The sequence below is a fragment of the Microbacterium sp. NPDC055665 genome (assembly GCF_053618035.1).
Genome location: NZ_JBSHGY010000013.1, coordinates 1 through 57190, shown reverse-complemented (window position 1 = coordinate 57190; position 57190 = coordinate 1). Strand labels below are relative to the sequence as shown.

The following is a 57190-nucleotide window of genomic DNA, read 5'->3' as shown; positions in this document are numbered from 1 at the left end:
CCAGGCGGTCAGGGCGGCGATCGCGTGGCAGAGCGTCATGACCACACCGACCGCCCAGCCGCCGAACCCCAGGAGCAGACCCCCGAGCGGTCCTCCCGCGAGCTGGAGCGCGGCATCCCTCCCCTGGTTCGCCGCCTGCGCGCGCCCCATGGCGTCGTCGGGCACGATCTCTTTGATCGCGCTCTCGCCGGCGACGTCGAACAGTCCGCTGCGTGCGGCGAGGAGCACGTCGATCACGAGAAGGGTTCCGAAGGTCATCGCATCGCCGAGCGCGAGCAGGGTGAACGCCCCCGCCAGCACGATCCCGATGAGAGATCCGAGCAGCATCAGGGCGATGCGGCGGTGGCGGTCGGCGAGCACTCCGCCGGCGAGGGTCATGAGCAGGCGGGCGACCATTCCCGCGGCGCCGATGATGCCGGCCTGTGCGGGGTCGTTCGTCACGATGAGCGCGAGCAGCGGGATCGCGAACCCGAACAGGGCGGCCGCGAGGCCTTTGCTCGTGTCGCTGACGAGCCAGGTGAGGTATCGCGTGTTGCGCCACAGGCGGTGCGGCTGGGTGACGGTGGTCATGAGTCGAGAGTAAATGCGCAAGAACAATTGCGCAAGTTCTATTGCGCAATTTCGGGTGCGGGTAGGATCGGCACATGACGGAGGACACCGCGAAGGGCACGAGCGAGGATCCCGTCTGGATGACCTCGGCCATGCTCAAGGCCTACTCCCACCCCCTGCGCCGCCAGATGATCCGCCTTTTCTCGCGGCGGGATCACCTCCGCGCCGCCGACATCGCCGCTGAACTCGGTGTGCCGGCCAACAGTGCGAGCTTCCATCTGCGCGCGCTCGCCGATGCCGGTCTCATCGAAGAGGCGCCTGAGAAGGCCCGCGACCGGCGCGATCGCGTCTGGACCGGACACAAGGGGCCGCTGAACGTGGGCGGCCCGGAGAGCCCGGTCGCCGATGAGGAGCTGGGCAGCGCCGTGATCGCCGCGCTGGTGGAGGACCACCAGGATCTGATGCGCCGGGTGACCGCCTGGACCCCCGAGTATGTCGCCGGACGCACGACCGAGGTGCACGCCGCCTTCACCCAGCGCACGATCCGGCTGACCGAGGCCGAGTTCGACGACGCGATGGTGAAGTTCAACGATGTGCTGACCGCCGCCGAAGAAGCGCACGACGACGCCGACCCCGACGGCCGCTACTGGCAGATCGACGTGATCGCCGCCGACGACACCATCTGACGCGGTCCGGATTCAGTCCTCGGTCGACGAGCCCGTTCCGCTGAGGATCAGGATGCGACGCAGGTGCATCGCGGAGAGCACTCCCGGGCCCATCGAACTGCGTTCGTCGACGGTGCGATCGTTCACGGTCTCGAGCAGGAGCCGGGTCGCACGGGCGGCTTCTGCGCGCGCACGGTGGTCCTCGCCGGATGAGGCGTCGCCGCGTGCGATGACCTCCGCCACCGCATGGCAGGCCTCCGACAGCGGCCCGGGCAGAGCGGGATCGAGCGGCAGCCCGGCCGGGCGGTCCCAGATGGTGTCGGCGATCTCGTCCGAGATGTCGCGGATGAGGTGCGCGATCCGGTCGAGTGCGGCGAGCTCCTCGTGGCTCTGCTGCATCCGCGGTCGATGGCCCTTCGCCCGGGGATTGCCGCGTCGGCTCTCGTCCGCCTCCGTCAGCGCCGCCCGCAGCTCGCCCGCCGTGTCGGCGAGCGAGGCCGCGTCTTCGGCCCACTGCTCGTGTTCCGGGGGCCACGATTCGGCCACCGCCGATCCGATGTCGTCGAGGTGCCGGGCGAGCTGTTCCCGGAAAGCCTCCAGACGTGCCGCCGCCACGCCGGTGAGCGGCGCGGGGGCGATCAGGAAGTTGACCACGAGTCCGACGGCCACCCCGACCGCCGTCTGGGTCAGGTAACCGAGCGAGTAGTCATCGGCGTTCTGCCCACCGATGATCAGCACGAACAGGGCGGCCATCGGGATGTACTCGCGTCCGACGCCGAACCAGCCCGTGCCCGACAGCAGCACGCCGACGCCGACGACGAGGGGGATGGTCCACCACGTCGGCCCGACCGTGAGCACCACGATCGTGGCGAGGCCGATTCCCGTGGCCAGCCCGAGCAGTGTCTGGAAGCTCGACTTCGCGGAGCCCATCAGCGTCGGGTACATGCTCAGCAGGGCGCCGAGCGGGGCGTAGTACGGGTATTCGTCGGTGACGCCGGGCATGTGCGGGGCGATCATCCAGGCGAGTCCGACCGCGAGCATCGTCTTCGCGACGAGCAGCAGGCGGGCGGGGAGGACGGCATCGTGCAGCGCGCGCGCGATGCCCGCACGTCGAAGGCGGGGATGGCTCTCGGCCACGGCATCCTCCCTTGGTCGGTATCGGATGGTCCGGTGTCGGATGTTCTGCAGGAGCGGTGCCGTGATCGTACGCACCCTCGACCCTGGAACGCGAACGGGTTGCTTCCGCGAGCGTGCACCGGTAGCGCGCGAAGACGCCGGCCGCCCGGGAGGGGCGACCGGCGTCGACGAGGAACGCTCGGCGTGGGTGGCAGGCCTACGGGATGGTCCGTCGGAATGCCAGGAAGGAGACGGCCGTCAGCACGGCGACCGCGACGAGCCCCCACAGGGCCAGGCCGACAGCGCCGAGATCCAGGATCCCCAGCCAGACCTGTTCCCACATCTCGAGCCGTGTCGCGAGGAAGGCGAGCCCGACGAGAACCAGGGTCAGCGCGATGCTGACGATCATGAGCACCAGCTGCCCCCAGCTCTTGTAGATCGTCGCCCCGGTGAAGCCGATCACGAAGAAGAACAGGGCTAGGGCGAAGTAGGTCACGAACGCGCCGAGCGGCCCGGCTTCCCACACCCACGGGAGGTGGAACACGTAGCCGTTGACCCCGTAGCCGTTCGTCGCCAGCTCGATGCCGCCGCCGATCAGGAACAGGATGCCCATGAGCGCGCTGGCCAGGACCGCGGTCAGCATCGTGCCGAAGAAGAACTCACGACGGGTGATGCTCATCGCCTGCGAGAACGGGAAGGTGAGCGTCATCGCCGACATGCCGACGGCGAAGAAGTACCAGAGCGGAGCCTGGCCACCGCCCCCGTATTTGGGGGTGTCGACCGGGATCAGGGCGTAGATGAGTATCGAGATCACGACGGCGGCCGCGAGGATGACGAGTGGGTACCAGACGAACGTGCCCTTGTTGATCAGCTGCAGGCGGATGACGTTGAATGTGCGTCGCATCAGCGGGCCTCCTCTTTCTCGATGGAGCCGGTGGCGGAGTGGGCGTCCGCCTTCTGGGTGAGCCGCACGATCAGCTGCTGCAGCGAGACCGGGGCGAGATCGAGACCGGATGCGGCGATCTCGGCGCGCTCCTCCGCGGAAAGCGTGCCGAGGACGGTGACGGATGCCACGCGCCCGAGAGCCTCGCGGTGCAGCACCTCGCGGCCCTGGATCCAGCCTTCGATCTTGGCGGCATCGCCGACGATGGTCACGGCACGGTCGCGGACGGTATCCGTGTCTTCGTGCAGGAGGATCTGACCGTTGTCGATCACGATGACCTTCTCGATGAGGTTGGAGACCTCGTCGATCAGGTGCGACGACAGGATGATCGTGCGCGGGTGCTCGGCGTAGTCCTCGACCAGGCGGTCGTAGAAGATCTGCCGGGCGACCGCGTCGAGGCCCAGGTACGGCTCGTCGAAGAACGTGATCTCGGCGCGCGAGGCGAGACCGATGATCACGCCGACCGCGGAGAGCTGACCGCGGGAGAGCTTCTTGATGGTCTGCTTCATGGGCAGCTGGAACTCGGCGACGAGCTCGTCGGCGAACGCCTGATCCCAGTGGGGGAAGAACAGGCTCGCGGCCTTGAAGGCGTGCTTGGGATACGCGTCGTCCGGGTACTTCTGGCTCTCGCGGACGAAGCAGATCCGGCTGAGCACGTGCGCGTTCTCGTAGGGGTGCTCGCCGAACACCTTGATGGTGCCGGAGGACTCGAAGTTCTGCGCCGTGAGGATCGACATGAGTGTCGTCTTGCCGGCGCCGTTGCGACCGAGGAGGCCGTAGATCGCGCCTCCCTCGATGGCGAGCGACACGTTGTCGAGCGCTCGCTTCTCCTTGTAGCGCTTGCTGAGGTTCTGCACCTCGATGACAGCGGTCATGCGGGGGTCTTCCCTTCTGAATCAGTGGTCAGTGCGGCGCGCTGCCGGAGCAGTGCGGCGAGGTCGTCGGCGCCGAGTCCGAGCGTGCGGGCCTCGGCGAGGAGCGGGTCGATGTAGCGGTCGGCGAACAGGGCGCGGCGCTCGCCGAGGAGGACTTCCCTGGCGCCGTCGGCGACGAACATGCCGATGCCTCGGCGTTTGTAGAGCACTCCCTTTTCGGTGAGCACGGCGACTCCCTTCGCGGCGGTGGCGGGGTTGATCCGGTAGAACGCGGCGAGCTCGTTGGTCGACGGCGCCTGGGCCTCTTCGGCGAGCGATCCGTCGACGATCGAGTCCTCGATCTGCTCGGCGATCTGGAGGAAGAGCGGCTTGCCTTCTTCGATCACAAGTCCTCCGGTGGGTTGGTGGGTTAGTTACTTGACTAAGTAACCATAGAACCCGTCCGGTGTCAACCCCTGCCGCCCGTCGCCCCCGCCGTCCCCGTCGTCCGTCGTCCGTCGTCCCCGTCGTCCGTCGTCCCGTGCACAACTTCGGAGATCGCGCGCGACTCGCCGGCCTCGGGGTGGCACGGCCGGCGTGTCGGCTTCGATCTCCGAAGTTGTGCCCGGGGAAGAAGTGGGCAGGACAGGGCAGGGCAGGGCAGGGGAGGACAGGGTCAGGTGGGGCGGTGGTCGCGCCAGTCCTCGACGATCTGCAGCATCCGCGCCGAGAGGAAGCGGAAGAACTCGGCGAGCTCGACGGCCCGGTCATGGGCGCCCTGATCGTCGTCGTGCTCGGCGGCGATGTCGTCGATGTACTCCGAGAGGCGGGCGTACACGGGCATGTTCCCGACGATCGAGCGGTAGAACGGATCGTGCACGAACTCGTAGCGGTCGCGCCGGTCGCCGGGGCGGGAGCGCCGCTGGATGAAGTGCAGCTGCTGCAGGTAGCGCACCGCGCCGGACACGGCGGCGGCCGAGACGCCGAGACGCTCGCCGAGCTGCGCTGCGGTGTATCCGCCCTCGGGCGCCGCGACCAGCGCCATCATCACGCGCGCCGGCATCCGCGGCATCCCGGCAGCGGTCATCATGGCCGCTGCCTGCTCGGCGGGTTCGATCCCCCGATGGGAGGCGGATGCTGCGCCGAGGGCATCGCCTGAGCTCGCGGCATCCACGTCGGGTCCGTTCTCGGTGCTGTCGTCGGGCATCGGGCTGCTCCTACGCGCCGGGGGCGAACTCGCGTCGTCGCATCAGAGCCGGGGTGGCCGCGCCGCCCCCGGCGAGGGCGAGCACCAACCACCAGAGTCCGCGCACATCCACACCGCTTCCGTCCACCACGGGCGTCACCGCGAAGGGGGAGATGTTCGCCGTCCACTCCGGCAGCCCGAACAGCGGCCCGAACATCCCGAGCATCGCCGCCAGCAGCACGAGGCTCCATGCCAGGGCGGTCGTCGCCCGGGGAACGAGCACGAACGCGAGGGCGGCGAGCACGGCGAACACGGCCGCCGCGACCGCCTGGCCGAGGCCCGCCACCGCGACGATCCGGTAGAGGGAGTCGTCGCCACCGTTCGCCCAGACGCCGATCCAGGCCGCCAGCACGGCGGCGGCGATCACGATCAGCACCGAGACGACGCCGACGATCACGAAATCCGCGAGCCAGCGCACGCGTCCGATCGGGGTGGCGAGCACGGCTTCGGCGGTTCCGCGGGCTTCCTCCTGCCGCGCGCGCACGACGGTCTGCACCGCGCAGCAGGCGGCGAGGATGCCGAGCAGCGTGAAGAACACCGTCACGACGACCTCGTCGAGGCCGCCGGTCGCGCCGCCGATCTTCGTCAGGATCTCGGCGACGGCAGGGTTCTCGCCCGAGATCTGATCGACCAGGCCGCTCAGCGTCGTCGCCAGGATGCCGGTGATCGCACCGCCGACCGCCCAGCCGATGATGGAGCCCGAGGTGAGCCGCCACACGAGCGCGTGCGGGGAGGCGAGTGCGGGTCGGGCCGACACCCGGCCGCGACGCTCCGCCACGAAGCTCGCATCGATGTCGCGCAGGGACTGCAGTGCCAGGGAGGCACCCGCGAGCACGACGCCGAACCCGACGCCGAGGACCATCGGCCAGACGAGATCGGCATCGTACGGGCGCGTCTGCTCGGCCCATCCGAACGGCGACAGCCACACCGGCCAGGCGCTGGTCATGCTCGACAGGTCGTCGCTCGGGGTCCCTGCGGCATTGCCGATGCCACGCACCAGGAACGTCGCGACGAGTACCCAGACCGTCAAAGAGTTCGCCCCGCGCGAGGTGCGCATGAGCTGTGCCGCGACGAGTCCGATGCCGAGGAACGCGATGCCGCAGCTGCCGGCCGCCGCACCCGCGAGCCACGACCCGGCGGCCGGGAGACGGGTCGCGATCAGGGCGAGCGAGGTGAGCAGCGCGAGGACGATGTTGGCCAGAAGACCGTGCACGATGGTGGCGAGAGTCGGCAGTCGGCGCCCGGCCGGGGTCGCCCACACGAGTTCGGCGCGACCGGCCTCCTCATCGCCGCGGGTGTGGCGCACGGCGAGGAACGTGCTCATCAGGGCGGCGAGGAGGGCGAGCCACGGGAGGATCTCGAACGCCAGGAACGCACCCTCGGAGGTGCCGGACGGCAGGCCACGGAACATCAGGATCACCGGGTTCGCGAGCGCCGCGGCGAGGATGTTCTGCCGGTCGGCGAGCGTCGCATACGACTGACTGACGCCGGCGTATCCCGCGAACGCCATCAGTGCGGTGCCGACGATCCACAGCGGCAGTTGCACGCGGTCGCGCCGCAGTCGCTGCTGGAGCAGCACGGCGAAGCGCGTCATCATGCACGCTCCTTCTGCATCCGGCGTTCGCGGCGGCTGGTGGGGACCACGTCGTCCGGACCACCGTCTTCCGCCGCCTCGAGCGTCGCCAGGTCGTCTCCGTAGTGACGCAGGAACAGCTCCTCCAAAGAGGGCGGTGCCACCCGCAGGTCACTGATGCCGAGTGCGGCGAGTGCGGGCAGCACGGTGGCCGTGCGGTCGCTGTCGACCGCGAGGCGGATCCGGTCCCCGTGCTGCCCGGGGTCGTGCACGTCGGGGATGCGGGTCACCTGTTCCAGGGTGGCTCCGGATGGCGTGAACGAGACGTCGCTACGGGTGAGGTGCCGGAGCTCCGCCAGCGTGCCGGTCTCGACGATGCGTCCGGCGCGGATGATCGACACCCGGTCGCACAGCTGCTCCACCTCGCTCATGATGTGACTCGACAGCAGCACGGTCGCACCGTTCGCGTGGGCGCGGGCGACCTCGCGCTGGAAGATCACCGCCATCAGGGGATCCAGTCCGCTGGTCGGCTCGTCGAGGATGTAAAGGTCGGCGGGCACGGCGAACGCCGCGATCAGCGCGACCTTCTGCCGGTTGCCCTTCGAGTACGCGCGGCCCTTCTTGCGCGGGTCGAACTGGAACGCCTCCATGAGCCGCTTCTTCTCGTGCTGGTAGGCGGCATCCTTCGTGCGGGCGCCGCGCAGACGCGCGAGCAGGTCCACCGCCTCTCCGCCCGACAGGTTCGGCCAGACGCTGACGTCGCCCGGGACGTACGCGATGCGTCGGTGCAGGTCGACCGCGCGCTCCCAAGGGTCCTCGCCGAACACGGTCGCGTCGCCCGACGTGCGGTGTGCGAGGCCGAGGAGGATGCGGATCGTGGTCGACTTGCCCGCGCCGTTCGGGCCGAGGAAGCCGTGCACCTGGCCGTGCTCGACGGTGAGGTCGAGGCCGTCGAGCGCGTGCACGTGGCCGTAGTGCTTGGTGAGGTTGCGGGTCGTGATGACGGTGGTCATGCGCGGGAGCGTACGCCCGTTTCACAAACTTGTGAATCGGCCGAAATCAACGCATGCGAAATCCTTACGACGCCTGGCCGGCACAACTTCGGAGATCGCGCGCGGCTCGCCGGGTTCACGGTGCCACGCCCGGCGTGTCGGGCCCGATCTCCGAAGTTGTGTCGGCGGATGGGGACGGCGGGTGGACGACGGCGGGCGGATGCGGGCGGGCGGCGGGAGCGGGCGACTGCCGCGTACAGTGGGCTGGTGCCGGAGTTCCCCTACAGCCGCCTGCGCCGCTGGCCCGATGTCGAGGCGGACAACCTCCAGGCGTACGACGCCACGGATCTGCTGCTCGTCGAGCGGGCGCTCTCCCTCGACATCCCCGGCTCAGAGACTGCCGTGATCGGCGACGACTTCGGGGCGATCACGCTCGCTCTGACGGATGCTGGGCGCCACGGCATCCGCGTGCATCAGGATCTCGCGACCGGTCGCCGTGCCCTGCAGCGCAACGCCGAGGACCTCGGACTCGTCGGCCTCCGCGGTGCTGCAGGCCGAAACGGAGACGAGGACGATGCGGAACGGCGCGTCGAGGGGCGGCACGCCGACGGTGAGCCGGATGGTCTGGGTTCTCGCACCCCCTTCACCGCGCACGAGCTCGACGCCGAACTGCTCTCCGGTGCGCGGCTCGTGCTGCTGCAGCTGCCGAAGTCGCTCGCGGAGCTCGAGGAGATCGCGGATGCCGTGGCCCGCTGGGCCGCATCCGACGTGGTGCTCGTCGCCGGCGGCCGCGTGAAGCACATGACCCTGGCGCAGAACGAGGTGCTCGGGCGCAGCTTCGCGCACGTGCAGCCCCAGCGTGCGGAGCGGAAGTCTCGGCTGATCGTGGCATCCGGCCCGCGTATCGTGCCCGCCGATCCACCGTTCCCGGTGTCCGCACAGCACGACGGACTGACTCTGACCGCGCACGGCGGGGCGTTCGCCGGCGCTCGCCTCGACATCGGCACCCGGGTGCTGCTGGAGGTGCTCGGTCTTGACGGTGGAGCCCTTCGACAGGCTCAGGGACCCACCTCCGGTTCTGCGGGTGGGGCGTCTCGTCTCGCTTCGCTCGCTCAACGACCGACGTCCGGTGCCTCCGCCCGTTGGGTCGCTGAGCCTGTCGAAGCGTCGCGGCACGTGCTCGACCTCGGCTGCGGCACCGGTGCGCTCGCCGTTTCGTACGCCCTCGCCCACCCCGAGGCGCAGGTCATCGCCTCCGACCGGTCGGCTGCGGCGGCCGCATCTGCGCGGGCGACGGCCGCCGCGAACGGGGTCGCCGACCGCGTCACGGTGATGCACGACGACGCGGCCTCCGAGATCCCGGACGCGAGCATCGATGTCGTGCTGCTGAACCCGCCGTTCCACCTCGGCACGAGCGTGCACACGGGTGCCGCGACCCGTCTCTTCGAGGCCGCCGCGCGGGTGCTCCGACCCGGCGGAGAGCTCTTCACCGTGTACAACTCCTCGCTCGGATACCGTGCCGAGCTCGCCCGTCTGATCGGCCGGACGGAACAGCGGGAACGCACTCCGAAGTTCACCGTGACGCGCAGCATCCGGAGCTCCGAAACGCCCGACCTCTGACCACGGCGCCGCCGACGCGCGGATCGTTGAACACTCGTGCAATCCCCCGGTCAGCCGCCGAAACCCACACCCCCCACGGCCCCCAGGATTTGCCCCTGATCGGCCATTTCGTTACGTTGGAATGCGGGCCTGACGGTCCGAAGACCAGTCCGCGGTCACGTCCTTCTTTCGATGAGCTGTGCTGCGAAGAGGCGTGGGCGTACGGTCGATGCTCTATCGCGGCGGATCCGAAATCCGCCGTCTGTGCCGCCACAGCGATCATGTCGAACGGCCCCGAGAGCCTCACCCGGGCGTAACCGAAGCAGGCTCAGCCACCCGAAGGCGAGCCGCGGGGGAAACGTGTCCGAAATCGCTCTTGAAGCGCGCAATCTATACAAGGTTTTCGGTAAGAATCCGAACACCGCCGTCCGTCGATTGAAAGCCGGTGAGAGCCGCGCCGCCGTCGCGGATTCCGGTACCGCGGCAGTCATCGACGCCAGCTTCACCGTGAACCGCGGTGAGATCTTCGTCATCATGGGCCTGTCCGGATCGGGCAAGTCCACCATCATCCGCATGCTCAACGGGCTGCACGACGTCACCGACGGAACCGTCACGGTGAACGGCGACCCCATCACCGGGATCCCCGCCTCGAGGCTCCGCGAGATCCGTCGCGACCGCATCTCGATGGTGTTCCAGCACTTCGCACTGCTGCCGCACCGCACGGTCGCCGCGAACGTCGCGTACCCGCTCGAGCTCAAGGGCACACCGAAGGCCGAGCGCCTGGCCAAGGCCGAGGAGATCCTCTCGCTCGTCGGTCTCGAGGGCCAGGGCGAGAAGCTCCCCTCCGAGCTCTCCGGCGGGATGCAGCAGCGCGTCGGCATCGCCCGTGCGCTCGCCGCCGACAGCGACATCCTGCTGATGGACGAGGCGTTCAGCGCCCTCGACCCGCTCATCCGCCGCGAGATGCAGGAGCAGCTGCTCGAGCTGCAGCAGAAGCTCCAGAAGACGATCGTGTTCATCACGCACGACCTGAACGAGGCCATGTTCCTCGGTGACCGGATCGCCGTGATGCGCGACGGCCGCATCGTGCAGATCGGCACGCCGGAGGACATCCTGATGGACCCGGCCAACGACTACGTCGAGCAGTTCGTGCAGGACGTCGACCGCGCCCGCGTGCTCACCGCCGCGAACGTGATGGAGCGCCCGCGCCCCGTCGTACCGCACACCGCCGGCCCCCGCACGGCCCTCCGCCAGATGCGGGATGCCTACATGTCGGCGACCTACGTCGTCGGCCGCGATCGCCAGCTCGTGGGCGTCGTCACCGATCGCGATGCGGTCAAGCTCGTGCGCAACGGCGCGACCACCCTCGACTCGATCATCAAGCCCGTTCTGCAGAGCGTGCGCGAGGACGAGGTGCTGATGAACCTGTTCGTCCCCGCCGTCGAGTCCCCGCTGCCGCTGGCAGTGGTGGATGCCGAGGGGCGGCTGGCCGGTGTGATCCCGCGCGTGACGCTGCTCGCCGCGCTCGGCCCCGGACCCGGCGCCACCGAAGAGATCATCCTCCCGATGATGCCGATGCCGCAGGCCGAGATCGACGCCGTGCTCGATGACGGGTGGACCGCCGACCCGGTCCCTTCGACAAGCTCAGGGACCCAGGTCGAGACGGAGGAGGTGCGCTGATGGACGGCTTCCGCATCCCCGTGGGGACCTGGATCGAATCCGGCGTCGACTGGATCAAGGCCAACCTCGACGGTCTGCTCGATGTGATCTCGTTCGTCGTGACGTTCCTCGTCGACGGACTCACCTCGCTTCTGCTGCTCCCGTACTTCTTCGTCGTGATCGCGATCGCCGCACTCATCGCGTGGCTGGTGCGTTCGTGGCAGCTCGCCATCGGCACGATCATCTCCTTCACGCTGATCGTCGCGATGGGACTGTGGGTTCCCGCCATGCAGACCCTCGCTCTCGTGCTCGTGGCAGCGGTGATCGCCGTGCTGATCGCGGTGCCGCTCGGCATCTGGTCGGCGCGCAACGCCACGGTCAGGGCCGTGCTCAAGCCGGTGCTCGACTTCATGCAGACGATGCCCGCGTTCGTGTACCTGATCCCCGCGATCGTGTTCTTCAGCATCGGCGTCGTGCCGGGCCTCGTCGCGACGGTCATCTTCGCGCTGCCTCCGGGCGTGCGACTGACCGAGCTCGGCATCCGCGGTGTCGACTCCGAGACCGTCGAGGCGGGCCAGGCCTTCGGCGCGAAGCCGGGGCAGATCCTGCGCGGTATCCAGCTGCCGCTCGCCATGCCGACGATCCTCGCCGGCATCAACCAGGTCATCATGCTCGCGCTCTCTATGGCGGTCATCGCCGGGATGGCGGGTGCCGATGGCCTCGGGAAGATGGTCGTCGAAGCGATCTCGACCGTGAACATCGCCAAGGGCGTGGAGGCCGGACTCGGCGTCGTGCTGATCGCCGTCTACCTCGACCGCGTCACCGCCGCACTCGGAACGCTGGGACAGAACCCCGGTTCGCTCCTCGCGGTCATCCGTCGCCGCGGTGCGCAGCGCCACGTGAGTGCCGCCGCGGCATCCGCTCCGACCACGGAGACGCCCGTCGAAGAGAAGGAGCTCCAGAATGCGTAAGCGCAGGATCATGACCATCGCGGCCATCGGCGCCGTGGGTGCCCTCGCCCTGTCCGGCTGTGCCAGCGACGGTGCCGGCGGCACCATCGAGCTCGGCGGCGGAGGCGGCAACACCGGCGGCGGAGGGGACAAGGGCACGATCACGCTCGGCTTCCTTCCTTCGTGGACCGACGGGCTCAGCACCGCGTATCTGCTGCAGGACCAGCTCGAGAAGATCGGCTACGACGTCGAGCTGAAGACGCTCACCGAGGCGGGACCGCTGTACACGGGTCTCGCTCAGGGGGACGTCGACCTGTTCCCGTCGGCTTGGCCCGAGGTCACGCACGCCGAGTACATGGAGACCTACGGCGCATCGATCGAGGACCTGGGCACGTACTACGACAACGCCCGGCTGACGATCGCGGTGCCGGAGTACTCGGAGCTCACCTCGATCGAGGATCTCGCGGGCGCCGATCTCGGCGGCAAGATCTACGGCATCGAGCCGGGGGCGGGGCTCACGGCCCAGACCCAGAAGATGCTCCCCGCGTACGGTCTGGACAGCGAGTACGAGCTCGTCACCTCGTCGACCGCGGCGATGCTCACCGAGCTCAAGTCCGCGACCGAGAAGCAGGAGGACATCGTCGTCACGCTGTGGCGTCCGTTCTGGGCCAACGACGCCTTCCCCGTGAAGGACCTCGAAGACCCGAAGGGTGCGATGGGCACGGCCGAGGGTCTGCACTTCCTGGGCACCAAGGGCTTCGCCGAGGAGTTCCCGGAGGCCGCCGAGCTGATCGAGCAGATCAAGCTCGACGACGAGCAGTACGGTGCGCTCGAAGACCTCGTGGTCAACGAGTACGGCGAGGGTGAGGAAGCGGATGCCGTCGACGAGTGGCTGAAGGAGTACGGCGACCAGTTCGACTGGGTCGTCACCGGCTGAGCTGAGTTGAGCTGAGTCGCTGCCGCTCTGACTCGCAGCATCCGCTCTGAGTCGGCACGCGATACGAAGGAGATCTCGCGCTTCGAAGGACCTGTTCGCGCAGGCGCTCCTTCATAGGGCGAGATCTCCTTCATTGCGTGCGGGTTCTTTGCGTGCCGGGGGTTCCGGGCGCAAGCCCCCTTCCGTGCGGATGCCGGCGGCGTAGCCTGTGCCCGTGGACGGGTTCGCGGCGGTCGACTTCGGGGTCGCGCGCGAGGTGCTGCAGCGGGGCATCGCGGCGCTGTACCTCGTCGCGTTCGTGTCGAGCCTGAACCAGTTCCGTCCGCTCCTGGGCGAGCACGGGCTGCTCCCGGCGCCGGCCCTCCTCGAGTGGGTCGGGCAGAAGGCGGAGCGGCGGCGGATGCTGCATCCGACCGTGTTCTCCCGCATCCGCTACACCGACCGCCGGCTCGTCGCGCTGTGTGCGGCCGGCATCGTGGTCGCGGCGCTTCTCGTGGTGGGTATCCCGCAGTGGGGCCCGCCGTGGGTGCCGATGCTGTGCTTCCTGGCGCTGTGGCTCGGCTACATGTCGATCGTCAGCATCGGGCAGACCTTCTACTCCTTCGGCTGGGAGATGCTGCTGCTCGAGGCCGGGTTCCTCGCAGCTTTCCTCGGCTCGAACGACCAGCCGCCGCCCACGGTCGTGCTCGTGCTGTTCTGGTGGCTGGTGTTCCGGCTGGAGTTCGGCGCCGGGATGATCAAGATCCGCGGCGGACGCGAGTGGCGCGACCTGACGGCCCTCATGTACCACCACGAGACGCAGCCGATGCCGGGGCCGCTCAGCCGGCAAGCGCATCTGCTGCCGCGCTGGTTCCATCGCGGCGAGGTGGTGGGCAATCACCTCGCGCAGCTCGGGGTGCCGTTCTTCTTGTTCGCGCCGCTGCTGTCGCTGTGGGTGGATGGTCCGGTGCCGCAGGTCGTCGGCGCAGTGGCGGCATCCGTCGTGATCCTGACACAGTTGTGGCTTGTGCTGACGGGCAACTTCGCGTGGCTGAACTGGGCGACGATGGTCATCGCGTTCTCCGCGATCGGGCTGCCGGGGGTGGGGTCGGCCGACGTCACGCCACTCACCGACGCGCCCTGGACCCTCTCCGGCATCCCCCTGTACTGGGTCGTGATCACCTCGGCCGTGGGGCTGCTCTACGTCGTGGTGAGTGTGCCGGCGCTGCGGAACCTGTTCGCGCGGCGGCAGCTGATGAACGCGAGCTTCAACCGGTGGCAGCTCGCCAACGCCTACGGGGCCTTCGGCACGGTCACCAAGGAACGCATCGAGATCGTCGTCGAGGGCTCAGCCGATGAGGAAGGGGTGGAGTGGCGCGAGTACGAGTTCCGGGGCAAGCCCGGCGACGTGCGACGGATGCCGCGGCAGTTCGCGCCGTACCACCTGCGGCTCGACTGGCTGATGTGGTTCCTGCCGCTCGGGCACTCGTTCGACGACTGGTTCACCGCGTTCCTGGTGCGGTTGCTGGAGGCGGATGCTCCGACGCTCGCGCTGATCCGGGTCGATCCCTTCGACGGCGAGCGGCCGCGGTGGGTCCGGGCCGTTTCCTACCGCTACCGCTTCGCCACCCGCGCCGAGAAGCGCGCCGAGGGTGTGGTGTGGGTGCGGAGTCGTCGCCGCGTGGTGCTGGGGCCGTTCGGGCTGCGGTGACGGATCCCCCGGTTCAGGTCGCGTCCCCCGCTCCCGCCCTGTCCCCTCCGGCGCTCCCCCCGCTCCCGCAGTCCCGTTCCGGTCGCACTTTCTGCCGCGCCGGCGGCCTTTTGGCGACAGAAACTGCGACCGGAACGGGATGCCGGACGGGCCTGGACGCCGTCAGGCCTCGGCGGTCACCAGGGGGTCGGGCTTCGCACGCGAGACCACGTCGGCAACCTCGACCTCGAACCCGTTGCGGACCCAGTACTCGTATCCGCCGAGCAGCTCCCGCACATCGAGGCCGGCGTCGAGCAGCACGCGCGCGGTCGCCGTGGCGCCGTTGCATCCCGGTCCCCACCCGTAGACGACGAGCGTGCGATCGCGCGGGAGTGTCGCGATCCCCGACGCGATCTCGGCCTTGGGCAGATGCACCGCACCGGCGATGTGACCGTGCTGCCAGGACTCCAGCCGTCGCGTGTCGACCAGCACGGCCTCACCCGCAGCCACGGCCTCGTGCGCCGCGACCGCGTCGATCTCATATGCCAGGCGCGCATCGACATAGGCGAGCCGCGCATCGAGATCGGTCATGGGCGTGGCGCCGCACCGAGGATCGCGGCCAACTGCGGCAGCTGGGCGGGGTCTTCGAGCGCCGAGCCGACGGCGACGACGTGCGCCCCCGCGTCGAGGTACTCACCCGCATTGGCCGCGTTCATGCCACCCGTCGTCACGAAGCGCGCCTGCGGGAAGGGTCCGTTCATCGCGGTGAGCCACTGCGGACCCAGCACCGAGGCGGGGAAGGCCTTGAGCCACGTGAGGCCTGCGGCGAGGGCGGACTGCACCTCGCTCGCCGTGGCGACGCCGGGAAGGCTCAGCAGCCCCGCCTCCTGCGAAGCACGCACGACGTCAAGGTCGAGACCCGGGCTGACCGTGAAGGATGCGCCGGCGGAGACCGCCTGGGCGACATGCTCGACCGACACCACGGTGCCCGCGCCGACGACCTTGCCGCGCTCGCGTCCGGCGGCGGCGACGACGCGCAGCGCCTCGACGTCGTCAGCGGTCTGGATGGGGAGTTCGACGACATCGATTCCGAGATCCCAGGCGGTGGTCGACACGGCGAGGCTGCGTTCCGCCCCCATGCCGCGGAGGATCGCCATCAGCCGCGTGCCGCCGAAGAGCTCGTCGAATCCGGAGTTGTCCATCGTCATCCCTGTTCCCGTCATCCCTGTGTGCGTCATCGTGTTCTGGCCTCGTCGAGGTAGGAGTATGCGGTCACGCGCGAGATGCCGAGCCGCTTCGCGATCGCCTCGACGGACTTGCGCATCTGTGTGGCACCGCGCTGATCCAACCGCTCCAGCACCGTGATCTTGTCGTCGCGGGTCATGCTCTCGAGCGGGCGGCCGATCTCGCGGATGGCCTCGGTGATCATCGAGTCCATCACCGAGACGAGGTCGGCGCCGAAGTGCTCTTTGGGAGCATCCGCGGGCACGGACGATGGCAGCAGGGCGTCGAGCGTCTGGCGGGCGAGCAGCAGCGGGCTGAGGTCGACGTTCACGCACAGCGACGCGATGATGTCACCCGCGCGGTTGTGGAAGTAGACCGAGGAGCAGCGGAGTTCCCGTCCGTCGCTCGTGTAGCCGGTGTAGCCGAAGGCGTCGTGGTTCCCCCGGCGGTCCTTCAGCACGTCCAGGCCGAGCGAGGTGGAGGGGCCGCCGACGGCTCGCCCGGTGACGTGCCCGTTCTCGATGGCCATGATCGTGTGACCGAGGTCGACGTCGGTGCCGTCGAGGTTGTGGAGCACGACCTCGACGGTCGGTCCGGCCGCGGTGGCGAGGGCGCGCAGCACCGGTCGATAGAGGCGGAGGACCTCCTCGGCACTCTCGTACGTCTCTCGCGTGAGGTCGTCGGCGAGGGCCGCGACCGCGTTCTCTGCTGTCGTCGATGTCGGCATTCTGTGACTCCAATCCGGAGCAACGATACAGGCGTACGAAAAATACGAGAGATAGACAGATTGTCTATTTCGCTGTTAGTTTATCCACGCCCCAGACGATCCGTCGAGGCCGACTGCAACGGATGCGGTCGCGCATCCCCCCGAAGAAGGAGCCCCGGATGGCCACTGTCGCCTCATCTGGCCTGACCCCGAAGCAGCGCAAGACGATCGCCGGCGGGGCGATCGGAACGCTCATCGAGTACTACGACTACTACCTGTACGGCCTCGCGGCAGCTGTCGTCTTCCCCGCGGTGTTCTTCTCCTCGAACGATCCGCTGATCGCCGAGCTCAACTCGTTCGCGACGTTCGCCGTCGGGTTCTTCCTCCGCCCGGTCGGAGGGATCATCTGGGGGATCGTCGGTGACCGCAAGGGCCGCAAGGTCGTGCTGATGAGCACGGTCATCGGCATGGGCATCGCGACCACCGGCATCGGCCTCATCCCCTCCGACCAGGTGATCGGCATCGCCGCACCACTGCTGCTCGTGCTGTGCCGGCTCTTCCAGGGGTTCTTCGTCGGCGGCGAGATGGGCGGCGCGGCCACCATGGTCGTCGAAGCCGCACCGACGGGCAAGCGCGGGCTCTACGGCGCCTTCCTCATCAGCGGCGCGGGCATCGCCAACGTGGTGTCGGGCGGCCTGATGGCAGGACTCGGCCTCGCTCCCGAATCGTGGTTCCTGCAGTGGGGCTGGCGCATCCCGTTCGTCTTCTCGATCGTGCTCGCGATCGCCGCTGTGCTGCTGCGTCGTCAGCTCGAGGAGTCCGACGCGTTCACCGAGACCCAGACGCTGCTCCTCGCCGCCACCGGCAAGAAGCCCAACCCGCTCGTCGAAGCGTTCCGGCACCCGAAGAACGCGATCATGGGCATCCTGATCGGCCTCCCGCAGTCCATCGCCGGCTACGTGGTGCTCACCTACGGTCTCGCGTACATGCTGGCCGACAAGGACATCCCGGTGTGGTTCGGCTTCGCCGGCACCATGCTCGTGGGGTTGCTGCAGATCGTCGTCGCACCGCTATGGGGAGCGATCTCCGACCGCATCGGCCGACGCACCGTCTACATCATCGGCTGCCTCGGCTTCGCCGCCATGGTCTACCCGGCGTTCATGCTGTTCGACACGGGCAACATGTGGCTGATCTGGCTCGGACAGATCCTCGGCTTCGTCGTGTTCGGCGTGGCGATGCAGGCGACGCTCTCGACGATGCTGGTCGAGATGTTCGACCCGGAGGCGCGCACCACCGGTGTCAACATCGGGTACCAGTTCTCCAACACCTTCGGCGGTGGCCTCGCTCCGCTCATCTGCACGGCGCTGGTCGCGGCCGCGGGAGGTGCTTTCTGGCCGGTCGTCGTCTACGCCGCGGTGATCGCGGTGGTCGGTGTGATCGCCACACTGGTCGCGTCGATCCAGCCCGACGTCGAAGGTGCGGGACGTCTGCACGAAGTGCGCTCGACCGCTCCGGTCGAGGCGGGTGCCTCGCGATGACGATGGGGGATGCGGAACTCCTCACGGTTCGCGACAAGGGCCTGCCGCTGCGCGCGGCGGGCCTGACGGTGGAGGAATTCCTCGCCACGGGACCACGGCTCGATGAGTTCTGGACGCCGCTGATCGTGCTCGACGACGCCGCGATGAGGGCCAACGTCGCGACGATGGCACGGTGGTGCGCGGAGCGGGGTCTCGCCCTCATGCCCCACGGCAAGACCACCATGGCGCCCGCGCTATGGAAGCGGCAGACGGATGCCGGTGCGCTCGGGATCACGTTCGCGACCATGGGGCAGGTCCGCACCGCCCGCGACCTGGGCGTCGACTCGGTGATGCTCGCGAACGCCGCCGTCGATCGGCCTGCGCTGGCGTGGCTGGCGCAGGAGCTGGCTGATCCGGACTTCCGGTTCGTGAGCTGGGCCGACTCGATCGCGACGGTCGAGGCGATGGAGGAGGCCCTGCTCTCCACCGGCGCACCGCGTCCGGTCGATGTCTGCGTCGAGCTCGGTGGCGCGGGCGGTCGCACCGGCGCGCGCTCGATCGAGGAGGCGGTGCGCGTGGCTGAGCGCATCGCCGCATCCTCCGTGCTGCGCCTGGCCGGGGTGGCCGGATACGAGGGGAGCCTTGCGCACGATCGCTCCACCGCGGCGCTCGCCGCCGTCCGCGCGTACCTGGAGTCGCAGCTCGAGCTGCACGCCGCGATCGCGCCCCTCTACGACGACGGTGAGCTCTACGTGACCGCCGGTGGCAGCGCGTACTTCGACGTCGTCGCCGACGTCTGGGGTGCGGCCCCGCGAGACGACCGCACGCACTTCACGCTCCGCTCCGGCGCCTACATCGTGCACGACGACGGGTTCTACCGCGGCATCTCGCCGTTCGACGAGGGGGCCGCGCAGCCGGAGGGCTCCCCGCGATTCGTCAACGCGATGCACGGCATCGCCCGCGTCGTGTCGGCGCCCGAGCCGGGCCTTGCTCTCGTCGACGCCGGCAAGAGGGATCTGCCCTTCGACGAGGGGCTGCCGATCCCGCGCTCCTCGTCCACCGGCGTCTCCGGCCCCTGGCAGCCGCTGCAGGGCGAGGTCTCGGCGATGAACGATCAGCACTCGTACGTGCGGTCGGAGCAGGCTCTCGCGATCGGCTCGGTCGTGCGTCTCGGGCTGTCGCATCCCTGTACTGCCTTCGACAAGTGGCGCGTGCTGCCGGTCGTCGAATCCGCCGACTCGGATGTGGTCACGGGCCTCGTCCGCACCTACTTCTGAGGGGAGCAGTGATGAACCGGGTGATCCTCCGCGGCGGCTCCGTCGTCGACGCGACGGGCCTCGTGCGCGCCGACGTCGCGATCGAGGGAGAGCTCGTCACCGAGGTCGGGCATGTCGACGCCCGCCCCGGTGACGAGGTGATCGACGTCTCCGAGCGCCTGGTGCTTCCCGGCTTCATCGACGCGCACTCCCACGCCGACGGCCTGCTCAGCGACCCGGATGTCACACTGTCGCTGCTGCGGCAGGGCGTCACGACCGTGATCGCCGGACAGGACGGTGTGTCGTATGCGCCGGGCGACGGTTCGTACGCCTCCGAGTACTTCGCCGCGATCAACGGGACGCACCCCACCTACCGGGGCGGGGGCGTGGATGCGTACCTGGCATCCGTCGACGGAACCTCGCCGGTGAACGCGGGCTACCTCGTGCCGGCGGGCACCGTGCGCTTCGAGGTGTGCGGGCGCACGAGCGGCTCGGCATCCGACGAGGAGCGCCGCCGCATGCAGGAGCTGGTCGCGCAGGGGATGCACGACGGTGCCCTCGGTCTGTCGACCGGGCTCGACTACACGCCCGGCATCTTCCAGGACGCTGCGGAGATCGCCGCCCTCTGCGAGCCGGTCGCTCGGGCCGGAGGCGTGTACGTGACGCACATGCGCGGAGGGTACGAGGCGAACACCGCTGCCGGCACGGGCGAGATCGCCGAGATCGCGCGGCTGGCCGCCGAGCAGTCGGGATCGCCGCTGCCGGTGCACATCTCGCACTTCCACGCCGATGCCGACATCGTGCTCGATCAGCTCGACGCGCTGGATGCCGCCGGGGTGGATGCGACCTTCGACGCGTACCCCTATACCCGCGGGTGCACGCTGCTGGGCATGCCGCTGCTCCCGCCCGAGGTGTCGGCGCTGCCCGTTGCCGAGGCGGTCGCCGTGATCGCGGATCCGTCGCGCCGCGCCGAGCTGCGTGCACTGTGCACCCTGCGGGCGGAGACGAGTGCGAGCCTCGGCCCGGAGTGGGCCGACATGATCACGCTCGCCCACCTCGCCGCCCCCGAACTGGCCTGGGCGCACGGGCTCACGCTGCGTGAGGCTGCCGCGCGCGCGGGTGTCGCCCCGATCGACTTCGCACTCGACGCGCTCGCCGCATCCCGTCTGGAGTGCAGCGCCGTCATGGCCGTACGCAGCCCTCGCTCGGGCGTCGAGCTCGCCCGCATCTTCCGCCACCCCGCGCACATGGGCGGCTCCGACGGCATCTTCATCGGCGCCCATCCGCATCCGCGTGCCGCCGGGTCGTTCTCGCTGTTCCTCCGCGAGTTCGTGCGCGAGCGGGCGACGTGGACCTGGGCTGATGCCGTGCACCACCTGTCGGCCCTGCCTGCCCGACGGTTCGGGCTCGGACGCCGCGGCACCGTCGAAGCGGGCGCGGTGGCCGACCTCGTGATCGTGGACCCGGCGACTGTCGCCGACACCGCCACCTACGAGAGCCCGCGCGGACGCGGAGCCGGTATCGACGATGTGTTCGTCGCCGGCATCCGCGTTCTCGCCGACGGTGAGCGCACCGACGCCCTGCCGGGTCGGGGCCTGCGCCGTTCACCACAGACCTGAGTCGTCAACGAAAGGAAAGAAAGATGCCGAAGACCGGATTCTACGCAGACGGGGCACCCACGCCCGCCGGACCCTACAGCCACGGAGTGGTCGCCAACGGATTCCTGTACACCGCGGGTTTCGGCCCGCAGGACGCGGCGAATGACCACGCCGTCCCCGAGAGCGTGGGCGATCAGACCCGCCAGGTGCTCCGGAACATCCAGAAGGTGCTCGCCGTGCACGGGCTGACCACGGACGACGTCGTGAAGTCGACCGTGCACCTGCAGGACCTCGCCGATTTCGCCGAGTTCAACGAGGCCTACGAGGAGTTCTTCACCGCGCCGTACCCCGTGCGCACCACCGTGGGCTCGCAGCTGGCGAACATCCTGGTCGAGATCGACGTCGTCGCGGCGCTGCCCCAGGCCTGACACCGCGTCCTCGACGCGGGTGCGACCCGCGTCGCCCCGCATGATGCGAAGGAGATCTCACGCTTCGAAGGAGCCTTTCCTCAAACAGCTCCTTCAGAGCGTGAGATCTCCTTCATAACGTGCGGCTCGCATCAGGTGACGCCCTCGATCCCGCGTGATCTGTCCCTCCGGGCGGAATCCTCCGCGTCGGGAGGCCTATCCCCGCGAGAGTCTCCTCCCGTCACGGAGTTCTCCGCCCTACACGTGGCGCCGACCCCCTACACGTGGCGCCGACCCCCTACACGTGGCGCCGACCCCCTACACGTTGCGCGAAACCCTCGCCGAACCCTCGCCGAGCGCGGCGAAACGCCCCGGCCGGGTCGAGTGACCCGGTCGGAGCGTCCCGTCTCGCTGGGTGAAGATCAGCTGACCTTCTTCCGGTAGGAGATGATCGCGAACACGTAGGCGACCACGAGGATGCCGACGCGCCAGGCGAGGGCGACCCAGATGTTCGGCGTGGATGCCCGCGCTTGCGAGTGTCTTGAGTCGGGCCCGTCGCCGCGCCTGGCAGGGGTGCTTTGTTTTGGAATCCCGATGTACGGGGACCGTTTTTTGTTGATCCCAGAACCTCGTTCCCGAGACGCTAGGTCGATTATTCAATCCCATTGAAGAAAGACGGTGTGATCGTGACTAGCGACCGGAGAAAGCGCGCGGTGGCGCGAAAGTTGAAGTCTGCTGTTGTCGTCGGGACCTTGGCAGCCGCGGCTGTTCTGAGCGGCGGGTCGAGTGCGAGTGCTACCAACACCACGAATCAATGTGCATGGGCGGTGATGATTGGAGTCCGTGGGACTTCGGCGCCTGTCGGGGCGGGAAACAGTCAAGCAGGTCATGGGTGGACCAGCGGAGGAATGGGCGAGGTCGTCGGTCAGTTCGCGGCCACCTATCTACTTCCGAGTGATCCGTGGAACGAGTACGGTCTCTATGTTGAAAGCCTCAATTATCCGGCCTCCGATGCGGGCGGCTACGCCCAAAGCATTACCGCCGGGGTCCAGGCGTTGCAGGCAGAGCTCGAGTGGATGGCCTCTCATTGCGCCACCCCGCCCGCGGTGGTGCTGGCCGGGCATTCTCAGGGGGCACAGGTCATCCTCACCGCGCTCGCCCCGGGGTCGGAGATCAAGTTCGGCGGTGGCTTCTATCCCACCTTGTCCGCTAAGGCCCGTTCCATGGTCCGTGCAGTGGTTGTCTAGGGCGATCCGACTTGGAAGGCGGGGCAGGTCTGGAACTCTCCCGACTCTGTGGCAACGGGACAGGGAATAATGGCCCGAGGCCAGGCGAGTTTGGACTATCTCTCAGCGGAGTACCGGTCCTGGGGGTGGCCGCAAGGAAGCACCAACCCCAATCCCCAATGGGTGCCAAAGATCCGTTCATACTGTTACGCCAAGGATTGGGCCTGCCAGGCCGGGGCGCCGATTGACAACCAGATCCATAGCTCCTATAAGGGCTACATGTCCGATCCGCGAGCGTTTGTCCGACACATGATGACTGACTTCTCATGACCGAGACGAGCCAATGGGAGCCGATCCAGCGCATGCCGCGGCGACGTTACGTCGCCGCGGGGCTCTGGTCGTCGGCTCAGATCGTAGTTACCTGCGGGGGCATCCTTCTCGTCTATCTCACTGCGATGCGAATGGATGGATGTGCATCTTCCTGTAGGGACGATGTCGCCAACATGGCGATCGACGGTCTGAGGGTGGCACTCATCGTCATCCTCGTCGCACACCTCGCCCTGCTCGTCATCGCACTCGTCAAGAGGAGATCACCGCACGTGATCGGTGTTGTGACGATCGGTCTGAGCCTCGTTGCCATCACCGTCGCCTATGTGCTCATCGTCGCCGCATACCCGGTTCCTGCATGAGGCCTCGCCGTCGTCGCGGGTGCGACCCGCGTCGCCCCACGTGACGTGAAGGAGATCTCGCGCTTCGAAGGAGCCTTTCCGCAGACAGCTCCTTCAGATCGTGAGATCTCCTTCATAACGTGCGGCTCGCATCAGGTGACGCTCTCGATCCCGTGTGATCTGTCCGTCCGGGCGGAATCCTCCGCGTCGGGAGGAGTATCCCCGCGAGAGTCTCCTCCCGTCACGGAGTTCTCCGCCCTACACGTGGCGCTGACCCCCGACGCGTGGCGCCGACCCCCTACACGTTGCGCGAAACCCTCGCCGAACCCTCGCCGAGCGCGGCGAAACGCCCCGGCCGGGTCGAGTGACCCGGTCGGAGCGTCCCGTCTCGCTGGGTGAAGATCAGCTGACCTTCTTCCGGTAGGAGATGATCGCGAACACGTAGGCGACCACGAGGATGCCGACGCACCAGGCGAGGGCGACCCAGATGTCGTTGCCGACGGGCTGTTCGGCGAACAGCGCCTGGATGGTGTTGACGATCGAGGTGACCGGCTGGTTGTCGGCGAACCACTGCACCGGAGCCGGCATGGTGTCGGTCGGCACGAAGGCCGAGCTGATGAACGGCAGGAAGATCAGCGGGTAGGAGAAGGCGCTCGCGCCGTCGACCGTCTTTGCGTTCAGGCCCGCGATGATCGCCAGCCAGGTGAGAGCCAGGGTGAACAGCATCAGGATGCCGATCACTCCGAGCCAGGCCCAGAAGCTCGCTCCGGTGCGGAAGCCCATGAGGAATCCGACGCCGAAGATGATCGCCAGGGTGATGGCGTTCGCCGTCAGCGACGTGAGCACGTGGGCCCACAGCACGCTCGATCGGGCGATCGGCATGGAGTGGAACCTCTCGAAGATCCCGCTCTGCATGTCGGTGAACAGCCGGAACGCCGTGTAGGCGATGCCGGATGCGATCGCGATGAGCAGGATGCCGGGGAGCAGGTAGTTCACGTAGTTGTCGGTGCCGGTGCTCTGCTGGAGTGCCCCGCCGAAGACGTACACGAACAGGAGCATCAGCGCGATCGGGGTGACCGCAGTGGTGATGATCGTGTCGGGGCTGCGGAAGATGTGCCGCATGGAGCGGCCGGTGAGTGTCGCCGTATCGGCGGCGAAGTGCGTGCTCATGCTGCGTTCTCCTTTCCAGGCTGGGTCCCTGAGCCCGTCGAAGGGCGGGGGCCGATGAGGGTGAGGAAGATCTCCTCGAGGGTGGGCTGCTTCTCGACGTACTCGACCTTGGCGGCCGGAAGCAGGCGCTTGAGACCTGCGAGCGTGTCGTTGGCGATGATGCGGCCTTCGTGCAGGATCGCGATGCGGTCGGCCAGCTGCTCCGCCTCGTCGAGGTACTGCGTGGTGAGCAGCACGGTGGTTCCGGTGTTCGCGAGTTCCTTGACCACGTCCCACACCTCGATGCGGGCTTCGGGGTCGAGCCCGGTGGTCGGCTCGTCGAGGTAGATGACCTCGGGGTGTCCGACCAGGCTCATCGCGATATCGAGCCGGCGACGCATGCCGCCGGAGTAGGTGCCGACCTTGCGGGCGCCGGCATCCGTCAGGCGGAACTTCGCCAGCAGGTCGTCGGCGACCTGCCCGGCGTCTGGCAGGTGCCGCAGCTTCGCGACCAGCACGAGGTTCTCGCGACCGGTGAGGATCTCGTCGACCGCGGCGAACTGCCCGGTGAGGCTGATGCGCTCACGGACACCGACCGGGTCGGCGGCGACATCCACGCCCTGCACGGTCGCCGTGCCGGCGTCCGACTTCAGCAGGGTGGAGAGGATGCGCACCATGGTGGTCTTGCCGGCGCCGTTCGAGCCGAGGAGGGCGAAGATGCTGCCCTTCTCGACCTCGAAGTCGACGCCGCGCAGCACATGCAGATCCTTGTACGACTTCTCGATGCCGCGCACCGAGATGGCGGGGTTTGTCATGACTCGTTCTCCTTCTTCTTCGCGTCGTCGAACGCCTTGATGAGGCGTGCGCGCTCCTTGTCGATCCACTGGCGTCCGCCGTACGCGGCGGCGTAGTTCTCGGCGAACTCCACGGGGTCGTCGCCGACGATCGCGGCGACCGGGGTGCCGTCGAGCGCTGCGCGCTCCCACATGTCGGCGATGTCGAGGAACATCTTCACGATGGTGTCGCCGTCGGTGATGCCGCCGTAGTACATGTTGTAGCGCTGCTGTGCCTTCGCCACCTCGCGGTACGGCTCGGGCAGGGCGTTGATGCGGGCCTGCGCCTGCTTGTAGAGCTTCTTCTCTTCGAGTGATCCGGTGATCGCTTCGATCCACTTCGCGGCCATGGTCAGTTCTCCTTGTTCTCGGTGTTGCGCTTTTCCAGCTGTTCGATGTGCGTCTTGAGGAAGCTCCAGGTGGTCCAGAACTCCTCGAGCTCCTGCCGGCCCTGTGCGTTGAGGGTGTACACCTTGCGGGGCGGACCCTTCTCGCTCGGAACCTTCGCGACGTCGACGAGGTTCTTCTGCTCGATGCGCACGAGGAGTGCGTAGATCGTGCCCTCGGCGATGTCGGTGAAGCCGTGGTCTCGGATGCGTGTGGTGATCTCGTACCCGTATGCCGGCTGCTCGGCGAGGAGGGCCAGAACGATGCCCTCCAGAGTGCCCTTGAGCATCTCGGTCATCTGCTTGCCCATCAGGTCCTCCTTTCGTTTCGGTTGGTACTCAGTGTTGCTGGGTACCGGTACAAAGTAACACTGAGTACTGGTACTTAGCAACACCGAATACCAAACTTTTTTCTGAGACGGATGCCGAGACCCCGGGTACGCGTCGAGACCCCGCCCTGCGCACGACGGCAGGGCGGGGTCTCGACGCCAGGGCGGGGTCTCGGCGAACGGCCCGCGGCGAACAGGGGCGGGCGGCGGGGAGGGGGGGGAGGGGGGAGGAAGAGGGGGGCTACGGGAACATGCGACGGAGCAGAGCGAGATCGTCGTCACTCAGCGCCTGCGTGATCACGGCCGCCGTCTCCGGGGGCATGTCCTTCTCCAGACGCTGCCACAGCAACCGCGCGGCACCCAGGTCTGCGGTGGCGACGGCGGTGGAGAATGCCGCCACACCGTCGTAGTACGGGATGGTCGAAGATCCGGGTTCGGCGTCGTAGGGCGAGTAGATATCGACGAACGGCAGTCTCGGATCCGGGCGCAGGTAAAGGACGTCCCCGGGCGCGATCGTCTCACCTCCACGCACGTGGTTGTACATGCCGACCGTGACGTAGTCGACGCAGAAGCGCTCGCCGATCGCGATGAGGCTGTCGCCGGCCTGCACTTCGTACGAGAAGATCTCGCCGTCGGCATCCAGGGTCACGGGTCCGCTCGCCAGCTCCGACTCGCCCATCTCGACCAGCTCGCCCAGGAGCTTGGCATGCATCGTTTCGCCGTCGTCGCTCCCGATGTTGATGAACGCGTTGGTGGTGCAGTCGCCTGGTCCGCCGGCGGGAACGCTGATGCCGTCGCCGAGGGAGACGAGGTTCTCCCGGGCCGGATCCTCGGCGTCCGCGGGGCCAGAGGTGGGAGCCGTGGAGGGCTCGGAGGCGGCGAAGCGCTCCGACGCCCAGGAGGCGACGCCGAACACCGCGGGCGCGGCGCTGACCACAGCGGGGGCGGCGGCAGCGACCAGCCCGGCGACGGCCACGACGACGACGGCGGTGGTGATCTTGGTGGAGCGTTTCATCCCCGTCAGCATGGCATCGACGCACGCTCGAGCACCAGAGCGGATGCCGGTCAGGTGCGCAGATACGCCAGCACGGCCAGCACGCGCCGGTGTCCGCTGTCGCTGGACGCGAGCCCGAGCTTGCCGAAGATGTTGCCGATGTGCTTGCTCACAGCCGTCTCGGTGACGAAGAGCCGCCCGGCGATGGTGCCGTTGTCGAGGCCCTCGGCCATGAGCCCGAGCACCTCGCGTTCCCGCGGAGTGAGCGTCTGCACCGGATCGTCGGCGCGACGGCGGCTCATCAGCTGCGAGATGACCTCGGGGTCCATGACCGTGCCGCCGGCGGCCACGCGGTTTAAGGCGTCGATGAACGAGGCGACCTTGCCCACCCGCTCCTTGAGCAGGTAGCCGAGGCCATCGGCTCCGGCCGCGAGGAGTTCACCGGCGTAGCGGTCTTCGACATACGCCGACAGCACCAGCACGGGGAAGCCGGGTCGGCGGGCGCGGGCCTCGGCCGCCGCCTTCAGCCCCTCGCTCGTGAAAGTCGGCGGCATCCGCACATCGACCACCGCGGCATCCGCCTCGTCGAGTCGTTCCAGGAAACCTTCGGCGTTGTCGACGGCTGCCACCACGTCGAAGCCCTCGCTGCGCAGCAGCAGCGCCAGGCCCTCGCGAAGGAGGGTGTCGTCTTCGGCGATCACGATCCGCATGGCAGCTCCGCTCTCAGGATGGTGGGTCCGCCGGCGGGGCTCGACAGCTCCAGCGTCCCTTCGAAGGCCTCGATGCGACGACGGATGCCGGCGATCCCGCCGCCCGGACGTTCCACGGCTTCGCCCACACCGTCGTCCTCGACCGTGATGAGCAGCACCTCGCCCGCGCGCGCGACCTCGACGGATGCGCGCGTCGCCCCGCTGTACTTGCTGACGTTCGTGAGGGCCTCGGCCACGACGAAGTAGCTGGCCGACTCGACGGCTGCCGGCACACGTCCGACGTCGGCGGCCTCGATCGTGCAGGGCACCACGCTGCGTCCGGCGAGCGAGGCGAGAGCGCCTTCCAACCCGAGCTCGTCGAGGATCGGCGGGTAGATGTCGTGCACGGTGCGGCGGAGCCCGGCCAGCGCATCGGTCGCGGCATCCTGCGCTCGACGCAGCGGTTCGAGCACGTCGCCCCCGGTCTCCTGCGCGCGCTCGGCGATCCCGAGCATCATCACCACATTCACCAGACGGTTCTGCGCGCCGTCGTGCAGGTCGCGCTCGATGCGCCGGAGCTCGGCGGCATGCGCGTCGAGAGCGGCGGCACGGCTGAGGGTCAGGGCGTCGACCCGGGCGGCGAGGCGCGACTTCTCGGGCGTCGCGAGCAGCTGGGCGGAGACGAAGGACACCAGGCGAGCGACGGCCGGGATGAGGAAGACGGCGAGGATCCCGTACGCCAGAGCCACGAGTGGCATGGTCGCCGCGAGCTCCCACGAGGTGACCGGATACACGGCGCTCACGGGGTCGTCGGCGGGCGCGAACTGCCAGTAGTAGGTGATGGCGAGCGCATTGACCGCCGCGACCGGGAGCGAGATCGTCAGCAGCGTGAGGAACAGCACGGGGATCCCCTGCACCGCCAGCCACAGCAGGTCGCGACCCGTGGCACGCGAGAACGCGAAGCGCAGACGGTCGTCGATGGTGGATGCCGGCGGGAGCACGTGGCCGATCGGCGCCAGCTCCTCGCCGCGGTAGGCGCCGACGCGACGGCGGCTCAGGTCGGTCCACCCGTGCAGGCCCCGCACGGCCTCGGGCATGAGGAGCACACCGCCGGTGATGATCATGAGCGGGAGCAGCGCGATCCCGAGGCTGAGGAACACCACGGATGCGATCGAGACACCGGCTTCGATCGCCAGGTATCCCCACGCGCGCAGCCAGCGTCGCATCCGTCCGTCCTTCACTCTCACAGTCTGCCGGAGCGGTCGCAGCGGCACGGTATAGCCAGCACCACCATCGATGCGGCAGCGGGCGGGATGGGATGCCGGATCGGCCGTCCCTAGCGTCGAATCATGACCCCCACACCAGTCGCCCCCGCCGTCGAAGCGGGCACCTCCGAAGCGCTGCGCCTGCAGTCCGTCGCCAAGACCTACGGTTCCGGCGCCAGCCGCGTCACCGCCCTTCGCGGCGTGAACCTCGCCATCTCGAAGGGCACCTTCACCGCGATCATGGGCCCTTCCGGCTCGGGCAAGAGCACGCTGCTGCACAGTGCAGCCGGACTCGACCGGCCGAGCAGCGGCACCGTCCACCTCGGCGGAACCGAGATCTCGAGCCTGAAGGCGCGTCAGCTCACGGCCTTCCGACGCGACCACGTGGGCTTCGTGTTCCAGGCGTACAACCTGCTGCCGGCCCTGAACGTCGAAGACAACATCACGCTCCCCCTGCGTCTCGGCGGTCGGAGCCTCGAGGCGCGGTGGCTCGACTTCCTGCTCGACGCGGTGGGGCTCACGGAGTTCCGTCACCGGCGCCCCACCGAGCTCTCCGGAGGTCAGCAGCAGCGGGTGGCGATCGCACGCGCCCTCATCACGCGGCCGCACGTGGTGTTCGGCGACGAGCCGACCGGCGCCCTCGACTCCCGTTCGGGCAAGCAGGTGCTCGATCTGCTCGCGCAAACGGCGCGTGAGCTGAACCAGACCGTCGTGGTCGTGACGCACGATCCCGTGGTGGCCTCGCACGCCGATCGGGTGATCTTCCTCGCCGACGGCGCCTTCGCGGGATACCTCGACGGCGCCGACCCGGCGCAGATCAACGACCGCATGAGCGCATTGGGGGAGTGGTGATGTCGGGGCCGCTCACGCTGGGCCGACTCGTCCGGGCGGATCTCCGGCACCACCGCGGCAGCTTCGTCGGAGTCGCGGTGGCGGTGTTCGTCGCGAGCGCGCTGGTGACGGGTCTCGGAGTGCTCGTCGAATCCGGGATGCGCGGCGGGCTCGCGCCCGAGCGCTATGCCGCGGTCGACGTCGTGGTGGGTGCGCCGCAGCAGGTGGATGTGCCGGAGGACCTCCCCGTCCCCCTGCGCGAGCGCGCGGCGCTGCCCGCCGTTGCGGCGCGTGACATCGCCGGGCTGCCGGGCGTCGACCGCGTCGTGGGCGACGTGACGGTGCCACTCACGACGCCGAATGCGGGTGCGGATGCCGGTGCCGCCGCATCCGCGGCCGTCGAGGCGCACCCGTGGGAGGCCACGGCGCTGACCGGTTTCGAGCTGCGCGAAGGGCGCGAGCCCACGGCCGCCGATGAGGTCGTCGTCTCCGCCGGCAGCGGGCACGCCGTGGGCGACACGGTCGTGCTTGCCCACGGCGGCGTGCCGTCGGAGTACCGCGTGGTCGGCGAGGTCGCCGCTCCCGTGGCGCCCGAGCGGAGCATGCATGCGTTCCTCACGGAGCAGCGCATCGGCCAGCTCGATCCGCACGGCGGTGCCGCTCAGGCGCTGGGCGTCTTCGTCGCCGGGGACGACCCCGAGCAGACGGCCACCGCGATCCGCGAGGCCTTCCCCGACCTGGTCGCCCGCACGGGAGATGCCCGTGGCGACGTCGAGTTCCTCGACTCGGGGGCGGCACGTTCGATGCTCGTCGCCATCGGCAGCGCCTTCGTCGGCACGTGCATCCTCGTGGCGATGTTCATCGTGGCGGGCACGTTGTCGCTGTCGGTGCAGTCGCGTCGACGTGACTATGCGCTGCTGCGCGCCGTCGGTGCGAGTCCGGCCCAGGTGCATTCGCTCGTGGCCCGCGAGGTGCTGTGGGTGGCTGCGGTCGCCGCGGTGCTGGGCATCGCGCCGGGATACCTGCTGTCGACCGTGCTGCAGTCGGCGTTCGTCACCGGAGGCGTCATCCCGGGCGACTTCGCCCTCGCGTTCAGCCCGCTTCCCGCGGTCGGCGCGGTGCTGCTCGTGCTCGCCTCCGCCTGGGGTGCGGCCCGTATCGCGGCCTCGAGGGTCGCGAAGCTCGACCCGGTCGAGGCGCTGCGCGAGTCGGCCACCGGCGCTCCGCAGATCGGTCTGACTCGCATCATCATCGGCATCGTGCTGGCCGCGGCGGGCATCTCGGTGTCGACGGTGCCGCTCGTGGTGCGCGGGCAGATCGCGGCGGGCGCCGCGGCCGGGGCGGCGATGCTGCTCATCATCGCGCTCGCCGTGCTCGGTCCGTGGCTCGTGTCGCTGAGCGTGCGCCTGATCGGATCGGTGCTGCGGCGGATGTCGTCCGCGGGCTTCCTGGCTTCGGCGAACGCCACGGCGAACAGCAGGCGCCTGGCCTCGGCGATCCTGCCGATCGCTCTCGGCATCGGGCTGGGACTCGTGCAGATCGGAGCCCCGTCGATCATCGCGGCCGAGGCGGCGACGCAGGCCAGTGCCGGAGTCATCGCCGACCTGCGGGTGACGGCGCCCAACGGGCTCTCGTCGGAGGCCGTGGAGGCGATCCGCGAGACCCCGGGCGTGACCGAGGCGTCGGGCATCGCGCTCAGCGCGGCAGTGATCGATTCCCACGACTTCGAGGGGAAGCTCCAGCGCGAGGAGCACGTGCTCCAGGGCATCGATCCGGAGCGAACCGGGAAGAGCCTCGACCTGCGCGTGCGCGAGGGGTCGCTCGCCGACCTCGACGGCGCCACGACGGTGGCCGTGAGCACGGATGCCGCTCAGAGTCTCGGACTCGACATCGGCGGCACGGTCACCGGCCACCTCGGCGACGGTTCGCCGTGGGAGGCGACGGTCGTCGCGGTGTACGAGCGCGGGCTCGGGTTCGGCGACCTCACCATGGCCGCGGATGACGTGAGGGCGCACACCACGGCCGGTCTCGATGCGTTCGCGCTCGCGACGGTCGACGCGGGGGCGGTCGACGAGGTCCGTGCGACCCTGACGGAGCGCGGCTTCGTCGTGAGCGACGGGTCGGGCCAGGAGGCGGCGGGTGCAGGTGCGCAGTCGCAGCAGGGCTGGGTGAACCTCATCGCGCTGCTGGTGATCCTCGGCTACATCGCGATCGCCGTGATCAACACGCTCGTGATGGCGACGGGGGAGCGCTCGCGGGAGTTCGCGCTCATGCAGCTGATCGGCTCGTCCCGCGGGCAGGTGCGCTCGATGATGCGGATCGAAGCGGTGCTGGTGGCCGTGATCGGCATGGTGTTCGGCGTCGTGGTGGCGATCCCGCCGCTCATCGGGGTGAGCATGGGCATCTCGGGTCAGCCGATTCCCGTGCTGCCGGTGCTCGGCTCGCTGGTGATCATCGGCGCGATGGGCGCCCTGGCGCTCGTGGCGCTGTGGGCGGGAACCACCGCGGCCATGCGCACCCGCCCGATCGACGAGATCGGGTCGCGGCAGTAACGCCCGCCGAGACCCCGGGTTCGCGCCGAGACCCCCCCGCTTCCGCCGTCGGGAGCCCGGGGTTTCGGCGGCAGCCCGGGGTCTCGGCGGCACGCCTGCACCTTCGGCTCAGTGATCCCGCGGACGACCCCGCCGACCGAGCTGTCGCCACGGCGCGGCGAGCCGCGACCAGACGGACGGCTCCCGCTCCGCTTCCGGAGCGGCGGGCAGCGCCACGGCGAACTGCACGAACTCCTCCGCCCCGTGATGCACCACTCGGTACAGCGCGGTGCCGATCAGCACGCCGAGGGCGATCGACATGATCGAGGTGAGCGCGGCCGTGAAGTCGGCGAGCCCGTTGTCGGTCGCGAACGCCTCGGTGAGGCCCACGAGGCCGGCGGCCCCCGGCACGAGCAACCAGAACGCGGGGAGGAAGGTGAGCTGCGACGGAGCACCGTGACGCAGTCCGGCGATCCAGAACACGACCGGCGTCACAGCGACCGCCCCCACGAAGCCGCCGATCGTGGGGTCGATGAACTCGGTGCCGGCCCACTGCCCGACGTACGCGACCACCAGCGCGAGGAGCACCCATCCGAACGTCGAGGCGGGGGCGGAGAAGTGCAGGTAGTTGCCGAGCGCGAACACGAGGACGCCGAGCACGCCGACCCACCACGGGAGGAAGGAGGAGGCGGCGAGCGGCTCGTACGACCGGGAATCGACCCCGACGACCGCGCCGGCGGCGAGGATGCCGAAGGCCAGCAGTGCGAGCTGCACGAATCCGTAGACCAGACGCGCAGCCCCGGAGATCATCTGCCCGGCGGCGAGTTCGACGGTGGCGGTGGTGAGCACTCCGCCGGGGAGAAACGTCACCAGCGGCGCGATCAGCAGCCGGATGGGGTCGCCGATCTCGATCACCTCCGCGAGGAGGAAGACTGCGCCCGCGCACACGAAGGCGGCCGCGATCGGCAGGATCAGTTGCAGCGTCGGGGAGCGGACGAGCTTGAGCAGACCGATGCCGAACCCGAGCACGAACGCGACGATCACGCCCTGCCAGGTCGGCGCCAGCAGCAGCGCGAGACCGGCGGTGAGCACGCCGTGTCCGAGAGTGCGGGTGAACCACCCCAGTCGCGGCCGCATCGCCCCGATCTCGTTCAGCCGGCGGATGCCGTCGAGCGGGGGGACGGCGCCGGTCCGCGCCTCCCCGATCAGGTCGTACAGCGCCGCGATCTGATCGAAGCGGAACGAGGCATTGGTCGCCGAGCGGATGGCCACCCTGGACTCATCCGACTCGCCGGTCTCGACGAGGATGATCGTCGGCAGCACCACGAAGTCGGTGTCGTCGCCGCCGTACGCCCTCGCGATGTCGGTGAGGGTGTCGCGGATGCGGTCGACGGACTCCGCCGACGCGTTCATCCCCTGCGCCAGTCCGAGTAGGAACTGGCGGAGCGCCGACCGGTCGACGGTATCGGTCATGTCAGCTGATCAGGAACGAGAGGCCGACTCCGACGATGATGGCGACTCCCACGTAAACGAGGTTCGGCAGCTGGAACGAGTGGTCGAAGACGTACTTGCCCATCTTCGTCGTGCCGGTCTGGTCGAAGGCGACGGTCGCGACCTGGCTGCCGTTGGCCGGCAGGGTGTAGATGCCCATCGTCGCCGGCCACAGTCCCACCAGCAGCGGTGCCGGGAGTCCGATCGTGATGCCGATCGGGACGATCGCGTTGGTCGCGCTCGACTGGCTGGTGGTGAGCATCGCGACCGCGAACAGCGCCATCGCGAACAGCAGCGCTCCGAGGAATGCCGAGGATCCGGAGACCACCGATCCGAGGCCGTCGACGATGAGCGTCTGGTTCGCCGCGACGAAGGTGTTGGCGAGCCACGCGATACCGAAGAGGGCGATCGCACCGACGATGCCGGCGGGGAACGTGGGCTGCTTGGGGACGTCGGCGGCCTTGACCTTGCAGAACACGAAGATCAGCGCGGCGATGATGCCCATCGTGACCTCGATGATGACCGTGACGCTGAGGCGCACCGGGTCGCCGGCGTCGTCGGTGCCGATCACGGGTCGCAGTCCCTCGAACAGGCCGAAGAACACGATCACGCCGACGCCGATGAGGAAGAGCGTGGCCGAGAGCACCGCGGTCTTCGGCAGCTTGTTCTCGTGCGCGTCGACCTGCGGCGGCTTGATCTGTCCCTCGGTCAGACGGCGCTGGAACTCCGGATCGTCTTCGAGGTCCTTGCCGTGCCGCATCATGACGAGCGCGGCGACGAAGAGCCCGGCGATCGAGGCCGGCCACATGATCAGCAGCAGTTGGCCGAGGTCGACGCCCTGCGGGGCGAGCAGCACGACCATCGAGGCGGTCGCGGCCGAGACGGGCGAGCAGAGGATGCCGACCTGCGAGGCGACGGCCGAGACCGACAGTGCGCGCTCGGGGCGGATCTTCTGCTGGTACGAGACGTCGTAGATCACGGGCAGCAGCGGGTAGAAGATGTTTCCCGTGCCGGCGCCGACCGTGAAGAGGAACGACATCGCGGGGGCGAGGAATACGACGGATTTCGGCTTGCGCCGAATCACTTTCGCCGCGACCGACACCATCCAGTCGATGCCGCCGGCCGCCTGCATGGTGGATGCCGCGGTGATGACCGTGATGACGATGAACACCGCATCCACCGGGGCGTTGCCCGGGGCTTCGCCGAACACGAAGATGAGCACGGCCACGCCGACCAGGCCCCAGACGCCGAGACCGATCCCGCTCGTGCGGGTGCCCATGTAGATCGCGCCGATGACGATGATCAGCTGCGCGATGAGGATCCACACGTTGTCGTTCATGACGACGGTCCCTTCACGATCGGGGCGTTCCCGGTGAGCACGGTCGTCGGGAGCTTCGTCTCGACGATCCTCCCGTCGATCGCTTCGACCCGGAGCGCCAGAGCATCCTCGACCGGGCTGATCGCGGTGACGAACTCGGAGTTCTCGAAGTGCAGCGACTGCAGATTGCCCACCGCGTACCCGGTCGAGAGCTCTCCGCTCAGAAGCGAGGCGTGGAAGAGGGGACGCCGCTGATCCTCGGCGTCGTAGTGCGGGCAGAAACTGCCGTGCAGGAAGCCGAGTCCTTCGGGCAGCACCTGCAGGGTCGGGCCGTAGCTGTCGGTCGTGCCACCCTCGAACCAGCAGATGCCGCCGGCGCTGCCCCCGGTGAACACGACGTTCGAGTCGGGGTCCTCCCACATCTCCCGCATGATCTCGTCGAGGCCCTGGCGCTTCCAGACGTCGAGCATGTTCGCGGTGTTGCCGCCGCCGACGTGGATCACGTCGAAGCCCTTCACGAAGCCGGCCAGGTCGTCCACCGCCCGATGGAACAGCGGGAGATGGTGCGGCGCGCACCGGTCCGAGTCGTAGGTCGAATAGAAGCTCAGGATGTAGGCGGCGTCGTCGCCGGTCGCCGTGCCGACGAAGAGGACCCGGGGTCGCTCCTTGCCGGTCAGCTCGAGGATGTAATCGTGCGTCGGGTCGTTCCGACGCTCCATCATGGCCTTCCCGGCCCCTGTTGCCACCACGTGAGACATGCCCCCACCTCTCGACGACTGCGAATGCGCTCAACTTAGCGGCGCACCGAGGCCGTCGTCCAGAGTGCTTTCACCCCGGGCGGGCGACCTGGCGGACGGGAGCTCAGCCGTTGACGCGTGCGGTGGCGACGAGACCTTCGAGGAGGGCGTGCGTGCGCGCCCGAGGTCCGTCGGGGCGGATGCCGAGGACGTTCGCGAGTTCGAGTGCCAGCGCGGCGTGGCCGACGGCGCTCGGGTGGAACGGATCGTTCATCAGCCCCCACGGCACGCCGCCCGCGCCGAGCTCGGCGAATCGCGCGAACTGGTCGACGAGGATCACGTCTTCGCTCGCGGCGACCTCGCGCACGGCCTGGGCGAACTCGCCGATCCGCGCCCGCTCCGGGGCGTTGCGGGTGTCGATCGCGGGTGGGGTCTGCAGCACGGGGATCGCTCCGAGAGCGCGCACCCGCGCCACGAAGTCCCGCAGTGAGCCCGCGTAGTCCGCCGCCGAGATCACCTCGCGGGGTCCGCCGTCGGAGGCGTCGTTGGTGCCGATCATGAGGGTGACGACATCCGGCCGCCAGGACGCGACGCGGCGGTCCCAATCGTCCAGGAGGTCGACGATGCGGTTGCCGCTGATGGCCGTGTTCAGCACGATGTCGCGCACGCGCTCGAGCTCGCCGCGGATCAGCTCGTGCAGGTGCTCCGGATAGCTGCGACCGCCCTGCGTGTGCACCAGGCCGTGCGTGATCGAGTCGCCCGTGATGATCCAGTTCAGCGGAGCCGGATCGGCCAGTGCGGCGGCGAGACGGCGAAGGTCGGCGGCGGCGGATGCGGGAGCGGGGGATTCGGCGTTCGACACGGCTCCGAGCCTATCGGCGGAGCGGCTCCCGTCGACGAATGCCGGAACGTCGATATACGCACCCGGATTCACGCGGTCGACGGACGCGGCGACACGTACTGTCGGTGCGGACCCACCGGCAACCACTCATCACGTCGGCCACGGGAAGCCTCCCGGGGGCCGATCGAGGTACCCATGAACAAGTGCTCGACACCATCCGCACCCGCCCACCTGCCGACATCCTCGGTGATGATCGTGTTCGGAACCCGCCCCGAGATCGTCTAGCTCGCCCCGCTGGTCCGCCGCCTCGGCGACGCCGCCTACGTCGTCCACACCGGTCAGCACTACGACCGCGACATGTCGGCCGTGTTCCTGAAGTCCTGCGGAATCACGCGGGTGCACCGCCAGCTTCGGATGGGCGGGCTCCCGCGAGCCGCGCAGATCGGCCGCGGGGCCGAGCAGATCGCCGAGACCATCGCCCAGGTCGAGCCGAGCTACGTCGTCGTGCAGGGAGACACGAACGCGACGATCGCGGCCGCCCTCGCGGCGAACGCCTCGGGTGTGCGGCTCGGTCATGTCGAAGCCGGGCTCCGCGCCAACGATCGCCGGATGCCCGAGGAGCACAACCGGATCATGGTCGACCACATCGCCGACGACCTGTTCGCGGCGACCCTGGCGAACCGCGCCAACCTGCTCGCGGAGGGCATCGATGAGGAGCGTATCCTCGTCACCGGCAACCCCGTGGTCGAGGCCGTGCAGGCACAGCGTGCCGCTGCGGGGCCCGACGTCGACGAGCTGGAGCGTCTCGGTCTCGAGCCCGAGACGTACGTGCTCGCCACGCTGCATCGGCAGGAGAACGTCGATTCGCCGGACAACCTCCTCGCGACGCTGCATGCGTTCAACGAGATCGCCGCGTCGGGGTGGCCGGTCGTCTTCCCGGTGCACCCGCGGACGCGCGCGATGCTGAAGGCCCTCGGCGCGGAACACCTGCTCGATGCGCTGATCGCCGAGGAGCCGTATACCTACGAGCGGTTCCTCGCTCTCGCCTCGCACGCCGCGGTGCTGGTCTCCGACTCCGGCGGCATCCAGGAGGAGGCCACGGTGCTCGGACGACCGGTGCTCGTCGTCCGCGACTCGACCGAGCGACCGGAGGCGCTGGGATCCTTCACCCGGCTGGTCACCCCGCAGACCCTCGCGGGAGAGACCTCCGCACTGCTCTCGACGGTCACCCGCACCCTCGCCGACCTCGATGCCCTCCCGTCGCCGTTCGGCGACGGTCACGCCACGGAGCGCATCGCCGAGCACATCCGCGCCGCGGTCGCCGGCGCGCGCGACGAGAGCGCATGATGCATCCTCGGCTGTCCGCTGCTGTTCGAGGTCGCGATGCTCGTCGCCGCTAGCGCCATATCGTTCATCGTCACGCTGACGTTCCTCGTCTACGTGTTCATGATCATCGTTCCCTTCCTGCGCCGCACGCCGGACCCCGATGGTCGCGTGGATGCCTTCGCGTGGCACATCTTCGTGCCCTGCCGAGATGAGGAGGTCGTCATCTCGCGTACCATCCGGATGCTCCGCTCCACGGTGCCGGAGGCACACGTCTGGGTGATCGACGACGACAGCGATGACCGCACCGCGTCGATCGTCGCAGCCGCCGCAGAGGCGGACTCCTTCGTGCACCTCGTCCAGCGCCGGCGCCCCGACGCGAGGACCGGCAAAGGGGATGCGCTCAACGCGGCGTACTTCGCGTTGAACACGTTCCTCCCCGCCGACACCGACCGCTCGCGCGTCGTCGTGTGCGTCGTGGATGCCGATGGCGAAGTGGCCGAGAACATCCTCCGCAAGGCCGCCTCACCCCACGCGTTCGGGGACCCCGAGGTCGGGGCGGCGCAGGTCACCGTCTACATGAAGAACCGAGACGATCGGCGCCCGGTCCCGGACGCCGGTTGGGCCCGCAACGCCTTCGGACGATTCCTCATCCGGATGCAGGACCTCGAGTTCCGCGGACCGATCGCCGCGATCCAATCCCTCCGTGGCTGGACCGAGACCGTCGGGCTCGGCGGCAACGGCCAGTTCACGCGCCTCTCGGTTCTGGACGACATCGCCGCGCGGTCGGACAGGCCGTGGCACGGTTCTCTTCTGGAGGACTACGAGCTGGGGATCCACGTGCTGCTGGCGGGGCACAAGAACCGTCATCTGCACGACACGTACGTCGCCCAGGAGGCGCTGCACGACTTCCGGCGGTTCACGGTCCAGCGCACGCGCTGGGCGCAGGGGAACATGCAGTGCATCCGCTACATCCCCGAGATCGTCCGATCTCCGATGCTCACGAACGCCGGCATTCTCGAGATCTGCTACTACCTGCTTCTCCCGGTCTTCCAGGTGGTGGCCAGCCTCGCTGCGGTGACCCTGGTCGTCGGGGCGATCGTGGGAGTGGTCTCCGGGGCCTTCGCGCTCCCCTGGGGCATCCTGCCCGTCCTCGGCATCCTCTTCCTCCTGTTCGGCATCGGCCCCTTCTTCGTCTGGGGGCCGCTCTACCGGCGGTACAGCGAGCCCGATGCCGGATTCTGGACGGGGGTCCTCTGGGGATTCGGGATGTGGGTGTACGACTACTACGTCTATCTGACGGGTGCCCGCGCTCTCTACCGGATCGTCCGCGGCCGGAACGGGTGGGCGAAGACCCGCCGCAACGCGGAGATCGATGTGGCCGGTCCGATCGCGAAGGACGCCTGATGCAGCGCACCGCCTCCCCGTCTCCCACCGTTCGCGTCAGGACTCCTCGCCGCTCTTCGCTCGCGATGAAGCTGCGGCTGATCGCGGGAGCGGGGTTGATCGCCGCCGCTGTCGTGCTCGTCTTCCTCGAGGCGCAGGTCGTCGTTCTCGAAACGGAAGTCGCCCGCCTCTGGTTGCCATGGATCACTCCGGGCGCGCTCGACGCCGCGGTCGAGTCCCCGGTGGTGTTCCTCGCTGCGCCGCTGTGGGTGCTCGGGGGTGTGATCCTGGCCGCGACGCGCGTGAGCGGGCGCCGAGTGTGCATGTCGGTGGTGCTCTCCACGCTGCTGATCCTGGCGACGAATCAGCTGCGGCTCGGCGTCGTCGCGTGGGGAGCGTTGGCGGCGGGATCCGTTGAGGGCTACGAGGTCGCTCTGCGTCTGGGTGGATCCGTGCTGAGCATCCTCGGGTTCAGTGCCGCCTACTTGGTCTTCGTGATCGTGATCGCCGACCTGCCCCTGTTCGGCCGGAGGCGGACTCCGTCGGCCTGAGCCTCCTGCGGTACGGTGGGCGAGTGAGCCCTGAGTCGAATAGACGCTAGATCGCGGGTGTGAGCGCACGTCGTGTGCTCCCCGCATCCTCGTCGACCTCACTCACCCGCCGCACGGCGCGCCTCGGAGCGCGCGCGGCTCTGCGCGTCTGGATGCTCCATGCCTCTGCTCATCCCTGTCCTCGCTCTGGCGATCTTCGCCCAGGGCACCAGCGAGTTCATGCTCGCCGGTCTTCTGCTCCCCCTCTCCGCCGACCTCGGTGTCGACCCGTCGACCGCCGCCCTGCTGACCTCCGCCTTCGCAGTGGGCATGGTCGTGGGTGCGCCGCTGATGGCCGTGTTCGCCAGCCGCTGGCGTCCGCGGCAGACCCTCGTGCTGCTCCTCGTGATCTTCATCGCCGCGCATGTCATTGGCGCCGTGGCCTCGTCGTTCCCGCTGCTGCTCCTCACCCGAGTGCTCGCCGCCCTGGCGAACGCCGGTTTCCTGGCGATCGCTCTGGCCACCGTGCGGGGAATCGTCGCACCGGCCCAGACGACCAGGGCGGTCGCCGTGCTGCTCGCGGGCACCACGCTCGCCACGATTGTGGGCGTGCCGGCGGGCGCAATGCTCGCGAACGCGTTCGGGTGGCGCTCCACGTTCTGGGCCGTGGTGCTGCTCTGCCTTCCCGCGGTCGTCGCACTCCTTCTCGACCGCACGCTCGGTGCGGTCCCGCGCTCGCCGCAGATCGACGTGCGCACCGAAGTCGCCGAGCTTCGCCGCCGCCCGGTTCTCGTGGCCGTGGTGCTCGCCGTGCTCGTGAACGCCGCGACCTTCGGGGTGTTCACGTTCCTCGCCGTCATCGGAGCGGATGCCGGGGTCGGAGCCTCGTGGATCCCGCTGCTTCTTGCGGTGTTCGGGGTCGGTGCCTTCCTCGGGGTGGCGGCCACCGGGCGCTGGGCGGCGCGCCGACCGCGCACGTGGATCGTGTTCGGCGCCGTGGCCACGACCGTCGTCTGGGTGGTCTTCGGCCTCGCCGCCGCGTCGATTCCGGCCGTGTTCGTCGGTGCGCTGATCGGCGGGCTGCTGTCGTTCGCGGTCGGCTCCTCGCTGATCGCGCGCATCGTCGGTGAGGCCGAGGGAGCACCGGTGCTCGGCGGCGCCTACGCCACGGCGGCGCTGAACCTCGGCGCGGTCGGAGGGCCTGTGCTCGCCGGCATCGGGTACTCGGGCGTCGGTGCGCCGGGCGTGCTGTTCGTCGCGGCGGGGATCACCGCCGTCGGGGTGATGCTCACGCCGTTGCTGCGACGATGATCGCCCCGTACCGCGATGGATGCGAAAGACTGGAGGCATGACTTCGCCTGTGCTCGACTCGCTCCTCGCCCGCATCGTCGAGAGCGGGCTGCTCGAAGACCCGATCGCCGAGAACGGTCTCGTGTACGGACGGGCGAGCATCGATGCGGCCGGCACCGTGGTGAACGTGAACATCGATCCGGAGCTCGACGAGCACGGCGAAGATGTCGACCATGAGGCACTGATCGCGGCGGTCTCACGCATCCTCTCGGTCGGGGAGTCCCGGTGGCGGGCCATCGTCGACGAGGTCGCCACCGACATCGATGACGCCGTCGACGACGAGCCCGTGATCGAGCAGATCGACCTGCGCGACGACCTCGAGGCCACGTCGGTCGTCGTCTTCGCCGATGCGGTGCTGCTCGCTTTCCTCGCCCCGAAGCAGTTCCCGGACTCGCGGATCCTCGTGCAGCTCGACGAGGAGCTCGAGGTCGACGGTGTCGAGGTGCGCGAACTCGACGGCACCGAGACCATCGACTTCGACACCCTCGACGAGCTGCTCGACGAGATCAGCCGCGCCGACGAGAGTTGAGTTGTCGCGAGTTCAGGCCGTCCCGCCGGATCAGGCGATTGAGCCGAGAATTTGCCTGATTCGGCGCGATCGCCTGACGTGCGCGGTCGCCTGAGTGGCGACAGGCCGCGGAGGGATGGGAAAGGGAACGGATGAGCAGCAGCGCGGGCTCCGTCTCGCCCCCGGAATCTCGCCGGCCGGGACGGGGGAGCATCCTGCTGTCCGTGCTGGGCTCGGCGGTGGTCGGATGCGTGGTGGCCTGGTGGATCACGGTGGCGCAGCGGGTGCCCGTGCTGTCCGACGCCGACCTGGCGGACGTGCGGTTCGGGTTCCCGCTGCCCTGGATCACGCAGGACCACTCGTCGAACCCCTTCGCGGCGTATCCGGCCGACGTCACCCTGCGTCTCACCGGTCGCACCGGCATCCCCTATCCGACCACCTACGAGTGGCTGCCGTTCATCGGCGACGCGCTGATCTGGGGCGCCGCGGCCTGGGTGCTCGGGATGCTCGTTCTTCCGGCGGTGGTTCGCGCGATGCGCGCGAGGTCAGGGCGCGACCGTCCACGCTATTGAGGGCAGGTGACTATCCGAGGTTCAGCGCGCCGTTCATCACGAGATTTGTGATGAGGAGGGCGATCAGTGTGATCGCGATACCCGCTGCCGGGAGAAGCCAGGCCAGCCGGAGTCGAGATCTTGTGAAGAAGTATGCGCCTGTCGTTACGACGAAGACGATCAGGTCCGTCATCCAGAATCCGCGGGTGACGGTCTCGAGCGTCGGGTAGTCGCATTGACCGGAGCAACCCGCGATCTCGAGGGTCCGCGCCAGAACGACCAGCGCAGACACGACCGCCACGAAGAGACTCACCCACGCCAGGTTGTCACCGATCTGCGGTCGTGCGCTGCGCTGGTCGTTCATTTTTCTCCTGTGCCTCGTCTTGCGAGATTACGTGACCTCGTGAGGCACATCGCCGGGCGGAGAACTCCGCGTTGGGCGGAAGAATACGCCTGGATCCTCCGCCCGACGGCGAGTTCTCCGCCCGACGCGGCGGCGCCTACAACCACTTCTTGTAGCGGAAGACCCCGTACAGCGCGACGGCGAACGCGGCCATCGCGCCGATCGCCATCGGATAGCCGAAGGCCCAGTGCAGCTCGGGCATCACGTCGAAGTTCATGCCGTAGACCGTGCCGACCAGCGTCACTAGAGTTTTACCAACTAAGACGTGACCTGGGAGTACAGAATGCGTGTAGCCATTGTTGGAGTGGGGGCGGGCGGTCTAGCGACCGCACTGTCGATGTCGGAAAGGGGGCCGGATTCGCTGGACCTCACGCTGTTCGATCCGCTCTTTAAGGATCCTCATCAGTCCGCTCGCGGTCTGGCGTATCAAGCGGACCACTGCGAGCCTCTGCTTAACGCGCCGGCGTCGATGATGTCCGTCCGCGAAGAAGACGAGGGCGACTTCGTCCGATGGATCCGTCGCAGTAGCGCGCACGCCGATGAGTTTGTCTCCCGCACGGTGTTCGGGGAGTATCTGTCCGAGTCCTTGGATTCGCTCAGGCGTCAGTGGGTGGCACGGTCAGGGACGCTGCACTGCGTCCCCTCAGAAGCCACCTCGATAAGCCGCACCGACGGCGAAAGGTTCTCGGTGTCTACCAAGACGGCGCGCTTCGACTCCTTCGACGCCGTCTATCTGTGCATCGGATGGAGCAAAGACGGTGCAAGCGCAGACGGTGAGATCACGCCGTACCCTCTGGATGAACTGATACTCCGGGCGATGGACGCCTCCCATGTGGGCATAGTCGGAACCGGTCTCACAGCAGTCGACGTCGCAAGGGCGCTCCTGTCTAACGGATTTCGCGGGCGGATCACGCTCGCGTCTCGTCGGGGCCTATTGCCCGGGTCACGTGTCAGCGAGTGCCTCGTTCCGACCGTCCTCACACGAGCGACACTCGCCGACCTGGAGTCTCTCGACTTGCGGACCTTGCTCCACTTTGTGGAGCTCGAAGCGCAAGCTCAGTGCATAAGTCTTGAAGCTCCCAGAAGGTTCTTGAACGGCGATGTGACGCCCCAGGAATCCCTTCGGGGTAGAGCCGATCCGGAGCGATGGCGTGCTCTATTCGTCACGTTGTGTGACGAGGTGATGGCAGACGCGTGGCACCTGATGGACGACGAAAGCCGGAGAGTCTTCCGCCGATGGTTGCATCCCTACTTTCAGTCGTGGTGTAACCCGATGCCGCCGCCAACCGCTGCCATGCTTGCAACGGCGATGGACGCAGGGCAGCTCGTTGCTCGTGGTGGACTCCGGAGAGCCGAGGATCATCGCCTCGTGTTCGGGAACGGTGAATACCAAGACGTGGATCTGACCGTTTCTGCGCGCTTGAGTTCGGCTGATTCCATCGCCGACATGAAGAGCCTTCTGGTGCAGAGCCTGATCGATGGGGAGCTTGCCGTACGTCATGACTTTGGCGGGTTGCGAGTGCAATACGGCACGTGGCGGATCATGACCCCGGATGGGGCGCATGTGCCGATCTACGCGATTGGCAGCCTTGCTCAAGGGGCTCGGTATTACGTGAGCGCGCTCGACAGCATTGTGCGGACCGTACCTGAGGCGGTCGAGGATGCGGTGCGAACGTTTGACGACGAGGCATGGAGAACACCCTCCATGCCTTCACATTCCGAGAAATGACGCGGATGCGAGAGAGACGCCCGGCGAATCGGTGGGCTGTGTTCACCGTGGGCATCGTTTCGCAGGTGGTCTTCAGCGCGACTTTCCTGGGCCTACCTGCCGCATCGGTCCTCGTACAGGACTCCCTGGCGCTATCTACCGCCGGATTGGCGCTTGTGCTCGGCAGCGCGAGCATTGCAGTGGTTCTCTCCGAATTCCCCTGGGGTATGGCTGCCGACAGGTTCGGCGAGCGCCGCGTTCTTCTGATCGGCGTGATCGGGACCGCGACGATGCTGGCGGTCATCGCCGCGGTCGCCTCTTCGGCGCGGCTGTCTGTGTGGGTGCTGGCCGGGCTGCTTTTCCTGGCGGCGGGAATGGGCGGGGCCGTCACAGGCCCGAGTGGGAGTGCGATCCTCGGTTGGTTCCCCGCGCGCCGTCACGGCACGATTCTCTCGTTGCGGGTCGCAGCGGTGCCGGCAGGCGGTGCAGTGGGAACCCTCGCGTACTCTTGGCTTCTGTCTCGGAGCGGCGTAGGGCCGACATTCGCGACATTCGCCGGCGCGTGTGCTCTGTGTGCTGTTCTCGTCTGGGTGTTCGTGTTCGACCCTCCGAAGGTTTCGCTGAAGGAAGGCTCCTCCGCGCGGAGATCGGCCCTGCCGGCGCTGCGGAGCGTCGGCGTGTGGCGCGTGGCCGCCAGTGGATTGCTTCTCGACATCTCGCAGTTCTTCGTGCTGACGTTCGCTGCAGCGATCCTCGCCGACCAGCACGGGTATCCCCCAATCGCCGGTGTGGCAGCTGTCGCCGCGATGCAGCTCGTCGGCGGCGCGCTGCGGGTCGCCGCGGGGATCGGCACCGACTTCGTCCCGTGGATGAGCCGAACGACGGCGGTTCGCGCCATGGCGGTCGTGCAGGCATGCTGCCTTCTCGTCGTCGCGTGCGGCCGGAACGTTCCTCTTTACGCCTCGCTCAGCGCGATGATCCTTGCCGGCGTTGCCAGCTGTGCGTGGCAGGGCGCTCACTTCGCTCAGATCGCTGCCCTCGCCGGCCCGGGGCAAGCGGGGACCGCGTTGGGCCTCAACAACACCGCAACCTCACTCGGGGCCTTCATCCCTCAAGTCACAGCAGGCGCGCTCGCTCTCGCGGTCGGTTGGGGAAGCGCGACCATGCTCTTGGGGGTGATCCCGGCGGCGCTGGCTGTCTTCCTCTTTCCTCGAGCGCCTGTCGAACAGTCTGGCGACAGGCCTACCAGTTGTGCAACCTCGTGAGACTCGACGCCGGGCGGAGAACTCCGCGTCGGGCGGAGGAATACGCCTGGATCCTCCGCCTGACGGCGAGTTCTCCGCCCGACGCGGCGGCGCCTACAACCACTTCTTGTAGCGGAAGACCCCGTACAGCGCCACGGCGAACGCGGCCATCGCACCGATCGCCATCGGATAGCCGAAGGCCCAGTGCAGCTCGGGCATCACGTCGAAGTTCATGCCGTAGACCGTGCCGACCAGCGTCGGCGCGAAGATGATCGCCGCCCAGGAGGAGATCTTCTTGATCTCGTCGTTCTGTGCGAGCCCGGCCTCGGTCTGACGGCGGGCGACGAGTGCGGAGTGCACGGTCAGCGCGTTCTCGAGGATCGCCCGGAACGAGTCGACCCGCTCGTTGACGCGGATCGTGTGGTCGAGCACATCGCGCAGGGAGCGCTGCAGCTCCTCGTCGATGCGGTACTTCTCCGACCCGCGACGCAGCCACTCCAGCATCCCGTTCAGCGGGTGCACGGCCCGCTGGAAGTTGATGACCTCGCGGGAGAGCTCGTAGATGCGGCGGGAGAGCGCGCTGTCGTCATCGCCGTCGCCGAAGAGCTGGTCCTCGATCTCGTCGATGTCGTTCAGCAGGCCCGCGACGATCGGCTCGTACCCGTCGACGACCTCATCGAGGATCGCGTAGAGCACCGCCTCGGGGCCCATCGCGAGCAGTTCGGGGTTGGCCTCCATGCGCATCCGCACCGCGGCGAGGTTCGGCGACTCGGCGTGGCGGATCGTCACCACGAAGTCGGGGCCGACGAACAGGTGCAGCTCGCCGAACTCGATCGACTCCTCCTTGTCGCGGTAGCGCGCCGGACGCAGCACGGCGAAGAGTGTGTCGCCGTAGCGCTCCACCTTCGAGCGCTGGTGCCCGGAGAGGGCGTCCTCGACGGCGAGCGGATGCAGATCGAACTCGCGCGCGACGGATGCGACCTCCTCGGGGCTCGGGCGGTACAGCCCGATCCACGCGATGCCACCGGCGGCATCCAGCATCCGGTAGGTCTCGTCCAGGTTCTTGGGGGTCTCCACGCGACGTCCGTGGACGTACACGCCGTTGTCGATGAGCGCCATGATTCGGCTCCGTTCTCGCAGGTGCACGGCAGCAGCAGAGAGCTCCGTGCGCGGATTCGTCAGGGGGCGGATGACGCCGCCGACGGCTGCGGGAAGGACGTGCGAGAGCGGACCGGAAAGGTCAACGCATCAGTGCAGGGAGTCTCGACGCAGCGAGGGCGGCGTCGTAACTATCACCGGACATCGCCATCACCGCCTTTCGGGACTCTTCGGGCCGAGCGACCCAAGGGGTCAGCATACTCCTGCCGCCTGGGAGGAGGTGTACGGGCGATGGCCTGCGGCTCGGGCGCGGGCTGGTGGCACGGTCATCCGAGAACCGTCAGATAGGTGTCGTACCAGGAGGCGGCGATCTTCGTCGCCGTATGAGCGAGGGGCACGCGGACGGGGGTGCTGAAGGTCCCTGCGGTGTTGCCGACTCCGGCGCCACCGGTGTCGTTCAGCCCCGCGAAGTAGACAGCGCCCGTGTTGAGGAGGAACAGGGTCGTGTCGTTGGCCATGGCGACGTCGGTGACCACGCTGCCGGCGGGCATCGCCACCGCGGTCAACGTCGTGCCCGGCGTAGCGGAGCTGCCGATGCCCTGTGAGCTGCTGGTGTTCGCGCCGAGGGCGTAGACCGAGCCGTCGGTCATGATAACGAGCATGCGGTACTGCCGGACGATGACCTTCGCGGCGGTCTTGCCCGCAGGCAGCGCTTTCTCCACGAGGTAGAACGTGCCGCTGCCTCCGTATGCAGCCGTGCCCGCCGTGAACAGGCGACCGTCTTGGGTGACCACAGCCGACGAGTGCCAGCCGATCCCCCCGGAGACGACCCCCGTGATCGGCGTGCTCGGCCCGGTGAGCATGACCAGCCCCGTCGAGCCGGCCGCGGCGCTGACCGCGCTCCCCTGCGCGGAGTATCCGTAGCTGTCGGCGCCGGCGACCATGGCCTGCCCGTTCTCCAGCACCATGAGGACCGCTCCGTAGGGGTTGACCTCCGCGGTGAGGGCGCCGGAGGGCATCGTGTAGTTGTCGCTCACGCGCTGCCAGTAACGGGTGTTCGTATAGCCCGTACCGAAGCCGCTGAGCTCGTTGTCGCCCGTGGCCCAGACTCCGCCCGACGCGTCGACGGCGGTGGAGGAGAGCTGGTCGGTGCCGGTGCCGATGTAGGTGATGCCGCCGAGCTGGGCGCCCGGTCCGGTGAGTGCCGCGACGACGGTCGATCGACTCGTGGTGGTGCCGTCGCCGATGATGCCGGAGGCGTTGTAGCCACGCCCCCACAGGTTTCCGTTCTGGTCGGCGTAGAGCAGCGTCGAATAGCTGGAGCCGATCGCCGTGGCCCCGGTGATGGAGAGGTTGTCCCAGAGGGGGACCGCACTTGTGCGCGCCACACTCAGGTCGTCGGAGCCGGTCTGCCCCTGCGCCGAGTATCCCCACGCCACGAGCGGCACCGAGGTGACCGGCTGGGCCGACAGGATCGTGAAGGCTCGCGGGGACTCCACCCGCACCGGGCCCTGCGCGGGTTCCGAGCGGTTGCCGACCACGCGGAACTCCACCGTCCCGGTGGCGCTCGTGGTGAAGGTGCCTTCGCTGAGATCCGCGAACGGGCCCGACTCGAACGCGAGGCCGTCGGGGAGCACGATCGTCACCGCGGTGTTCGGCACGAGGGCGTTGGTGGTGATGTCGCGGACGGTCGCGGTGTAGACCGGTGTGCGTCGGCGGTCCTGCAGCGCCGGCGGCAGCGACGACGTGGCCGAGGTGCCGACCGGGATGACGCGGGAGATCGGCGGCGTCGTGGCGATCAGACCCGTCAGGGTGAGTGTGTGCCCGAGATCGCAGGTCGCTGAGCCTCGCCCTCCGCCGAGGGTGCCGATGGCCACGGTCCGCGACGCGGGCGCCGATCGCCACTCGGTGCCCGCCCGCGTCGACACCGCGACCCCCACGCTCGCCCCCGCGAGCGGACCCAGCGCCCCTTCGAGTTCTGTCGCGGTCACGGTGACCGTATAGGTGTACAGCCCGGCGGCCGGCCCCGTCACCTGGATGCGATCGGTGGGAGCTTCGAAGCTCGCCCCCGCGCCGATCGCGAATGTCGCCAGCATCCGTGCGGGATCGTCGAGCTCCGAGGTCCACCCGATGGTGACGCCGCTCATCGCCCCGTTCGTCCCTTCGTTCTCCGTCGTGCAGACCGTGATCGTGGGAACGTCGAGAGTGCCCGCCTCGACCGGTCCCTCGGCGTATTGGGCGTCGAGCCACGCGGCCTCCGTTGTGCTGAGGAGGGCATCACCGCCGACGCTCGCGGGAGCGACGGAGACCGTCAGCGCGGCGAGACAGGCCGCGGTGAGCAGGACGAGGAGTCGACGGAGCGCCTTCATTCCGTCCTCCCCGGGACCGTGCGGCGGCGGGCGAGCAGGGCGATCCCGATTCCGACGAGCACCGCAGCGGGCGCGGCCAGCATCACGAAGCCGGAGCCACCGGTCGGCGGAAGCTCCGACTCGCCGTCGATGCCGGTGTCGACGGTGTCTCCGGCGGCAGTCGCCCGCACGGTGACGGATGCTCCGGCCGCGGCGGCCTCGGGCGTCTCGGGTTGCGCGGTGAGAGCGACCTGCACGTGGACCACCGCCGGCGTCGTGGCCGTGTCGAGTGGCTGCCACAGGCCGTCGGGAAGCAGGGGTCCTTCGGGGCGGAGCACCCGCTCACCGGAAGCGCACGTCCCGTCGGATAGCCATGGTTCGGCGCAGGCGCGCACCTCGGCCCGCAGCCCGAACCGCGCATCGCCCGTCGACGAGAGGGCGAGCGCCAGTTCCCCGTCCGGAGGCGCCGCCGACGCATCCACATCGAGGTGCCAGAGGAGGGGGTCGAGCGGGTCCAGCCCCTGGACGCCGGCGCCGGCGAGGTCGGAGCGGACGACGAGGTAGTCGGACGTCGTCGCGGCATCGGCCGACGAAGGAGTGAGTGTGGCGCCCATGGCGGACGCCGTGACGATGAGCACGGTCGCCAGCGCGCCCCGACCCGCGGAGACCTGCGTCGCGGTCTCCTCCGGCGGGGGCATCGGGCCGGGTGGCGCATCATCGTCGTCGGGCCGTGTCGTCTCCCGCCGCGGCCAGAACGCCCACGCGACGAGGAACGCGGTGCCGAGGGTGAGCGAGCCGAGCACCCAGGGGTTGCCGAACTGCGCGATCACGGGCGCGAGATTCGGCACCGATCCGCGCACGATCCGCGCCTCGGTGATCGTGTAGCTCGTCGGGTCGTCCACCGGGTTGGCGTCGCCGCGCATCGTCAGCACGCGTTCGGCCGGCCCCGCGCCATCGCGGACGCTCGTGACCCGGTGGGTGATGGGCAGTGTGCCCGCGCGGTCGACCGTGACCACGTCGCCGACGACGATGTCGGATGCGGGGACCCGCTGGACCAGCGCGACCGAACCCGCGGGGATCGTGGGCGACATGGAACCGGTCTTGAACATCATCAGCGAGTAGCCACCCGTGAACGCCAGGACGGCGAACACGATGCATGCGGCCCCGCCGATCGCGGCCATGGCGAGCACCACGTCCCGGACGAGGCGGCTCGTCCGGGCGGCACCGCGTGCGAAGGAGGTCATCCCGTGCTCCCCGTGATGACCCAGGTGGGAGTGAGGGCGACACCCTGCGTGATCGCCGGCGCATCGATCGGCAGGGTCAGGACGATGCAGTACGTCACCGTGGAGCCGCCGGCGGCTGCGACCTGCTGGGCCGGAAGAACCGGGATCTGCGTGAGACCGGTGACCTCGACTCCCGGAGTGCTCGCGGTGCACTCGGGTGGGGTCGGATCCGTCGACGACGTCACCGAGGCGCGCACGAGCAGCGCGTCCCGCAGCGCCGCCTCGGGACTGCCGGCGGCCGGGTCCACCGAGAGCGCGACGCCGCTCAGGCTGACGCTTCCATCCACCGACCCCGTGCCCTGCACCTGCACCCACGCCGCCGCACTGTCACCCGGGTAGAGAGGTGCGAGCGTCCAGCTCAGCGCAGCGGGATCGGCCTCGGGATGCGTCGCGAACGCGCCATCGTCGGTGCGGGATGCCAGGGCGAAGCTCCCCGCAGCGAACGGCGACCGAGCGATCTCACTGTCGGACCAGGATGCGAGGGTGCCGGCCGAGCCGACGCCCAGGAGCAAGGCGCAGGCGAGCAGGGCCTGGACGCGCGTGAGCGTTCCCAGGCCCCGGTCGCGCGCGCGCCGAGCCACGATCTCGTCGTCCGGTTACTGGGAAACCGCGTCCCACTGCCAGAGCGCGGTGCCGGTCTCGCCCTGAGTGATCGTCGCGCCGGCCGTGACCTGCAGGCACAGGTACACGATGTCGCCCGGATCCATGGTGGCGGGCACGGCAGTGCCGGCGGCGAAGGCGGCGGCGTCACAGCCGAACGCCGCCGTCGAAACCGCGCCGAAGGTCAGCTGGCCGGTGAGGTCTCCGGTCACCACCGGCGCCACGGCCGTCAGCCCGGCCGGCGACGTGCTCGCCGCGGTCAGCTGCAGGGCGAAGGGCGCGTAGACGACGTCATCCGGTGAGAGGTTGTCGAAGCCCGTGCTGAACGTCAGCGTGGCCGCGTCGCCCTCCACCGCATGATCCGCCCACGTGGCGCCATCGGTCGAGCCTTGGAATTCGAATGTTCCTGCCGCGAAGTCGCTCGTCGCGAACTCCGAGTCATTCCACGCGGCGAGCGTCAGCGCGGAACCCACGCCGACGACGAGCCCACCGGCGAGGACGGCGAAGATCTTCCTTCGGGTCTGAGCAGAGCGCTCCGATCCCGTCAAAGCAGTGCGAACCATGATTCCTCCTGGTCATCCTGCTCCCCCGCGTGAAGCATAGCCATCGCCGGGATTCCGCATAAGGGGTCGTTCGTGGCTGCTCGATCTCGATTCCACGACCTGACCCGGTTTCACGTCTGATGTGTAAGACGTTACTGTTGGTTCGCTGCGTGTCCCGACCATCGTCGGACGGGACCACGGCATCCCCTGCGGTACCGCTCTACCAGAAGAGGGTCTTTACGGACCGGCACGTCTGGTCTACGGTTCGCTTCAACAGCACTCCTGGGGGATCGGCAGCATCCGCGACGAGGGAGAAACATGATCACGTCCACGCCTCGTGCGGGATTCCGCCGATTGCTGAGCGCGCTGGCCGCGGTTCTCCTGGTCGCCGCCGGCCTCGTCGGAGTCAGCATGGTGACCGCGCCCTCGGCGCTGGCCGCCCCCAATCTCATCTGCACCGGGTCGACGGTCTATGCCACGAATCAAGGCTTGGCGGACGGCGACCTCTGGCAGATAGACGGTACGACCGGCGCAGCAACGCTGGCAGCCGACCTCCCCGGTGACTTCGTCGTGAATCAGCTCGGCATCTCGCCGGGGGGCGGAGCGGTCTATTTCACAAAGCAGGGCGTCCTCTACAACTACACGCTCGCGACAGAGGCCTTCGTTTCGACCCCAGCTCTCGCGCTCCCCGGATACGGCACGGTCGGCGGTGCCGTGAACCCTGCCAATGGGCTCTTCTACTATGGCGGCGTCGGCCCTGAAGGCTTTCGGATCGCCGTGTACGATCCAGCGACGAACACCAACCTCGGTGTCGCCGCTACGGTTCAATTGCCGACGGGGATCACGCTCGGCAACTCCGACTTCGCATTCGACACCCAGGGGCGCATGTACATCGTCGGAAACGTCGGCACCGTGGGGACCGCCGGAAACATCTTGCGCGTGAACGGCCAGGTTCCCTCGACGGCAGCCGATGTTGTCCTCACCTCCTCGCGTCTGACTTCCATTGCAGCCGTTCCCGGGGTGACCTATGCAGGTATCGCCTTCACCGGAAACGGTGATCTCTACGTCGGCGGCGGTACCGGGATGCTGCGTGTCAACCCGACGACTGGAGTCGTGGCCGCACAGCTGTCGATCACGGGGCCGGCCAGCACGAACATGACGGACTTCGCCACCTGTGACTCGCCTCCGACCCTGACGGTGGAGAAGGACGTCGTCGGCCGGTTGCAGCCTGGGGACCAGTTCGCACTGGACATCACCGGCGGCGGCATCGTCCCGGGCCCGGGTTCATCGGGCGTTACGGAGGGCTCCGAGGACGGACTTCAGAACCAGTCGTCGGACGAGATTGCCGGTGCTGTGATCGTCCAGCAGGGGGACACCTACGACTTCGCAGAAGCAGCATCGGGGACGACTGATCTCGCGAACTACGTCTCGCGATGGGAGTGCACGGATTCGGATGGTGATGAGCTGAGCGCGGGTGATGGTTCATTCGGAGCCGTCACCATCCCGGCGGTCGCAGGCATCGCCGTGGTGTGCACCATCTTCAACGACCCGCTCATTCCCGGGCTCACGCTCGACAAGCGCGTCACCGAGGTCATCGACACCAACGACAACGGCTACAACGACGTCGGGGATCAGATCCAGTGGGAGTTCGAGCTCACCAACACCGGCGAGACCGAACTCACGGGACTCACCGTGAACGACGACGTGCTCACTGCGGCGGGAATCGGCATCACCTGCGATCCCGCTGCACTCGCACCGACGGCGTCGGTCGTCTGTACGGCCGACGCGCCGTACACGATCACGGCGGCCGATCTCTCCGACGGACAGGTCGTCAACACGGCGACCGCGTCCGGCACGCCCCCGGGGCAGCCTCCCGTCGTGACTCCCCCCGACACCACGAACACCCCGGTCGGCGGCTACACCGTGGTCAAGTCGGCCGACCCCGCCTCGGGTGCCGCCGTGGCGAGTGGTGACGTCATCACGTACACGTTGACGGTGAGCCAGCAGGGCCTCGCCGCAGTCGTCGGCGCCTCGCTCGAGGATGACCTCGCCGCGGTGCTGGATGACGCGGACTACAACGACGACCTGGCCGCGACGTCCGGCACGTTCTCATTCGATGAGGACGCGGAGTCGCTCGAGTGGTCGGGTGATCTCAGTGTCGGTGGAGTGGTGACGATCACCTACTCGGTCACGGTCACGGGTGCGGGCGATGGGGAACTCGCGAACGTGGTGACGAGTCCTGGGTGCACCACGGAGTGCAGCACGGATCATCTGGTGGGTTCGTATTCGGTCGTGAAGTCGTCGGATCCGGAGTCGGGTTCGAGTGTGCAGGCCGGTGACGTGGTCACGTACACGCTGACGGTGGCGCAGTCGGGCCTGGGTTCGGTCCGGGGGGCGACGCTCGATGACGACCTGGCCGCGGTGCTCGATGACGCGACGTTCAACGGTGATGCGGCGGCGACATCGGGCACGGTCGGTTTCGACCCGGCGACGGCGACCGTGAGCTGGGACGGCGACCTCGCTGTCGGTGCGACGGTGACGATCACGTATTCCGTGACGATCACGGGAGCCGGCGATGGAACGCTCACGAATGTCGTGGAGAGCCCCGGTTGTACGACGGCGTGCTCGACCGAGCATTTCATCGGCAGCTACACCGTCGTGAAGAGCTCCGACCCCGCCGACGGATCGACGGTCACGATGGGTGACACGATCGAGTATTCGATCGTGGTCACGCAGACGGGTGACGGTGCGGTGGCGGATGCTTCCCTCTCGGATGACCTCGCCGCGGTGCTGGACGATGCGGACTACAACGGTGACGTGAGTGCGACCGCGGGTGACGTGGCGGTCGATGCCAGCGTGCTCACGTGGAGCGGTGCGTTGGGCGTCGGCGACACGGTCACGATCACGTACTCGGTGACGGTGGACGGTGCCGGTGACGGCACGTTGACGAATGCGGTCACCAGCCCGGGATGTGCGGACGAGTGCTCGACTGAGCATCTCTACGGTGACTATGCGGTCGTGAAGTCGGCCGATCCCGTGTCGGGCTCGAGCGTCGAGGCCGGTGACACGGTGACCTACACGCTCACCGTCACCCAGTCCGGGCCGGGTGCGGTGACCGCCGCGACCCTGTCGGACGACCTCACCGCGGTGCTCGACGACGCGGACTACAACGACGACGTCGCCGCAACTGCGGGGTCGGCGGTGGTCGACGACTCGACGCTCGACTGGTCGGGTGATCTCGGCGTCGGTGGGGTGGTGACCATCACCTATTCGGTCACGGTGACCGATGGCGGTGACGGGGAGCTCGCGAACGTCGTCACAAGCCCGGGTTGCGCCGAGGCGGCAGAGTGCGGCACGGAGCACTTCGTCGGCGCTTACACCGTGGTGAAGTCGTCGGATCCGGAGTCGGGTTCGAGTGTGCAGGCCGACGATGTCGTGACGTACACGCTGACGGTGACGCAGTCGGGTCCGGGATCGGTGACCGCTGCGACGCTCGACGACGACTTGGCCGCGGTGCTCGATGACGCGACGTTCAACGGTGATGCGGCGGCGACATCGGGCACGGTCGGTTTCGACCCGGCGACGGCGACCGTGAGTTGGGACGGCGACCTCGCCGTCGGTGCGACCGTGACCGTCACCTATTCCGTGACGATCACGGGCGCGGGAGACGGCACTCTGACCAACGTCGTCACCAGTCCCGGCTGCGACACCGAGTGTTCGACCGCACATCTGGTCGGCGGCTACACCGTCGTGAAGAGCTCCGACCCGGCGGCAGGATCGACGGTCGCAGCCGGCAGCACGATCGAGTACACGATCGTCGTCACGCAGTCCGGTGCCGGCTCGGTCGCGGATGCGACCCTGTCCGACGACCTCGCCGCCGTGCTCGACGATGCAACGTACAACGATGACGAGACCGCGACCGCGGGAGACGTGGCGTACGACGCCGGGACCCTCACCTGGAACGGTGCCCTGGATGTGGGCGAGACGATCACGATCACGTATTCGGTGACGGTCACCGGGGCGGGCGACGGCGTTCTCACGAATGCCGTCACGAGTCCAGGATGTGCGGACGAATGCTCGACTGAGCATCTCTACGGTGACTATGCCGTCGCGAAGTCGGCCGATCCCGTGTCGGGCTCCAGCGTCGAGGAGGGCGACACGGTGACCTACACGCTCACCGTCACGCAGTCAGGCCCGGGTGCGGTGACCGGCGCGACCCTGTCGGACGACCTCACCGACGTGCTGGATGACGCCGACTACAACGACGACGCCGCCGCGAGCATCGGCACCCCGGTGTTCGACGACGCGGGGGAGACCCTGGCGTGGACATCCGACCTGGCGCCGGGGGCAGTGGTCACGATCACCTACTCGGTCACCGTCACGGGTGCGGGCGACCTGACGCTCGCGAACGTTGTCACGAGCCCGGGGTGTGCCACCGACGCCGAGTGCAGCACTGAGCACTACGTGGGAGCGTACGTCGTGGTGAAGACGTCCGAACCGGCGTCGGGTTCGACCGTTGCCGAGGGTCAGGTGGTCGACTACACGATCACGGTCACACAGACCGGGCCGGGAGCCGTCACGGGGGCGACGCTCTCGGACGACCTCGGCGCTGTGCTCGATGACGCCGCATACAACGGAGACGTCGCCGCAGACGCGGGAACCGCGACGATCGACGGATCGACGCTCACGTGGGCCGCCGACCTCGCTGTCGGCGATGTCGTCTCGATCACCTACTCGGTCACCGTCGGTGACATCGGTTCCGGTGACGGGACGCTGCGCAACGTGGTGACGAGCGCGGGCTGCGCGACCGAGACGGACTGCGCGACGGTGGACGAGGTGGGCTCCTACGAGTTCTCGAAGACCTCCGACCCCACCTCCGGGTCGACGGTCGCGACCGGCGACACCGTGACCTACACGGTCACCGTCACGCAACGAGGAGTCGGTCCGATCACCGGTGCCACCGTCGACGATGATCTGTCGGGAGTGCTCGACGACGCGACGTTCAACGACGACGCCACGGCCACCGCCGGATCCGTCGTCCGCGACGGAACCGAGTTGCACTGGAGCGGAGATCTCGCCGAGGGTGCTGTGGTCACCATCACCTATTCGGTGACCGTGACGGGTGCGGGTGACCGCGAGATCGGCAACGTCGTCTCGACGGCCGACCCGGCCGGGTCGTGCGACCCCGACGCGGAATGCGCCACCGCCCACCGCGTACCGCCGCCCACCGGGCTCGCGATCACCGGCGGCGAGCTCGCGCTCGGCGGCCTCGTCGCAGCCGGACTCCTTCTCGCCCTCGGCGGGGGATTGGCCCTGCGCCGGCGTCGTGAGCACCTCGATGTGAGCTGATCGGAAGGATGGATGTGGTGGCCCCGCGGCCCCACCGGGGCCCCCAAATGTGGAAGGGGGCGATAGAGTAGGTGTTTGCCCCCGCCCCCCCCCCCCCCGCGCCCGCCCCCCCCCGGCCCCGGGGGGGGCAGAGGTGGGGCCACCGAAGACCGCTGGTCATCAGGCGTGCGCAAGCACGCAGGATCGAAGCTCTGCACAGCAGGGGCCCGCGCAGGACAC

51 protein-coding genes and 1 pseudogene (1 of these 52 cut by a window edge) are annotated in these 57190 nt (G+C 68.6%); 23 read left to right on the top strand and 29 right to left on the bottom strand.

From position 1 onward, the window contains the following. A protein-coding gene (locus ACWGO6_RS17910) for an MFS transporter (protein WP_452327518.1) crosses the window boundary here: on the bottom strand, positions 1-570 show its beginning. 804 nt of this gene lie to the left of the window's left edge; only the first 570 of its 1374 coding nucleotides appear in the window; its start codon is at positions 568-570; its stop codon lies off the left edge, out of view. A gap of 74 nt (positions 571-644) precedes the next feature. Between ACWGO6_RS17910 and ACWGO6_RS17905 the strand changes: the two genes are divergently transcribed. Next, on the top strand, positions 645-1235 hold the full coding sequence (locus ACWGO6_RS17905) for a helix-turn-helix domain-containing protein (protein WP_452327517.1): 591 nt from the start codon (positions 645-647) through the stop codon (positions 1233-1235). 12 nt (positions 1236-1247) lie between these two features. Here ACWGO6_RS17905 and ACWGO6_RS17900 read toward each other — a convergent pair whose 3' ends face one another. From ACWGO6_RS17900 to ACWGO6_RS17870, 7 genes are all read right to left on the bottom strand, one after another. Further along, positions 1248-2351, bottom strand: coding sequence for an aromatic acid exporter family protein (locus ACWGO6_RS17900; RefSeq protein WP_136041735.1), 1104 nt, complete (start codon positions 2349-2351; stop codon positions 1248-1250). 196 nt (positions 2352-2547) lie between these two features. Then, complete coding sequence (locus ACWGO6_RS17895) at positions 2548-3234, bottom strand: hypothetical protein (protein ID WP_136041736.1); 687 nt, start codon at positions 3232-3234, stop codon at positions 2548-2550. After that, positions 3234-4148, bottom strand: coding sequence for an ABC transporter ATP-binding protein (locus ACWGO6_RS17890; protein ID WP_136041737.1), 915 nt, complete (start codon positions 4146-4148; stop codon positions 3234-3236). The genes ACWGO6_RS17895 and ACWGO6_RS17890 overlap by 1 nt, the downstream gene beginning before the upstream one ends. Further along, on the bottom strand, positions 4145-4534 hold the full coding sequence (locus tag ACWGO6_RS17885) for a GntR family transcriptional regulator (protein ID WP_136041738.1): 390 nt from the start codon (positions 4532-4534) through the stop codon (positions 4145-4147). The genes ACWGO6_RS17890 and ACWGO6_RS17885 overlap by 4 nt, the downstream gene beginning before the upstream one ends. A 269-nt stretch (positions 4535-4803) precedes the next feature. Then, positions 4804-5334 (bottom strand): GbsR/MarR family transcriptional regulator, encoded by a 531-nt coding sequence (locus ACWGO6_RS17880; protein ID WP_452327516.1) that lies wholly within the window; start codon positions 5332-5334, stop codon positions 4804-4806. 10 nt (positions 5335-5344) lie between these two features. Beyond that, positions 5345-6970 carry an ABC transporter permease gene (locus ACWGO6_RS17875; protein ID WP_452327515.1) on the bottom strand — a complete coding sequence of 542 codons (1626 nt, stop codon included), beginning with the start codon at positions 6968-6970 and terminating at the stop codon, positions 5345-5347. Then, positions 6967-7959, bottom strand: a complete 993-nt coding sequence (locus ACWGO6_RS17870) for an ATP-binding cassette domain-containing protein (RefSeq protein WP_452327514.1) — start codon at positions 7957-7959, stop codon at positions 6967-6969. Before ACWGO6_RS17870 ends, ACWGO6_RS17875 begins: the two co-directional genes overlap by 4 nt. Before the next feature lie 246 nt (positions 7960-8205). Between ACWGO6_RS17870 and ACWGO6_RS17865 the strand changes: the two genes are divergently transcribed. From ACWGO6_RS17865 to ACWGO6_RS17845, 5 genes are all read left to right on the top strand, one after another. After that, a complete protein-coding gene (locus ACWGO6_RS17865; protein ID WP_452327513.1) occupies positions 8206-9558 on the top strand; it encodes a class I SAM-dependent methyltransferase in 1353 nt (450 codons plus the stop codon). Positions 9559-9897: 339 nt separating this feature from the next. Continuing rightward, positions 9898-11217, top strand: coding sequence for a quaternary amine ABC transporter ATP-binding protein (locus tag ACWGO6_RS17860; RefSeq protein ID WP_452327512.1), 1320 nt, complete (start codon positions 9898-9900; stop codon positions 11215-11217). Then, positions 11217-12167, top strand: a complete 951-nt coding sequence (locus ACWGO6_RS17855) for an ABC transporter permease (RefSeq protein WP_452327511.1) — start codon at positions 11217-11219, stop codon at positions 12165-12167. The genes ACWGO6_RS17860 and ACWGO6_RS17855 overlap by 1 nt, the downstream gene beginning before the upstream one ends. Then, on the top strand, positions 12160-13083 hold the full coding sequence (locus ACWGO6_RS17850) for a glycine betaine ABC transporter substrate-binding protein (RefSeq protein ID WP_452327510.1): 924 nt from the start codon (positions 12160-12162) through the stop codon (positions 13081-13083). Before ACWGO6_RS17855 ends, ACWGO6_RS17850 begins: the two co-directional genes overlap by 8 nt. A gap of 214 nt (positions 13084-13297) precedes the next feature. Continuing rightward, positions 13298-14773, top strand: coding sequence for a lipase maturation factor family protein (locus tag ACWGO6_RS17845; RefSeq protein ID WP_452327509.1), 1476 nt, complete (start codon positions 13298-13300; stop codon positions 14771-14773). A 162-nt stretch (positions 14774-14935) separates the two neighbouring features. On the opposite strand, the gene ACWGO6_RS17840 is transcribed toward ACWGO6_RS17845, so the two are convergent. From ACWGO6_RS17840 to ACWGO6_RS17830, 3 genes are read right to left on the bottom strand one after another with little or no spacing between them, the layout of a single operon-like run. Further along, on the bottom strand, positions 14936-15343 hold the full coding sequence (locus ACWGO6_RS17840) for a rhodanese-like domain-containing protein (RefSeq protein ID WP_452327508.1): 408 nt from the start codon (positions 15341-15343) through the stop codon (positions 14936-14938). Next, positions 15340-15954 carry a bifunctional 4-hydroxy-2-oxoglutarate aldolase/2-dehydro-3-deoxy-phosphogluconate aldolase gene (locus ACWGO6_RS17835; protein WP_136041747.1) on the bottom strand — a complete coding sequence of 205 codons (615 nt, stop codon included), beginning with the start codon at positions 15952-15954 and terminating at the stop codon, positions 15340-15342. Before ACWGO6_RS17835 ends, ACWGO6_RS17840 begins: the two co-directional genes overlap by 4 nt. 32 nt (positions 15955-15986) lie before the next feature. Then, positions 15987-16703 carry a helix-turn-helix transcriptional regulator gene (locus tag ACWGO6_RS17830; protein ID WP_136041748.1) on the bottom strand — a complete coding sequence of 239 codons (717 nt, stop codon included), beginning with the start codon at positions 16701-16703 and terminating at the stop codon, positions 15987-15989. Between the two features lie 158 nt (positions 16704-16861). Here ACWGO6_RS17830 and ACWGO6_RS17825 point away from each other — a divergent pair, with 158 nt between their 5' ends. The 6 genes from ACWGO6_RS17825 to ACWGO6_RS17800 all read left to right on the top strand — a co-directional run bounded on the left by ACWGO6_RS17825 (position 16862) and on the right by ACWGO6_RS17800 (position 23375). Then, positions 16862-18220 (top strand): MFS transporter, encoded by a 1359-nt coding sequence (locus tag ACWGO6_RS17825; RefSeq protein WP_136041749.1) that lies wholly within the window; start codon positions 16862-16864, stop codon positions 18218-18220. After that, the gene (locus ACWGO6_RS17820) at positions 18217-19476 is read left to right on the top strand and encodes an alanine racemase (protein WP_168429483.1); all 1260 of its coding nucleotides are present in this window, start codon (positions 18217-18219) and stop codon (positions 19474-19476) included. Before ACWGO6_RS17825 ends, ACWGO6_RS17820 begins: the two co-directional genes overlap by 4 nt. An 11-nt stretch (positions 19477-19487) precedes the next feature. Continuing rightward, on the top strand, positions 19488-21074 hold the full coding sequence (locus tag ACWGO6_RS17815; RefSeq protein ID WP_452327507.1) for an N-acyl-D-amino-acid deacylase family protein: 1587 nt from the start codon (positions 19488-19490) through the stop codon (positions 21072-21074). A gap of 23 nt (positions 21075-21097) precedes the next feature. Continuing rightward, complete coding sequence (locus tag ACWGO6_RS17810) at positions 21098-21481, top strand: RidA family protein (RefSeq protein WP_105527066.1); 384 nt, start codon at positions 21098-21100, stop codon at positions 21479-21481. Between the two features lie 887 nt (positions 21482-22368). Beyond that, entirely contained in the window at positions 22369-22707 is a 339-nt protein-coding gene (locus ACWGO6_RS17805; RefSeq protein ID WP_452327506.1) for a cutinase family protein, read from the top strand. Between the two features lie 503 nt (positions 22708-23210). Beyond that, entirely contained in the window at positions 23211-23375 is a 165-nt protein-coding gene (locus tag ACWGO6_RS17800) for a hypothetical protein (protein WP_452327505.1), read from the top strand. 381 nt (positions 23376-23756) lie between these two features. Here the strand turns inward: ACWGO6_RS17800 and ACWGO6_RS17795 are convergent, their stop codons facing one another. From ACWGO6_RS17795 to ACWGO6_RS17765, 7 genes are all read right to left on the bottom strand, one after another. Beyond that, positions 23757-24524, bottom strand: coding sequence for an ABC transporter permease (locus tag ACWGO6_RS17795; RefSeq protein WP_105722791.1), 768 nt, complete (start codon positions 24522-24524; stop codon positions 23757-23759). Beyond that, a complete protein-coding gene (locus ACWGO6_RS17790) occupies positions 24521-25318 on the bottom strand; it encodes an ABC transporter ATP-binding protein (protein ID WP_452327504.1) in 798 nt (265 codons plus the stop codon). Before ACWGO6_RS17790 ends, ACWGO6_RS17795 begins: the two co-directional genes overlap by 4 nt. Next, a complete protein-coding gene (locus ACWGO6_RS17785) occupies positions 25315-25686 on the bottom strand; it encodes a DUF1048 domain-containing protein (RefSeq protein WP_452327503.1) in 372 nt (123 codons plus the stop codon). The genes ACWGO6_RS17790 and ACWGO6_RS17785 overlap by 4 nt, the downstream gene beginning before the upstream one ends. A 2-nt stretch (positions 25687-25688) precedes the next feature. Further along, positions 25689-26033 carry a PadR family transcriptional regulator gene (locus ACWGO6_RS17780; RefSeq protein WP_136041753.1) on the bottom strand — a complete coding sequence of 115 codons (345 nt, stop codon included), beginning with the start codon at positions 26031-26033 and terminating at the stop codon, positions 25689-25691. Between the two features lie 259 nt (positions 26034-26292). After that, positions 26293-27066, bottom strand: coding sequence for a LysM peptidoglycan-binding domain-containing protein (locus ACWGO6_RS17775; RefSeq protein WP_452327502.1), 774 nt, complete (start codon positions 27064-27066; stop codon positions 26293-26295). Positions 27067-27116: 50 nt separating this feature from the next. Next, on the bottom strand, positions 27117-27755 hold the full coding sequence (locus ACWGO6_RS17770; RefSeq protein ID WP_029263193.1) for a response regulator: 639 nt from the start codon (positions 27753-27755) through the stop codon (positions 27117-27119). Beyond that, positions 27743-28975 (bottom strand): sensor histidine kinase, encoded by a 1233-nt coding sequence (locus tag ACWGO6_RS17765; protein WP_452327501.1) that lies wholly within the window; start codon positions 28973-28975, stop codon positions 27743-27745. Before ACWGO6_RS17765 ends, ACWGO6_RS17770 begins: the two co-directional genes overlap by 13 nt. Before the next feature lie 108 nt (positions 28976-29083). Here ACWGO6_RS17765 and ACWGO6_RS17760 point away from each other — a divergent pair, with 108 nt between their 5' ends. Continuing rightward, positions 29084-29851, top strand: coding sequence for an ABC transporter ATP-binding protein (locus ACWGO6_RS17760; RefSeq protein ID WP_452327500.1), 768 nt, complete (start codon positions 29084-29086; stop codon positions 29849-29851). Beyond that, positions 29851-32382 carry an FtsX-like permease family protein gene (locus ACWGO6_RS17755; protein ID WP_452327499.1) on the top strand — a complete coding sequence of 844 codons (2532 nt, stop codon included), beginning with the start codon at positions 29851-29853 and terminating at the stop codon, positions 32380-32382. The genes ACWGO6_RS17760 and ACWGO6_RS17755 overlap by 1 nt, the downstream gene beginning before the upstream one ends. Before the next feature lie 108 nt (positions 32383-32490). Here the strand turns inward: ACWGO6_RS17755 and ACWGO6_RS17750 are convergent, their stop codons facing one another. The 4 genes from ACWGO6_RS17750 to ACWGO6_RS17735 form a co-directional block, all read right to left on the bottom strand. Continuing rightward, on the bottom strand, positions 32491-33834 hold the full coding sequence (locus ACWGO6_RS17750) for a threonine/serine ThrE exporter family protein (RefSeq protein ID WP_452327498.1): 1344 nt from the start codon (positions 33832-33834) through the stop codon (positions 32491-32493). 1 nt (position 33835) lies between these two features. Further along, on the bottom strand, positions 33836-35191 hold the full coding sequence (locus tag ACWGO6_RS17745; protein ID WP_452327497.1) for an anaerobic C4-dicarboxylate transporter family protein: 1356 nt from the start codon (positions 35189-35191) through the stop codon (positions 33836-33838). Beyond that, complete coding sequence (locus ACWGO6_RS17740; protein ID WP_452327496.1) at positions 35188-35928, bottom strand: Type 1 glutamine amidotransferase-like domain-containing protein; 741 nt, start codon at positions 35926-35928, stop codon at positions 35188-35190. Before ACWGO6_RS17740 ends, ACWGO6_RS17745 begins: the two co-directional genes overlap by 4 nt. 103 nt (positions 35929-36031) lie before the next feature. Continuing rightward, positions 36032-36769 (bottom strand): SGNH/GDSL hydrolase family protein, encoded by a 738-nt coding sequence (locus ACWGO6_RS17735; RefSeq protein WP_452327495.1) that lies wholly within the window; start codon positions 36767-36769, stop codon positions 36032-36034. Positions 36770-37042: 273 nt separating this feature from the next. Between ACWGO6_RS17735 and wecB the strand changes: the two genes are divergently transcribed. The 6 genes from wecB to ACWGO6_RS17705 all read left to right on the top strand — a co-directional run bounded on the left by wecB (position 37043) and on the right by ACWGO6_RS17705 (position 42417). Further along, positions 37043-38095 carry a non-hydrolyzing UDP-N-acetylglucosamine 2-epimerase gene (gene wecB, locus ACWGO6_RS17730; RefSeq protein WP_452327526.1) on the top strand — a complete coding sequence of 351 codons (1053 nt, stop codon included), beginning with the start codon at positions 37043-37045 and terminating at the stop codon, positions 38093-38095. 36 nt (positions 38096-38131) lie between these two features. After that, entirely contained in the window at positions 38132-39478 is a 1347-nt protein-coding gene (locus tag ACWGO6_RS17725) for a glycosyltransferase (RefSeq protein ID WP_452327494.1), read from the top strand. After that, positions 39478-40008, top strand: coding sequence for a hypothetical protein (locus ACWGO6_RS17720; RefSeq protein ID WP_452327493.1), 531 nt, complete (start codon positions 39478-39480; stop codon positions 40006-40008). The genes ACWGO6_RS17725 and ACWGO6_RS17720 overlap by 1 nt, the downstream gene beginning before the upstream one ends. Positions 40009-40167: 159 nt before the next feature. After that, positions 40168-41298 (top strand): MFS transporter, encoded by a 1131-nt coding sequence (locus tag ACWGO6_RS17715; RefSeq protein WP_452327492.1) that lies wholly within the window; start codon positions 40168-40170, stop codon positions 41296-41298. A 37-nt stretch (positions 41299-41335) separates the two neighbouring features. Next, on the top strand, positions 41336-41866 hold the full coding sequence (locus ACWGO6_RS17710; RefSeq protein WP_452327491.1) for a cytochrome C5: 531 nt from the start codon (positions 41336-41338) through the stop codon (positions 41864-41866). A 131-nt stretch (positions 41867-41997) separates the two neighbouring features. Next, entirely contained in the window at positions 41998-42417 is a 420-nt protein-coding gene (locus ACWGO6_RS17705) for a hypothetical protein (RefSeq protein ID WP_452327490.1), read from the top strand. 10 nt (positions 42418-42427) lie between these two features. Here the strand turns inward: ACWGO6_RS17705 and ACWGO6_RS17700 are convergent, their stop codons facing one another. Both ACWGO6_RS17700 and ACWGO6_RS17695 read right to left on the bottom strand, forming a co-directional pair. Next, entirely contained in the window at positions 42428-42760 is a 333-nt protein-coding gene (locus ACWGO6_RS17700; RefSeq protein WP_452327489.1) for a hypothetical protein, read from the bottom strand. 136 nt (positions 42761-42896) lie between these two features. Beyond that, positions 42897-43040: pseudogene (locus ACWGO6_RS17695) on the bottom strand (CorA family divalent cation transporter); the annotation flags it as partial. A 24-nt stretch (positions 43041-43064) separates the two neighbouring features. Between ACWGO6_RS17695 and ACWGO6_RS17690 the strand changes: the two are divergent. Both ACWGO6_RS17690 and ACWGO6_RS17685 read left to right on the top strand, forming a co-directional pair. Beyond that, positions 43065-44528 carry an FAD/NAD(P)-binding protein gene (locus ACWGO6_RS17690; protein WP_452327488.1) on the top strand — a complete coding sequence of 488 codons (1464 nt, stop codon included), beginning with the start codon at positions 43065-43067 and terminating at the stop codon, positions 44526-44528. Beyond that, the gene (locus tag ACWGO6_RS17685) at positions 44489-45772 is read left to right on the top strand and encodes an MFS transporter (RefSeq protein WP_452327487.1); all 1284 of its coding nucleotides are present in this window, start codon (positions 44489-44491) and stop codon (positions 45770-45772) included. Before ACWGO6_RS17690 ends, ACWGO6_RS17685 begins: the two co-directional genes overlap by 40 nt. A 93-nt stretch (positions 45773-45865) precedes the next feature. Here the strand turns inward: ACWGO6_RS17685 and ACWGO6_RS17680 are convergent, their stop codons facing one another. The 5 genes from ACWGO6_RS17680 to ACWGO6_RS17660 form a co-directional block, all read right to left on the bottom strand. Continuing rightward, positions 45866-46870, bottom strand: coding sequence for a magnesium and cobalt transport protein CorA (locus ACWGO6_RS17680; RefSeq protein WP_136041767.1), 1005 nt, complete (start codon positions 46868-46870; stop codon positions 45866-45868). 305 nt (positions 46871-47175) lie between these two features. Continuing rightward, positions 47176-49218: an RCC1 domain-containing protein gene (locus tag ACWGO6_RS17675; protein WP_452327486.1), complete on the bottom strand. Its 2043-nt coding sequence runs from the start codon at positions 49216-49218 to the stop codon at positions 47176-47178. After that, entirely contained in the window at positions 49215-50441 is a 1227-nt protein-coding gene (locus tag ACWGO6_RS17670; protein WP_205820284.1) for a S24/S26 family peptidase, read from the bottom strand. The genes ACWGO6_RS17675 and ACWGO6_RS17670 overlap by 4 nt, the downstream gene beginning before the upstream one ends. Continuing rightward, complete coding sequence (locus ACWGO6_RS17665; RefSeq protein WP_452327485.1) at positions 50438-51061, bottom strand: SipW-dependent-type signal peptide-containing protein; 624 nt, start codon at positions 51059-51061, stop codon at positions 50438-50440. Before ACWGO6_RS17665 ends, ACWGO6_RS17670 begins: the two co-directional genes overlap by 4 nt. Before the next feature lie 15 nt (positions 51062-51076). Beyond that, positions 51077-51643, bottom strand: a complete 567-nt coding sequence (locus tag ACWGO6_RS17660; protein ID WP_452327484.1) for a SipW-dependent-type signal peptide-containing protein — start codon at positions 51641-51643, stop codon at positions 51077-51079. 297 nt (positions 51644-51940) lie between these two features. Here ACWGO6_RS17660 and ACWGO6_RS17655 point away from each other — a divergent pair, with 297 nt between their 5' ends. After that, a complete protein-coding gene (locus ACWGO6_RS17655) occupies positions 51941-56971 on the top strand; it encodes a beta strand repeat-containing protein (RefSeq protein ID WP_452327483.1) in 5031 nt (1676 codons plus the stop codon). The last annotated feature ends 219 nt before the right edge of the window (positions 56972-57190 follow it).

Bases quoted from the DNA above. Each gene is read 5' to 3' on its own strand.
- ACWGO6_RS17905 (WP_452327517.1), top strand. From the start codon at position 645: ATGACGGAGGACACCGCGAAGGGCACGAGCGAGGATCCCGTCTGGATG.
- ACWGO6_RS17895 (WP_136041736.1), bottom strand. From the start codon at position 3,234: ATGCGACGCACATTCAACGTCATCCGCCTGCAGCTGATCAACAAGGGC.
- ACWGO6_RS17890 (WP_136041737.1), bottom strand. From the start codon at position 4,148: ATGACCGCTGTCATCGAGGTGCAGAACCTCAGCAAGCGCTACAAGGAG.
- ACWGO6_RS17880 (WP_452327516.1), bottom strand. From the start codon at position 5,334: ATGCCCGACGACAGCACCGAGAACGGACCCGACGTGGATGCCGCGAGC.
- ACWGO6_RS17875 (WP_452327515.1), bottom strand. From the start codon at position 6,970: ATGATGACGCGCTTCGCCGTGCTGCTCCAGCAGCGACTGCGGCGCGAC.
- ACWGO6_RS17870 (WP_452327514.1), bottom strand. From the start codon at position 7,959: ATGACCACCGTCATCACGACCCGCAACCTCACCAAGCACTACGGCCAC.
- ACWGO6_RS17855 (WP_452327511.1), top strand. From the start codon at position 11,217: ATGGACGGCTTCCGCATCCCCGTGGGGACCTGGATCGAATCCGGCGTC.
- ACWGO6_RS17850 (WP_452327510.1), top strand. From the start codon at position 12,160: ATGCGTAAGCGCAGGATCATGACCATCGCGGCCATCGGCGCCGTGGGT.
- ACWGO6_RS17840 (WP_452327508.1), bottom strand. From the start codon at position 15,343: ATGACCGATCTCGATGCGCGGCTCGCCTATGTCGATGCGCGCCTGGCA.
- ACWGO6_RS17835 (WP_136041747.1), bottom strand. From the start codon at position 15,954: ATGGACAACTCCGGATTCGACGAGCTCTTCGGCGGCACGCGGCTGATG.
- ACWGO6_RS17830 (WP_136041748.1), bottom strand. From the start codon at position 16,703: ATGCCGACATCGACGACAGCAGAGAACGCGGTCGCGGCCCTCGCCGAC.
- ACWGO6_RS17825 (WP_136041749.1), top strand. From the start codon at position 16,862: ATGGCCACTGTCGCCTCATCTGGCCTGACCCCGAAGCAGCGCAAGACG.
- ACWGO6_RS17820 (WP_168429483.1), top strand. From the start codon at position 18,217: ATGACGATGGGGGATGCGGAACTCCTCACGGTTCGCGACAAGGGCCTG.
- ACWGO6_RS17815 (WP_452327507.1), top strand. From the start codon at position 19,488: ATGAACCGGGTGATCCTCCGCGGCGGCTCCGTCGTCGACGCGACGGGC.
- ACWGO6_RS17810 (WP_105527066.1), top strand. From the start codon at position 21,098: ATGCCGAAGACCGGATTCTACGCAGACGGGGCACCCACGCCCGCCGGA.
- ACWGO6_RS17805 (WP_452327506.1), top strand. From the start codon at position 22,369: ATGGGCGAGGTCGTCGGTCAGTTCGCGGCCACCTATCTACTTCCGAGT.
- ACWGO6_RS17795 (WP_105722791.1), bottom strand. From the start codon at position 24,524: ATGAGCACGCACTTCGCCGCCGATACGGCGACACTCACCGGCCGCTCC.
- ACWGO6_RS17790 (WP_452327504.1), bottom strand. From the start codon at position 25,318: ATGACAAACCCCGCCATCTCGGTGCGCGGCATCGAGAAGTCGTACAAG.
- ACWGO6_RS17785 (WP_452327503.1), bottom strand. From the start codon at position 25,686: ATGGCCGCGAAGTGGATCGAAGCGATCACCGGATCACTCGAAGAGAAG.
- ACWGO6_RS17780 (WP_136041753.1), bottom strand. From the start codon at position 26,033: ATGGGCAAGCAGATGACCGAGATGCTCAAGGGCACTCTGGAGGGCATC.
- ACWGO6_RS17775 (WP_452327502.1), bottom strand. From the start codon at position 27,066: ATGAAACGCTCCACCAAGATCACCACCGCCGTCGTCGTCGTGGCCGTC.
- ACWGO6_RS17770 (WP_029263193.1), bottom strand. From the start codon at position 27,755: ATGCGGATCGTGATCGCCGAAGACGACACCCTCCTTCGCGAGGGCCTG.
- ACWGO6_RS17760 (WP_452327500.1), top strand. From the start codon at position 29,084: ATGACCCCCACACCAGTCGCCCCCGCCGTCGAAGCGGGCACCTCCGAA.
- ACWGO6_RS17755 (WP_452327499.1), top strand. From the start codon at position 29,851: ATGTCGGGGCCGCTCACGCTGGGCCGACTCGTCCGGGCGGATCTCCGG.
- ACWGO6_RS17750 (WP_452327498.1), bottom strand. From the start codon at position 33,834: ATGACCGATACCGTCGACCGGTCGGCGCTCCGCCAGTTCCTACTCGGA.
- ACWGO6_RS17745 (WP_452327497.1), bottom strand. From the start codon at position 35,191: ATGAACGACAACGTGTGGATCCTCATCGCGCAGCTGATCATCGTCATC.
- ACWGO6_RS17740 (WP_452327496.1), bottom strand. From the start codon at position 35,928: ATGTCTCACGTGGTGGCAACAGGGGCCGGGAAGGCCATGATGGAGCGT.
- ACWGO6_RS17725 (WP_452327494.1), top strand. From the start codon at position 38,132: ATGCTCGTCGCCGCTAGCGCCATATCGTTCATCGTCACGCTGACGTTC.
- ACWGO6_RS17720 (WP_452327493.1), top strand. From the start codon at position 39,478: ATGCAGCGCACCGCCTCCCCGTCTCCCACCGTTCGCGTCAGGACTCCT.
- ACWGO6_RS17715 (WP_452327492.1), top strand. From the start codon at position 40,168: ATGCCTCTGCTCATCCCTGTCCTCGCTCTGGCGATCTTCGCCCAGGGC.
- ACWGO6_RS17710 (WP_452327491.1), top strand. From the start codon at position 41,336: ATGACTTCGCCTGTGCTCGACTCGCTCCTCGCCCGCATCGTCGAGAGC.
- ACWGO6_RS17705 (WP_452327490.1), top strand. From the start codon at position 41,998: ATGAGCAGCAGCGCGGGCTCCGTCTCGCCCCCGGAATCTCGCCGGCCG.
- ACWGO6_RS17700 (WP_452327489.1), bottom strand. From the start codon at position 42,760: ATGAACGACCAGCGCAGCGCACGACCGCAGATCGGTGACAACCTGGCG.
- ACWGO6_RS17685 (WP_452327487.1), top strand. From the start codon at position 44,489: ATGGAGAACACCCTCCATGCCTTCACATTCCGAGAAATGACGCGGATG.
- ACWGO6_RS17680 (WP_136041767.1), bottom strand. From the start codon at position 46,870: ATGGCGCTCATCGACAACGGCGTGTACGTCCACGGACGTCGCGTGGAG.
- ACWGO6_RS17675 (WP_452327486.1), bottom strand. From the start codon at position 49,218: ATGAAGGCGCTCCGTCGACTCCTCGTCCTGCTCACCGCGGCCTGTCTC.
- ACWGO6_RS17670 (WP_205820284.1), bottom strand. From the start codon at position 50,441: ATGACCTCCTTCGCACGCGGTGCCGCCCGGACGAGCCGCCTCGTCCGG.
- ACWGO6_RS17660 (WP_452327484.1), bottom strand. From the start codon at position 51,643: ATGGTTCGCACTGCTTTGACGGGATCGGAGCGCTCTGCTCAGACCCGA.
- ACWGO6_RS17655 (WP_452327483.1), top strand. From the start codon at position 51,941: ATGATCACGTCCACGCCTCGTGCGGGATTCCGCCGATTGCTGAGCGCG.